The organism is Methylophilus sp. 42, from assembly GCF_000384155.1.
Lineage (GTDB): Bacteria > Pseudomonadota > Gammaproteobacteria > Burkholderiales > Methylophilaceae > Methylophilus.
This window is the reverse complement of record NZ_KB913031.1, coordinates 1,727,496-1,785,166: the sequence shown is the minus strand read 5'-3', so window position 1 is coordinate 1,785,166 and position 57,671 is coordinate 1,727,496. Positions and strand designations below refer to the sequence as shown.

The window sequence follows — 57,671 nt, the reverse complement described above, 5'->3', positions numbered from 1 at the left end:
TATGCCTAGTGTACGCCGCGGCCTATGCAATGATTCTGCAATTAAACGGGGGAAATCCCCTTTAATTCCGGGATTAAACTTGCCCGTGATGCGTAGAATAGGGCACATGAAACAACACCAGCCCCAGATTGTGATGATGCTTATTGTTAGCCTGTTATGGCTGATGAGCGCTCCTGCGTATGCGGCAGACCGTGCGGTGATTGCGAATCAGCATGCGGTCGGCACAGCCTCTGCAGGTAATGACATGCACAGCCGCCTGTATCAAACAGTGATGCAGTATGTACAAAGCCAGACACAAGGCTATCCGGGCAAAGTCAATATCGAGATCCAACCGCTGGATAGCCGTATCCGTATTGCAGAGTGCGCATTGATGGAAGGCTTTACGGTACAAGGCGCCCGTTTGTGGGGTAAAACCCATATTGGCGTGCGTTGCCTGCAATCTGAGACTAAGCCATGGACACTGTATGTACAGGCCGATGTGCAGGTGTGGGGAGAATATGCCGTTACCGGTTTGCCAGTTGGCCAGGGTTCACCAGTGCAACCCACAGATGTGGTCATGCAGTCTGGTGATTTAAGCAAATTGCCAGCAGGCATTATTACTGACTTGTCTATGTTGGCTGGTAAACAGGCAGCATTAAATTTGCCATTGGGCACGGTGCTAAGACCAGAGTTGCTCAAGTCGGTGCCAGTGATTATGCAAGGGCAAACTGTACAGTTAAATAGTCGTGGTGATGGCTTTGTGATCTCGGCTGATGGCACTGCCATGCAAACCGCAAATGTTGGCCAGGTGGTTGATGTGAAAGTCAGCAGTGGCCAGATTGTAAAAGGCGTCGCGCAGTCTTCCGGTAAGGTAGACGTGCGCTTTTAGTCAGATGGACAACCCTTTTAATTAAAAATAGCTTAATTGAAAAATGTCTGAAAATGATAAACATGCGATAAAAAGTGTATTAAGCACTAAAGTTCGCTTAAACTATGCCGATAGTACTGTTAACGAATGAGGGTTTTGACTTTGATAAGCCCTGAAACAATTCAAAATCAGAAGAGGTACGGCATGAACATTTCAGATTCGATTAAAAAAATGGGTGTTGGCGTAGACAAGCCGACATTGGAAAAAGGGACTGCGAATAAAAGCAGCGAGAAAGCAGCGAGCACATCTACTGCCTCTTCAGACAATGTGACTTTATCTTCTGCCTCCGTGCAGTTGCAGTCATTAGAAGCTGGATTGGCCTCTGGTGAGGTGTTTGACACCAATAAAGTCGAAGAAATCAAAGCCGCCATTGCGCGTGGCGATTTTTCGGTGGATACCGCCAAAGTGGCTGATGGCTTGTTGCAAACTGTTAAAGACTTGATACAACCGAATAAAGGCTGACAATTATGACTACTGCAAATCATTTATCTTCTCCAGTGACGTTTGAGAAAGACGCCGCGCTGGTATCAGAGTTATTGAGTGATTTGCAGTCTGAGCAGTCGGCCTTGGTCACTGCTGATCTGGACGTGATTGAGCGCATGGTAGACAAGCGGGTTGAGCTGCTACAAGCACTAGGTGCCGCTGCCAATTCACGCTATGACGCGCTGGCTGCAGCTGGCTTTGAGCCGAATGAGCAGGGCATGTCGGTCTGGTTACAAAAGCAATCCAGCCAATTATTAGATAGTGCATGGGTCACTTTTCAGCAAGAGCTGACACAGGCAAAAGAATTAAATCGCTTGAACGGTATCCTGATTAACAAGCACTTCCTGCGCAATCAGGAAAAGCTGGATGCATTGAACGGTAAGAGTTCTGCACCACAGTTTTATGGCAAAAATGGTCAAGCCCACCGGGCAAACAGCAGTCGTAGCGGCTTTTCAGTCTAGACACTGTTCACACGATAAAAAAACAGCCGAAGAGATGCTCTTCGGCTGTTGTGCTTTTAACGCTAGCAAATGGCCTTACATCAAACTTTCTAGCGTTTCCCAGCGCGTGAGCTTCTGCATGACCAGCAGCTCAATTTCGCTCAGCCTGTCCTGTAGCAGCTTCACTCGCTCAGGGGCCTGTTTATAAATATCACCTTGTGCAAATTGGGCCTGGATCTCGGCTTGCTCTTGCTCCAGTTGTTCAATTTCTGCAGGTAATACTTCCAGCTCACGCTGTTCCTTGAAGCTCAACGTTTTTCGGGTTGTGACTATAGGCGCGGGTGTATTTGATGCTGAAGCGGCCGCAGATACTTTTGGCGTAGAGGTTGGTTTGCTACTACGATCCTGGCTAAATCTTAACCAGTCATCGTAGCCACCACCGAATTCGGTTAATTTGCCTTGGCCTTCAAACGCAATCACTTGGGTGACGGTGTTTTCCAGAAAAGCCCGATCGTGGCTGACAAGGAAAAGGGTCCCTGAATAATCCTGTAATAGCGTCTCCAATAACTCCAGCGTATCAATATCCAGGTCATTGGTCGGCTCATCCAGCACCAGGACGTTGGCAGGGCGTGCAAACAGGCGTGCCAACAGTAAACGGTTGCGTTCACCACCGGAAAGTGATTTCACTGGTGAGCGTGAGCGTTGTGGCGGAAACAGGAAGTCTTCCAGGTAACTGATCACATGTTTACGCTCATTGCCGATTTCAACAAAGTCTGAACCCGGGCTAATGGTATCGGCCAATGTGGCTTCTTCATCCAGCTGCTCCCGCATCTGGTCAAAATAAGCGACATTGATTTTTGTGCCGCGCTGAATGTCGCCACTATCTGCTTCAATGTCCCCTAAAATAAGTTTCAATAGCGTGGATTTTCCAATCCCGTTTGGACCCAGTAAACCAATTTTATCGCCACGCAAAATACGGGTACTGAAGCCTTTGATTAAGGTTTTGTCACCATAGGACTTATAGACCTGATCAAGCTCTGCCACCAGTTTCCCACTGCGTTCGCCTGCATCCAGGTTGAGTTTGACATCGCCCTGGCGCTCACGTCTGGCTGCACGGTCTAAACGTAGCGCTTCCAGTCTTCTTACGCGCCCTTCATTACGTGTACGGCGTGCTTTAATCCCTTGGCGGATCCAGACTTCTTCCTGTGCCAGAAATTTATCGAACTTAGCCGCATGGGTTTCTTCAACGGCGAGTAACTCTTCTTTTTTAATTTGATATTGTGAAAAGTTGCCAACGAAGTCTGTCAGATTGCCACGGTCAAGCTCGGTAATGCGTGTGGCTAATTTGTCTAAAAAGCGACGGTCATGGGTAATAAACAACACACTGCCATTAAATCCCAGTAACAAATCTTCCAGCCACTCGATCGCTTCCAGATCCAGATGGTTGGTTGGCTCGTCGAGTAATAGTACCTCAGGCTCTGCCACCAGCGCCCGCCCAAGCGCAACGCGTTTACGCCAGCCACCGGAAAGTGTTGAGACCAATACATCCGCATCCAGCTTTAAGCGGCTAAGCACGGTTTCGACACGTGATTGCGCTACCCATCCATTTTGGGCATCCATTTCATGCTGCAATGCCTGCATGCGCTCCATCAATGCCTCAATATTGGCATCCGGCATGCCCATATCATGCGTGACCTGATGGTAGTCAATGATGGTTTGCTGCAAGCTGCCCAAACCTTCTGCCACTGCTTCAAATACGGTGTGTGCATTATCCAGTTCAGGTTCTTGTGGCACATAGACCACGCGTACGTTTGGTGCGCGCCATACAGTGCCGTCATCCAGTTTGATGGTACCGGCAATGGCTTTCAGTAAGCTGGATTTACCAGCACCATTGCGGCCAATCAAACCGACGCGTTCACCTGGGTCTAACTGAAATGAGGCTTGGGCAAGCAAGGCATGATGACCAAATGCCAGGCTGGCATTATCAAGCGTAATATGAGGCATAAAGGGGGATGTGGCAGAGGTTGTTGAATCGATTCGATATTGTAAACGACATCAAACCATACACTAAGCTTAATGCGTAAATAAAAGAATCTGTCAGTGTATCTGTTGTGAAGGCGAGGGCAGGGTGTCTAGCGACAATGCACCACCGCGCAGGGAAACATCAGGTGCCGGGCGGGTATCAGGTTGATATTCTTCCACCCAGCGCTGCAGGTCTTGCTTGATTTGTGCTTCTTGCAAATGTGAAATATTGCTTAACCATTCCAGCAAATTAGCCAGCCAGCGTGCATCTGCACTGCGCGCTTGTGCAATACGTAATTTTTCATGGCTGGTGGGCAGGGTGTTTTCATCATCTGCCAATAGCTCTTCGTACAGTTTTTCACCTGGCCTCAAGCCGGTAAACTCAATGCGGATATCCTGCTCTTGCAGGCCTGATAATTTAATCATATCGCGCGCCAGGTCGATAATCCTCACTGGTGTGCCCATATCCAGCACAAATACCTCGCCACCGTTGCCCATGGTCGCAGCCTGCAACACCAATTGTGCCGCCTCGGGGATAGACATAAAGTAGCGTGTAATTTCGGGATGGGTAATGGTAATCGGACCGCCATGTGCAATCTGTTCGCGGAACTTGGGGATCACGCTGCCACTGCTGCCCAGTACATTGCCAAAACGCACCGTGATAAAACGCGTGTTGCTATTGTCAGCATGCTGCAATCCCTGGCAAATCAATTCGGCCAGCCGTTTACTGGCACCCATCACATTGGTCGGATTCACTGCTTTGTCGGTTGAAACCAAGACAAACGTCGGCACGCCAGCCGCCTGGCAAGCTGCAGCAATCTGGTAAGTGCCATGTGCATTGTTTTGCAAGGCCTCCACCACATTAAAATGTTCCATCATCGGCACATGCTTGTAAGCGCCAGCATGTAATACCACGTCAGGTTGATGGCTTTGCAAAATGCGCTGGATACGCGTCTGGTTTTTCACATCTGCCACCAGGTACACCAGCTCGGTATCCGTCACCCACTGACCAAACTCTTGCTGCAATGTGTAAAGTGCATATTCAGAAAGATCCAGGCAAATCAACTGTGCCGGGTGAAAACTCAATATCTGGCGACAAAGTTCAGAGCCAATCGAGCCTGCAGCACCCGATACCAGTACCACTTTATTCGCCAGCATACTGCTTAAACCGTGGGTATCCAGCTGCACCACGTCACGCCCTAGCAAGTCCTCCACATCAATCTTGCGGATCTGGGACAAGCTGACACGGCCACTGATCAGGTCTGACATGGCAGGTAAAGTCAGCACCTCCATGCCTTCTACTTTACGTGCGGCTTCAACTGCCAATCGACGCTTCTCATGACGACTCCCCGGCATCGCAATCATGCAGTGCTGGCAACTGTGGCGTGCTGCAATCTGTGCCATCTCCTCCAAGCCACCTTCGACCTTGGTATGCATGATCTCACGGCCAACCAGCTTATTGCTCGGGTCTATCATCGCCACCACGCGCCACTCAGGGTTTTTGCTGAGTTCTTTAATCAAGTTAAAAGATGCGTCTTCGACGCCGATCACAATCACAGGCTTGCCTTGTACCGCGAGTGTATTGAATAGCCGACGCTCTTTCCACGCGCGATATAAGAATCGACTACCGCCCATGGTTAATAGCAGTAACATGGGGTTTGTAATGAGCACTGAGCGCGGAATAATAATTGAGGGGTGTACTAACAGTGCAAATGTTGCGCAAAGCAGTGCTGCAAAAGCAACAGCACGCATGATGCGTTTTAAATCTGGCAGGCTGGCAAAGCGCCATACGCCTTTGTATAAGCCAAAGCTATAAAAGCAAATGCTATGAAAAATGAAAATGACAGGCAGGCTTTCCCAGATATATCCAATAAATTTCTCCGGAATATGAAAGTTAAAGCGCAATGCAAACGCCATTAACCACGCCGCAATAACTACTATGGCGTCATGCAAAAAAGCCAGCAACGATAAGAATTTAGATGGAAGTTTCAGCATGCGCGCTATTTTATCAATCAATGCGTGATGTTATCACGTCTTAACACCTTGATTGCAGTCGATACAATAATCTTAATGTCCAAACAAACGGACCGATGAGCAAGATAGTAGGCATCCAGAGAGACTTTTTGCGGGATTGGAATTTCATCACGACCATTCACCTGTGCCCAGCCAGTAATGCCGGGTTTTAATGCATGCACTCCTTTTTCTGTTCGCAAGGCGACTAAATCATCCTGGTTAAACAGGGCTGGGCGTGGCCCGACTATCGACATATTGCCTGTTAACACACTCCATAACTGTGGCAACTCATCCAGGCTGGTTTTGCGGATAAAACTGCCCACTGGCGTGAGGAAAGCATGAGGATCATTTTGCTGGTTCATTAAATGTGTTGCAATTTGTGGTGTGCCGATTTGCATGGAGCGAAATTTTGGCATGCTGAATAACCGATTATGTTGGCCTACACGTTGGCTCCAGAATAAAGCAGGGCCTTTAGAAGTGGTTTTTACCAGCAAATAGGTGAATAACATTAATGGGCTGAGCAATATCACTCCCATCAGTGTCAATAAAATATCTAAGCTTCTTTTAAGCAACATGGTTTGTAACCGCTCGTTTAATGCCCTCATCAAAGCTGATAGCCGGGCCCCAGTTTAATAATTGTTTTGCTTTGCTGGTATCTATCTGCAAATCAGCCAGTAGCTGTTCATTCAGGTTGCGTTTGCCAAGCAGGCTGAAAATTATTTTCAGCACTGATGTTGGTATTGGCACCAGCCAGGGCGCATGATGCAGTGCCTTCCTGATCAACGCGACCAGCTCGGTGATAGAGACATCATGATCATCTGAAATGAGGAATGTCTGGTGAGCCGCCGCCGGGTGGTGGCAGCATAGTGCGATAAATTGGCACAGATTGTCGATGCCAATGAGGCTGCGCCGGTTATGGATGGCACCCAAAGGGAGTGGAAAGGGGGACCGGCATAATGACAGTAACGCCTTGAAGTTTGCTTTTGGATTAGGGCCATACACAAGAGGTGGTCGAATAATCGTCAGTACAGTCTCGGATTTCTCAAAAAATGCCTTTAATGCTAGCTCAGCTTCCCATTTGGTGCGTGCGTAATCATTATGAGGTTTAGGGGTATCACTTTCGGTAAACGGTTGTTGGGAGATATGGCCATTGACGCCGATGGTGCTTAGGAATATGAACCTTCGAACTTGCAATTGTCGTGCGAGCTGTGCCATTTTCATAGAGTAATCAACATTAGCTTCTTTGAATTCTGGATAAGGGTATTGGACTGTTTCGCGTACAACATGAGCGCGTGCTGCCAAATGAATGAGGCAATCATATGAGCCTGTATTCAATTCATTGTGTTGGGTGTGGCGTTGAATGGAGGTGACTGTGTGACCCCCTCTTTTTAGATGCGCCATTAATGCGTCCCCTACAAATCCACTTGCTCCAGTGATTAATATATTCATGATTTTCGCGAAGTAAAATGGATATTCAATGTTAGTGCAATACGTACGTGTCGTCTGTTGTTTGATCGTTTTCTTTAATGCCTGTATTGGCATCTAAGAGAGTACTCGCGCGTTGTCTGTGTTGCTGTATGAAGACTGAGTTTTTACTACAAATGGATGAGGGAAAACGCAAATGCATAAATATAAGGCTTAATTGGCTCTATAAGCTGTCTTGGATGCCCAAGTATTTTGAAGGCGACTGTTCACAATGGCGAGAGAAAGTTAATCGATCATCTTCTATAAAAGTTCTGGAGCTATTTTTTTGGAAATAAGCCTTTTAGTAATCGACTTTATTACGTAGGCTAAAAAATAAGCTGCTGAGGTTAATCGTGATAATTTAAGATTCTTTCTATATAAAGCCCATGTCCATAATGCGGCTTTAAATTTGTTTTTAGACACGGAGTTTGGCCGAAGTCTATACTTGACAAGGGGTTGTTGGAGAGTAAAACATTCTATCTTTTTTGATTCAAAAAAAGTTAACCAATATAAATAGTCTTCATGACCTACATTTTCAAAATAATGTTTTCCAAGATGTTTGCAATTGTATATAGCAGTAGATAAACCTATGGGATTGCTAAGAAGAAGCTTCTTGTAATTCAGGAGTCTAGGAACATTGCGAATGTATGCGCTATCTTTGTTGAATGCAATAAATTGACTGCAGTTAAATAAATATCCTTCAGACTCCATGAACTTGATTTGTTTTTCTAATTTTAGGGGGTGCCATATATCATCGCTATCTATGAATGCAATATACTCGCCTCCGGCAATTTCAATTCCCTTGTTTCTGGCAATTGCTGGACCAGAGTTCCTGTCTAATGAAACAAATTTTATTCTGTTGTCTATGTTATGTGTGCTTTCGATAATAAGTTTAGATGAGTCAGTAGAATAATCATCTATTAATATCAGCTCCCAGTCTATGAATGATTGATTTATTACAGAGTCAATAGTTTCATTTAAAAATAACTCGGAGTTGTAAACGGGGCATATGATAGAAACTTTTGGCATAGACGTTAAGATCAACCTCTAGAGATAATATAAAAATTTTGGTTTAGCTCGGCGTTTTTTAGTGCTCTTTCCAAGAGAGGACTCTTAAATGAATTCGAAATGCCGATGATTAATGAGCGTTCAAAAAGACTTAAAAAGCGGAAAGTGCGAGCGTTATTTAAAATATCTGCTGGCATACCAAGCATATAATGGTGCCATGATTTTTTCGACAATATGTACTCCAATGATGGTATGTAGTATCTTGTAGTACAAAGGCCACTTTTCTTGATAATCCGGATAAATTGTTTTTGCCTGATTAAAAGCGAGATTAGCCAACTCTTTGAAACCATGTCTAAGAGCAAGCCTGCCAATCCACCAATATCTCATTGAGATAAATCCAGTCAAATCAGCACGGCCCATATCTGCTAATGCTTCATGAGTAAAAGTCACTTTATCAATCTCGTGCATCATTGAATGCTCGGTCTGTTTTTTTCTTGTATTTGAAATTCTTCCAACCGCGTTATGAACACGATAGAAGTAAATATTCTTATCCATGTGAGTAAATTGATAACCCTTGCCTGCAAGCCTGACATGCAGGTTCCACTCTTGCCCATTTTTAAATCTGGTATCAAAGCCACCAATGGCTTCTAGCATGTACCTGCGATGCAAAGGGGTAGAGGTTAGTAAATCGGAAAACAGTAGCGTGGCTGTTTGATTTTTAGGTGCAATACGTGTGTTGACTGGTTTGAGCGTGTTTTTGCTCACTATCGTAAAGTTGCCATAGACAATCGTGTTGTGATCGTGTTTAAGCGCTTCTTCCACCTGTAATGCGATACAGTCCTTTTCCAGATAATCATCAGCATCTAAAAATTTAATAAACTCACCTCGTGCGGCCTCAAGCCCTCGATTCCTTGCTACGCAAGCGCCCGCATTTTTCTGATGGATGATTGTTAACTGCTGTATGTGGGATAGATTGTCCAAACCGTGATCAGTTGAGCCATCATCCACTACTATGATTTCAATGTTTGAATAGCTTTGACTTACAACACTATTGATACATTCATGAATATAATTTTCGGCGTTGTAGTAAGGAATTATTATGCTGACTAATGGGATAGACATAGCTTTCTGGCTTGTTTAGATTTTTCGATATTCAACTATGTAAATATGACATGCCTTTATTTAGGCATTACCTTATAGAGATAACTTTTCTTAAACGTCGCGCTAGTCTTGCTGTATTCCAGACTATGTATTCAGCTAAAGATAGTACTTTAATTCCTGAAAAATTCCCAAAACGGATAACCAGGTAATAGTAACTTTTTAAAAAGTAGAGATTTACCAGCCCCTTAGAGTGGCTTTTAGCCAAGCCTGCTAATGTTTTTTGCATTTGCTGCTTTCTTGCGCTCGCAAAATGACTTCCACTGCTACCTCTGATTCGAATCAGTTGTTTTTGTAGATTGTCGTTGATGTGAACTTGTCTACGATATAACTGCGTTTGGGGATTTAGAATCATTTTTCCTGATAGCGCAATCTTGGCTAAAAGCACATGATCTCCACCTAAGTAATTAATATCTCCCCAGCTTTGCTGCAAGACTTTTGTGACAAAAAGCCCGTGAATCATGGAACAGTCGTCTAATTGACTGATAATTGCTAATAATCGACTTTTCGGATCATTAGAGGTTAGCTCCTCAGCAAAGTCATACTCATATAACTTAATCTGCTGATTGTTTGCATCAATGTTAAGTGAGTTTCCATAGGCTAATACTGCATCTTTTTCAGACTCTAAAGTCATTAGAAGTTTCCTGACATAATCCTGAGGGACAACATCGTGTGCACCAAGCCACATGAAGTACTTAGTGTCTACTGAGTCTAGAAGGTATTTGAAGTTGCCAACAGCACCAAGATTGGCAGTTTGCCTGACATAACTAATGTTGGGAAATTCCCTGGATAGTTGTCTACAAATGCTTTCAGAATTGTCAGTAGAACAGTTGTCTGAAATGATAAGTTTTGAGCATTGATGTACAGCAGATCTTACTGCAGCCTCAATATGTTTTTCTTCATTATATAAAGGGATACCAATTGTTACTTGATTCATGGTTATCAGCATTGATCGCTTAAGAGTTAATGTTTTGGCTTACCCATCGAAGTTAACGACTTAAGAGCTTTTCTCCCAGTGTCAGTTGAAACGAGTATAAGCAGGTAGGATAAAACAAGAGATATTAAAATTATACAAAAGCTAATGAAGGGGTTGTCTAGTTCTGGCTTAGGCGCGACCAGATAAAAACAATACAATGTAATAGTCATTGGGATGCTAGGTAAAATGGTGTCAGTCCAATACCATTCATACATCTCGTTCTTTAGTAACTTTTTATGCATGATGGGAACGGTTATAACGAAGTAACCAAGGTTAAGTAATATCCAAATTATTGGGGCTGCAATCGTTCCAAATATATGTATAAAAATAATCAGCGACGGAACAAGAAGTATCACACCCATGAGATTTGATAGCGCAGCATATCTTGTTTGGCCATATGCCAATTGCAATGCATAAGGAGCATTCATCAGGCCATTCAATAAATAGCCTATTGATAACAAAGAAAGGTAGATAGATGTGTCATGAGTAATTTCCCAGTTTCTTGTCCACAACAACAGGATGTGGCTTGAAAAGATACACATTACCATTCCGATGGGGACTACTAGAATGGTATAAAGTTGAGAAATGCTGTGGTAGAGCGCAGCTATCTCTTTAACATCGTTACTTGCCACTTGTTCTGTAAGTTTTGGTCTTATCGCGTTGCTTAAGGGCTGGAAAACTATTGCGACACTACTGGCAACAAGGCTGGCGAGGGCATACTTGCCGAAATCGGAGAGGGGTAATAGTTTCGATAAAATCAACTTATCTGCTTGGGTTAGAAAAGTAGCCAGAAAAGTGATTGCGAACATCCCTCCAGCAAAGTTTTTTACTGCCAGAAGTGGGGCAAGTGATAGTTTATAGCTCACTTGTGGTCTGGGAATGAGATAAAACAAATACTGACGAAGGCTCAGTGTTTCAACCACTGAAATAATTGCCTGATATATAAAAAACACTTTTACCGTAGGCGAAATGTATTTTAAGGCTAGCACTACTCCTAAGCCTTTTAGAGTGGAAAATACAATGTTGATAAAATTGAGGCCTACTTGATTTTGCAGCCCTAAAATAGCACTTCGATACAGTCCAGAAAAAAGTCTGGTTGCAATAACAATTGCGGAAATGTTAAGCGCTTCTTGAACGGAGCTTATGTCCATTGATTTAAAGCTAAGCCAACTTGTAGATAGCCATGGGCTGAGGCTATATATGATGACTATAATAATTGCGCTAATGCCAAGAAAAGCCCATTGCATAGAGTGCAGTAGTTCATGAATACTAACAATGCTATGTTGCCCGCCTTTGAATCTTGCCATTTCTCGACCTAAGGTAGGGGATAGTCCCGCGTCTAAAATGGATAGCCAAATCTGAAGCATAGTAAAAAAACCTATCAGACCATATGCTTCTATCCCCAAATGTTGTATATAAACAGGGACAAAAGCAATGGCCATCAGGGCAGTCCAGCCTTGGCCTAGAAAGTTGGCAATTACATTTCTCTTTAACGACAATTTAATTAACAATCAAATTAGCGAATTCTTTTTAAGAAACCATCCGGAGCAACGGTGATCTGCAGTTTGTTTTGGATTGTTTTGTCTATGCTAAAGTTTTGATTTTTGTCTAAAAAGTCCCATACAGCAGTTTTAGGATTGTTACCTGGCTCCCATGGGCGGTTTGTGAATACATCCTTGGGGACATCCTCAACAAAGGTGTCAAAAACCACACAATAACTCCCTATTGATACAAGTGATGCATAAGCATTTAATTCTGCCAAAACGTGATCATGGGTATGGTTCGAGTCCAGACAAACAAGAATTCTCTGATAGTTTTTAGAATAACTCTTTACTTGTTCAATCGTTGATGCGTCAATCGATGATCCTTGAATCATATCGATTCTGTGTGACATAGGGTGCGCCTCAATAGCTTTTTTATTATGCTCACGAATGTCAATATCAAGTCCCAAGACACGGCGTTTAGGTGCTTTAGGATCTAGTGGTATGCCAGACTCAAGAGAGTCACAATAGTCAAGCATGGCTAAGTACGACGCATTCATTATTAATGAGCCACCGTGAGCAATTCCAGTTTCTATGATTAGGTCTGGTTTGACCTCCCATACTAGTTCTTGCATTGCCATCATGTCTTGAGGGTATTGAATAACAGGTCTCCCCATCCATGAAAAGTTGTAGACATATGACTTTCTCATGCTTTGCTCAACCCAGTTTCTGGATAATTCCTTGAAAGCGTTGTCGTTACTGAGTTGGTCTATTCTTTGTGCTTTTTCAAGCTCGAACTGTTCAATGGGGTTCATTTGCTAACCTTATTAGTGTAATAGTCATAAAGACTGGGTAGATTGTTTTCCAAGCGCTCTAGAGAGACTCCAAATTCGCTTTTAATTTTCTTATTATCTATTGGCTCAAATTTCCACTCTGGAGCATTTTGCTCATATTGAGTGATTATTTTACGAGATGTTAAAAAGTCGGATATCAATTGGTTTGCTGTATTTTCGCCAGATGCCAAATTGTAGATTGCACTTTTACCTTCTAGTGAAATTAAGTGAATAAGTTTAACAACATCATTAATCGACACAAAATCCTTTGAAGAGCTTGGGGAAGTTTGAAAGGTAACCGTGCCTTCGCTAGCTGATTGTTTTAACACTGAAGAGAGGAAGTTTTTACTTTTACTATCCTGTCCATATACGTTTGAAAGTCTTATGATTTTTGCTTTAGAACTTGTAGAGAGGCAGAGGCCTTCAGCAGTTAATTTGCTGAGGTTGTAAATTTGCCCCGTCTTTGCTGGGTTTACTTGTAGCATGGTGTCTTCGGCTGTATGTGAGGCGCCCTCATAAACACGTGTACTAGATAGGTAAGTAATTGACTCAAATTGGGATTGCTTTATCAGTTGATTAAGCAATGTAATGTGCGAATCTATTGTGCCTGTGAAATTTGTTCTGAAATTAGCAGTCATGCCAATGCAATAAATGACATGGCCTAAATTTTCTTTTTGCTTTTGATTTTCAATAGTGGTCCAAAAGTTTCTATCAGGCGTATTAACTTGATATTCTTTAGAAGTTAAATACTCTTTGAGATTACTTCCAATAAAGCCAGAAGCGCCCAGAATTGTGAATTTTATTTTCGCCACTTAATAACTCTCAGAGGAGTGCCAGCATTCACGGAGTAGGCAGGGATTTCTCCACGAATAATAGAGCCAGCAGCAATAACGCAGCCAGTTCTTAATATTGCTCCATCCAGAATAACGCAATTTGCACCAATCCAGACATCATCTTCAATGGTAATACCACCTTTAGATGGTATGAAACCTTGCTTTGTAATTAGAATGTTTTTGTTTTCATAAGCATGGTTTACTGGAGCTAAAGTTGTATTGGCAGCAATAGCGACATGATTGCCAATATTTATCCCGTTGCCTGTATAAAGTACGCAGCCAGAGTTGATAACGGAATGCTCACCTATAATCAGATTGCCAATTCCACCAGCTGGTTTTATTTTAACGAAGCTATCTATTGTCGAGTTAGCACCTATTTTGATAAGGCTGCCTCTTTTAGAGTCCTCGATGTCAGCTAAATTAGATATGTATGCTGAGGGATGGATATCTAGCATATTTATTGAGTTGTTAACATCGGAATAGCGGTCACAAATTTTGCTGACCAGTCGCGAACATAATCCAATTGAGCGACAACCTCTTGTTTAATGTTCCATGGCAGAATCAGAATGTAATCCGGTCTTTCTGAACGGATAATTTCCTCACTCACAATTGGAATTCGACTGCCCGGCATAAATTTGTTCTGTTTGGCCGGATTTTTATCGACCACGTAAGGGAGCAGGTCAGGACGTACTCCGGTAAAGTTCAGCAATGTGTTGCCTTTTGCCGCTGCACCATAAGCAATAACTTTCTTACCTGTCTTTTGGGCTTCGATTAAAAAGCTAATCAGGTCGTTCTTGATACGGTTTACTTTTTCTTGGAAGTGCTGATAAAAATCCAAGTTATCTATACCTAAAGTCTGTTCTTTATTCAGGACATCTTGAAGGCGTGCCGTGGATGGATGCGTACCAGTATCACTGCGTTGAGCGTAAACACGTAAGCTGCCACCGTGGGTTGGAATTTCTTCCACATCAAATACCTGCAAGCCGTTCTTTTCAAAAATGGTTTTGACGCTAGTCAGCGATAGATATGAAAAGTGCTCGTGATAAATCGTATCAAACTGGTTTTGCTGTACCAGGTTCACTAGGTGTGGGAATTCAAATGTAGAAACGCCATTGGGTTTGAGTAGGCGTGAAAAGCCACCAACGAAGTCGTTAATATCCGGGACATGGGCCAGAACGTTATTGGCCGCAGTGAGGTCTGCCTGATAGCCTTGCGCGACCAGTTTTTCAGCTAATGCAACGCCAAAGAACTCTTCGATAATTTCAATGCCTTTTCCCCTGGCTGCTTCTGCAGTGCTGTGCGTGGGTTCTATACCAAGACAGGGGATGTTTTGGGCTTGCACATACTGTAATAAGTAGCCATCATTTGCCGCAATTTCAATGACTCTGGAGTTACTGTCAAGCTTGAAACGCCCAACCATGCTTTCTACATAATGTTGTGCATGTGCGAGCCAGGAGCTGGAAAAAGAGCTGAAATATGCATAATCGGCATCAAACAGCTCATGCGCGTCAGCAAAGTCTTCCGTTTGCACCAGCCAGCAATGATCACAGACCATGACTTTGAGCGGAAACCATTTCTCAGGTTTGTTAAGCGTTTCTGTGGTGAGGTAGGCGTTTGAAGGAGGGGAGCTGCCCAAGTCCAGGAATGGATGGGTTGTTTCGTGATGGCAATGACGGCACTTCATAGTTTAATTCCTTTGAAGCCGGAGTCTAGCATAGGATGGGCTTCGTCTCTAGCCGAAATCTCGGTGACGGGCAGCGGCCAGGAGATTGCTAGGCGTGGGTCCAGCGGGTTTAAGGCGGCTTCGTGTTGTGGCGAGTAGTTAGCGCTATGCAGGTAAAGCAACTCGCAATCTTCGGTCAAAGTTTGGAACCCGTGGGCAAAGCCTTCTGGAATGAAAAGACTGTGCTGGTTCTCAGCGGTTAATTCGGCGGAAAAACATTGCAAAAAGGTAGGTGAGTTGGCACGTAAATCTACGGCAACATCCAGAATGCGACCCCGGAGGCAACTGACAATTTTGATCTCAGCGGCTGGTGGGTGCTGAAAATGCATGCCACGAACCGCACCGGCTTTTTTCGTCAGTGTATGATTTATTTGCTGGATAGGTTTCATACCTAGCGCTGCCATCGTTTGCTGGCAAAAGAATCGGCTAAGATAACCCCGGCTATCCTCTAGGCGTGTACGCTCAATGATGGTCAGGCCTGACAGCGGCGTGGGATGAAGGTGAAATCGTTCCAAAATAACTCACTTTAAAATGGTCTGTTCGTAAGCATGGATTTGTGACCTGCAGAAAGTTTGCATATTCTGCCCTGTCTTCCACCCCAGGTGCCATTCAGCAATTTTTTGCAGTGCTGTTTGTAGATCCCAGCGTGGCTGCCAATGCAGCAATTGCCTGGCTTTGCTGCTGTCCAGTCTGAGGAGGCCCGCTTCATGCGGATGCGCTTGGCTGTCAATTTCCCAGTGCAAGTCGGGCAAGTGAGTGGCCAGGGTTTCTACAATCCAGGTAACCTCTCTGGAATCGGATTCGCCTGGGCCAAAGTTCCAGGAAGTATCAAACTGTTCTGGTGAACCATACAGTGCTTCTGCTAGCATCAGGTAGCCCTTGAGCGGCTCCAGCACGTGTTGCCAGGGACGAACTGCTCTAGGCGAGCGTATCTTCAGCATCTGCCCGGCATCCATCGCACGCAAGAAATCTGGAATCAGTCTGTCGTCTGACCAGTCGCCTCCACCGATTACATTGCCTGCCCTGGCTGAGGCAAGGCCTACGCCCAGTGCTGAAAGGAATGATTTTCTGTATGAGGCTGTCACCAATTCTGAGCAAGCCTTGCTGCTGGAGTAAGGGTCATGACCGCCTAACGGCTCGCCCTCACGGTAAGGCCACAGCCATTCTTTGTTGTCATAACATTTGTCAGTGGTGACATTGACCACGGCTTTGATGTTGGGAGTTTGCCTGATCGCCTCCAACAGGTTTACGGTTCCCATGACGTTAGTCATGTAAGTCTCAACTGGATCCTGATAAGAACGCCTGACTAGTGGCTGAGCAGCAAGGTGCAGTACTATATCGGGCTTCGCCTCTGCCATGGCTGCTTTCAGTTTGTCGGAATCCCGTATATCCGCCAGAGTATGACCGCTTAATAATGGTTCAATATCAGCCACTGTAAACAGGCTGGGGCGAGTGTCTGGCGGTAGGGCATATCCGTAGATGCGGGCACCCAGCATATGCAGCCATAAGGTAAGCCAGCCACCTTTAAAACCTGTATGCCCGGTGACGAATACGCGTTTGTTCAGCCAGAAATTTGGCATACTTACCAGACCTTCCAGGGGGCTTCACCGCTGGCCCACAAAGTTTCTAGTAGCGTTTTTTCGCGCAGGGTATCCATGGGTTGCCAGAACCCATCGTGTTCATAGGCAGAGAGTTCTCCTTGTCTGGCCAGTGCTACCAAAGGCTCCCCCTCCCAGCTGGACTGGTCATTCTGGATATAATCAATACATTTTGGGGATAATACAAAAAAGCCACCGTTGATCCAGCCACCATCGCCCCGCGGTTTTTCTGCAAAACCAGTGACCTGATGTCCGTTCAGTTCCAGGGCACCATATCTTCCGGGGGGTTGCACTCCTGTTACGGTGGCAAGCTTGCCATGACTTTTATGGAACTGGATCAGTTCGCTGATATTTACATCGGATAGACCGTCACCATAAGTGAAGCAGAAGGCTTCTTCGTCTTTCACATAGTCGGCTACACGCTTCAATCGGCCACCAGTCAGGGTGTGGTCACCGGTATCAACCAGTGTGACTTTCCAGGGCTCGGCGTTTTTCTGGTGAACTTTCATCGAATTATTTGACATGTCAAAAGTGACGTCTGACATGTGTAGAAAATAATTGGCGAAGTATTCTTTGATGACATACCCTTTATAGCCACAGCAAATAATAAAATCATTGATGCCGTGAGCTGAGTATAATTTCATGATGTGCCATAAAATAGGTTTACCGCCTATTTCAATCATTGGCTTGGGTTTTAAATGTGTTTCTTCGCTAATGCGGGTACCCAGACCACCGGCTAAAATGACCGCTTTCATATGTTTAATAATTTTTATAAAAAAGAGATTATAAACAAAATAGATTGATGAACTAAATTTTACTTGTCGATGCTAGCATCGCCTTAATATTCGCCATCTTGCTCTTCCCATAGTCTTTGCTCAGCACTTGGTCGGGCCCGTTAAACGGGTTGCCAAAGTGTTTGACATCGTCTTTTGGTAATTCACCGATAAACCGGCTGGGTTCACACGCCTGCATTTCGCCGCCGCGTTTGCGTTTTTTGCACCAGGTGATGTTGAGCGATTTTTGCGCGCGGGTGATGCCGACATACATCAGGCGGCGTTCTTCTTCAATCTGGTCCGCATCAATAGAGTTTGTGTGCGGCAAAATGCCTTCTTCGCAGCCGATTAAGAAGACGTGGCCGTACTCCAGGCCTTTGGAGGCGTGCAGGGTGGAGAGCTTGACGGCATCGGGTTCGCTGTCTTCGCGACCCTCTAGCATGGTGATGAGCGAGACCAGCTGTGTGAGTTCGAGCAGGTTTTTGCCGTCAGACTCATTGCCGTATTCGGTGGAGCCTTCGCCTTTTTTGCTAAGCCAGGCGACAAACTCCATGACGTTGCCCCAGCGTGTTTCGGCAGCGCGTGCTTCTTCACCATCATACAAATAGGTTTCGTATTGAATGGCGGTCAGCAGGTCATTGAGCACCTCATTGGCTGGGTCTTTGACGGCGCGGCCTTGCAATGTCTGGATATAGCGGCAGAAGGTGAGCAGGTCTTCAAGCTGTTTGGCACCGACGTCGTGCTGGAAACCACCTTCAAATGCGGCGGCAAACAGCGACATTTTGTGCGCGCTGGCATATTCGCCCAAGCGTTCTAGTGTGGTGTTGCCTATGCCTTTTTTCGGTGTGGTGGCGGCACGGATGAACGCTGGATCATCGTCTTCGTTAGCGATCAGGCGCAGGTAGCTGATGATGTCCTTGATTTCAGCTTTGTCAAAGAAGGATGAACCGCCAGAGATGGTGTAGGGGATTTTGTGGTTGCGCAAAAATTTTTCAATAATGCGCGCCTGGTGGTTGCTGCGGTAGAGGATCGCATAATCTTTATAGGTCGTGCGATGCTCGAATTTGTGCGCCTGCAACTTCATGACTACGGTTTCGGCTTCGTGTTCTTCACTTTGGGTGGCGGTAACATGTAACAGGTCGCCGGTACCCAGTTCACTCCACAGTTTTTTCTCAAACAGCTTGGGATTGTTGGCGATGACCTGGTTTGCTGCACGCAAAATGCGCACGGTGGAGCGGTAGTTTTGCTCCAGCTTGATGACTTTGAGTTTTGAAAAGTCTGTGGTGAGCTGGCGCAGGTTTTCCACGTCGGCGCCACGCCAGCCGTAAATGGCCTGGTCATCATCACCTACGGCGGTAAATTGGCCGCGCAGGCCGGTGAGTTGCTTGATCAGTTTGTACTGGCAAGCGTTGGTATCCTGGTACTCGTCAATCAGCAGGTAGTGCAGTTTGCGCTGCCATTTATCCAGGGTGTCATGGTGTTGCTCAAACAGTTCAACCGGGACTTTAATCAAATCGTCAAAGTCTACCGCCTGGTAGGCGCGCAAGGTTTGCTGGTAGAGCTGGTAAACGCGGGCAGCGGCATGCGCCATTTCTTCATCAGCTAAAGACTTGGCCTGGTCCGGGCTCACAAAGGCGTTTTTCCAACTGGAAATCTGCCATTGCGTCTTGCGTAACAATTGTTTGTCAGTCGTCGCCAATATATCACTGAGGATTTTAAAGCTGTCTGAGGCATCCAGAATCGAGAATTGCGGTTTATAGCCGAGCAGGGCAGCTTCCTGGCGCAAAATTTGCAGCCCCAGCGAGTGAAACGTGGTCACCGTCAGGCCTTTGCCGCTTTTGCCTTCCAGCAATGGCGTGACACGCTCCTGCATCTCGCGCGCGGCTTTATTGGTAAAGGTGATGGCGGCAATCTGGTTGCCTTTATAGCCGGCCTGGTTAATCAGGTAGGCAATTTTTTGCGTAATCACGCGTGTTTTACCACTACCGGCACCGGCCAACACCAATAAGGGGCCATCCAAGTAATGAATTGCTTCGCGCTGTGGGGGATTTAAAAGATGCTGCATGGGACTTCAGAGGTTTGTGGTAAACAACAAAGCGGTAGAGGAATTAGCCTGTATGGACTATTTAACCCCTTCATTTATATGGGTATAGTCGCTCAACCATAGTATTATGTTTTTCAGGTAAACAAACTTTGTCCGCCCCTGTGTTTGATCTCAACAGTGTCATTCTATCATCAATTGGACTCACCTTAACGCTGGTTCTGGTCTTGTTGATTTTTGGCGCCCATCAGCAACGCAGCCTGATTATGCATTGGGTACGCGGCCTGTTGGTATTCGGTGTTGGCCTCGCCATTTATTTTCTTTCACAAACCTCTTTGATACATGGCCCGCAAAACGTTTATGTGGCTACTTCAGTCACCATTATTGCGCTCGGCATCAGCCTGTTTGTTAACGGTATCCGTTTGCTCAGAGGTTATCGTGTTTACCGTTATTGGGCCTTGCTGGTGGTGACCACCTTACTTGCGTGTAATGCAGTGATGTTGAATATGCATACACCGGATAGATGGATATTGTTAAGCAACCTCTTGGTATTGATGTGGGTGTTTGGCTACGGCAGCCGCAGCCTGGTCGGCCATGGCAAAGACTTTGTGGCACACGTATTCTGGTTATGTTGCAGCCTGTTTGCCCTAGTGAGTTTAATGCTGGCTTTTTTGGCGATGAAGGTCATATTGGGCGATCAAGATAGTTTGCAGACGTTTTCACAGTGGAGCATGCATGCTTATATGATGACGGCAACCATGCTGGCCATGACGACAGTGACTAGCTTGCTGTTGCTGGTGATGCATGTGCGGGCACAGGCCGGGCTGCAAGCCATTGCCACACTGGATGGCCTGACTGGCGTATTAAACCGTAGAGGCTTGCAAGAAGCAGCTACGCGTATGCAGGCGGTGTCACAGCGTATCCGCCTGCCGATGGGGATGCTGATTGTCGACCTGGATTACTTTAAGAAGGTCAATGACGTGTATGGGCACCTGGTGGGCGATGTGGTGCTGAAAGCTTGTGCAGGGACGATACGCGCGGCCTTGCGTGGCGGCGATGTGATTGGCCGTTATGGCGGCGAAGAGTTTTGTATTTTAATGCCCAATACCGGCGAACATGAAGCAATGATCTTGGCGGAGCGTATCCGCCGTATTATTGAAGTGACGCCGGTAAGTATTGCAGGTGTGGAGAGTATGAGTAGCGACACGCAGGCAATCAAATGTACCGTCAGCGTCGGTTCAGTCAGCTCTGAAACCGTTGGCTACGGCCTGGAAGGTCTGTTTGCCGGCGCGGATCAAAACCTGTACAAAGCCAAGCAGAATGGCCGTAATCGCATTGCAAGCAATATTGATCAGTTACTGAATAAACCACCAGAGCCCGGCAAGCCAGCCAAACGGCATGCCAGCCTGATTGCCTGAGGATAACAGCCAGCGTTACAAGGTATCTGGCTCAGGCGCTGCCTGGTCTTCTTTCGCTTTCTTCGCTGCCGCGGCCTGTTCCGCAGCCAGCGCGATCATCTCGGCCCGGCTCTGTGGTGATTCCAGGCTCACGCGGCCAATAGCACCACTGCGGTAGTCAGTGAGCAAGGCCATGGCGGTACGCTCCATATCCCACTCACCATCGTTACGTTTGTAAGTGCGGCGTTTGGCGATAGCTTGCAGCAAGTCTATGCCATCAATGGCAGTCACATCCAGCTTCATGGCATCCAGTTTATAGCGCGTATTCATGAGGGCTGGATATTGTTTTAATAGCACACTACCCAAAAACTCGGCCACATCTTCATCGATCACCGCGTTGCGGCCAATGGCGTGGCTGGCAGCCAGCAGATAACCGTCTGACTCATGTTCGATTTTTGGCCACATCATGCCCGGGGTGTCGGTAATGTTCTGGCTGTCATTTAAATCAAAGCGTTGCTGGCTTTTGGTCACGGCCGGTTCATCGCCCACTTTGGCCGCCCGGCGGTTAAGCAGGGCGTTCATCAGGGTGGATTTGCCGACGTTAGGAATGCCCATGATCATCATGCGCAACGGTTTCAGCGGCGTGCCGCGATGTGATGCCAGTTGGCGGCACAAGCCTGGAATTTTCTTTGCGTCACCAGGTTTTTTGCACGACAGGGCGACGGCTTTGGTATTGGGCTGCTTGTTAAAGTAATTCAACCAGGCCTGGGTGACTTGCGGGTCGGCCAAATCGGCTTTGTTGAGAATTTTCAGGTTAGGCCGCTGGCGAAAGTTGCGCATTTCCTCAATCATGGGGTTGTGGCTGGCGGCAGGCACGCGAGCATCCAGTACTTCAATCACGACGTCGATATGTTCCAGTGTTTCTTCTGCCTTTTTTCGGGCAGAAGTCATGTGCCCCGGAAACCATTGTATCGCCATATTTTTGCTCCATCTTCAACTCAAAAAATACGGTATCAATGTCCCTTGCCGTACCCCATATTGTTTTTGTCCATGCTGCCTATGATGAAATTCAGGACGGATTAAAACAATGCAGCGATCATTTTAACATTTAAGCGGCAACTCCTTAAATATTGCAGACGTCGCCAGCGTTATTTCCAGCTATAGCCCAGTGTGAACAGGGCGCGCGTATCGCCTTTGACGCGATCATCTACCGGGCGGCTATCGTAGTTGTAGTCTAATTGTGTAGACGCACTTAAGCCGAAAATAAACGGAAAACGCAGGCCGGTTGAGCTGTAAACCAGGATTTGTGAAGGGGATCTCGCGGTGTATAACACTTCATGGCGATGGAATGCCTGCACAAAAGAATCAAATAAATACTGGTTGTAGTTGACCGCCCAACGCAAGGCGGCATGATTGTCATCACTTTCTTCGTAATAGTCCTGTTTGATCAGCGACACACCGCCTTCCACTGACAGGTTAAGCTTTTCGCCCTCAAAAATCTGGTAACCGGTACCCACACCGTAGGTACTTCGTAACTTGATATCCCTGAAACGGTCTTTTTCCTGAATGGTGTTGAGGTAGCTAAACCATTTTTTGGTGAAAAAGTGGTCATACTGGCCGCGCACGCGCGCGTTGTTCTGCGTTTGTTCGTCGTTATCTTCTGCCCAGTAGTAATAGCCTTGTACCGTATAACGATTTTCCAGGCCGCGTAATACCGACTCACCGTTAAATTGCATATTGCGGTTGGTACTGTTGCCATTGTTAAACGCACCACCCAGGCTCAGGTTGCCGGTCCAGACGTAGCCTTCACCAATCAGGTCGCGGCTGGGGTTGATGTAATGAATTTCGTCCAGTTCAGTATCCACCAATGGCGTGTTGGTTTCCTCATCCAGAATCACCTGGCCTTCATCGGTATGAATCAGGCGGCCATTGACGATGCTGCCATCAGACAGCTGCATCAGGATAGGTTTGTCGGCATCGATACTGTGAATATCGTTCCAGTTGATTTTAACCTCATCGGCATAAGTGGTTTTGACTGTGAGTTTATTTGATATTTTAACGCCCAGTGTGCCTGTGATCTTGTCGCCATTTTTGAGCCAGATTGTATCTGCAAGCACTGGCGTGGCAAGCATGGAAAGCATTGTCAGCGGAAATAGCGCGCATTTAACCGTCTTGTCTACATATAAATAAGCCAATGTGGCTAAGCTGTTTGGCATACATACTCCCTGGTGCGATTGAACAACAGCGCTGTGAAACAGCGAATTGATGCAGCGTGTACCAACGTCGCTGCAGCGGTGGTCGTGCGGCTTGCGCACGGGATAAAACTGACCACCATGATAGACATGATTCGTAAAACAGCCTTTGAGTTCCCGAGATCGCTCCCGGCGTGGCTGCCAGAAGCAATCCTGATGAAGCTGGCACATGTTAAACTGATATATTGGTATTTTAAAACAGCAATACGCATGGTCAAGACAAACTTACCGCCCGAGGTGAAGCCCGGTCAATCTCTCCCGCTATTGCAGGCGCTGCATATTCTGACACGCGATGGCAAGCTGAATCAGGATAGCCGCCGCAAGCTCAAGCAAGTCTATCACCTGGTCAATTTCATTGAGCCCTTGATGCAAGCCGTGATGGATAAACAGTCACAGCCCGTGCTGGTCGACCATGGTGCAGGTAAATCTTATCTGGGATTTATCCTCTATGACCTCTTGCTTAAGCAACACGCAGGCGGCCAGGTCATTGGCATTGAAAGCCGTGGCGAGTTGATAGAGAAATCACGCCAACTGGCGCAAGAGTGTGGTTTTGACCGCATGCAGTTTGAGCATTTAACCGTCGCTGAAGCAATGCAGTCACAACAACTGCCTGCAACCGTGGATATTGTCACGGCCTTGCATGCCTGCAATACGGCCACAGATGATGCGATTCAGTTTGGTTTGCAAAAACAGGCGCAGTTTATGGTGCTGGTGCCTTGTTGTCAGGCCGAGGTGGCGGAGGTGATGCGTCAGCACAAGGCTGAAACACTGGCTCAAACCTTTTTAAGCGAGTTGTGGCGGCATCCAATTCATACCCGTGAGTTTGGCAGCCAGGTCACCAATGTGTTGCGTTGCCTCGAACTGGAGGCGCATGGCTACCAGGTGACGGTGACGGAGCTGGTGGGCTGGGAGCATTCGATGAAAAACGAGCTGATCATCGCCAAATATACTGGCCAGCGTAAACGCAGTGCGCGTGAACGTGGGCAACAGTTGCTGGAGCAACTCAATCTAAGCAGCTTATCCGCACGCTTCAACTTTCAGTAGCCAGTTCGCCGCATATAAAAAAACCTCTGATACTGGGGTGGCATCAGAGGTGAATGGAGCGCGTTAAATGCCCCAGGGAAGAGTGTTGACGATCGTCGCTTAAAAACGCTTACCAATACCCAGGCTAATTACCCATGGATTGACGTCGAGGGAGTCGATTTTGGCCCAACGGTTGCCGGTGGTAGCGCTTTTCATTTCAACGTCGGTATCAATCCAGAGATATTTCACATCCGCGTTCAATAACCAGCCATCTTTCAGGTTGATATCCACACCAGCCTGCAAGGCTGGGCCAATGCTATTGCGGTCAATTTTGATTTTTTCGCCAGCGGTTGCACCAGAGGTGAAACGCAGATTGCGGTCCAGCATAAATGTCGCATTGATACCAGCACCCACATAAGGGTCAATGGTTTGATCAGGGTTAAAGTGCCATTGCGCTGTCAAGGTAGGTGGCAGCGCATCAATGCTACCCAGATGCTGGTTGCCAACCACACCGGCACTGTCGCCAGTGATTCTTACATCGTGTTTGCTGCCCAGCGCCAGTATCAGTTCGGTGGCAATATTTTTGGTCCAATAGTAGCTAATATCTAATTCAGGAATTGTGTTGCTGTCGAGTTTCAGGTCTGCGCTTGGTGTCATCACATTGGCACCCACCGCCTTGTTGACGGTGCTGCCCAAGCGGCTGCTTTCGTTCGGGCTGATATTAGTTGCACGCAGACGTACAACCCAGTCACCTTGCTCTGCATAGGCATTCATGGCAGGCAATAAGGCTGCCAACATTAAACTGATTGCGGTTTTTTTCATTGTGATCACTCCATTAGGTGCATTGATTTGAGGCCATTGTAGGTTTGCTGGCTAAAGCGGGTATTGACCCAAATCAACTCGACACATGTTTGTGATGTGTGTCGAGGGCTAATGGAGGCGTAAAGCGGGGAGAGGCAGATACCTGCGGATTCGCAAGTATCTGTGCGTGTGACAGTTTTAGATAAAACGCGCCGACATACCGTTAGTAATCGTTACGTTGCTTCCAGGCGTCATCCAGTACTTTGGATTTCTGTTCGAAAATCACTTTTTTATTTTCCAGGTCTTTTTCCGCTTGCACTTTATCGGATTGGTATTGCTTTAACTTTGCCTGCTCCTGTGCAACCAGGGCTTCCTGAGATTTGATTCTTTGCTCAAGGTCACTCAGTTTGCTCATGGCATCGCCCACAGCATCCCGTGCAGAAGCGGCATCTGTTTGTTCATTAAGAATATTGCGGGCAAACACTGGCTGGCTCAGTGTGGCGATTAGGAATAAAACAGAAAGGGACTGTAAACGCATGCGAGACTCCATAAAAACGTCATAACAAAATTTCAAAACGATTATAAAGCCAAAATGTCCTCGGGCTTAATATTCACTGGTCATTATCAACCGCAGATCATGCGTCATTAGTAAGCTGTAATCCCATTAGGTTCCTGCATTTGCAAAGAGCGGACATGACTCAGCCGTGCCACCGGCTGTCATGTCTCGTTATCAGGAACAATCATCATCCAGCCAATTTATTGATCTATCTCAATATGGATTTTTGTTGGTTAAGTTATTGTATATAAAAATAAAAGTTATGTTTTTTGTAAGACAAATTCTGACATGACTAACAGACAAAATGGATATCAGTCGGCAGGTTTTTTTGTCAGGTTTGACTGCTATCCAGTTGGGAGAAGGGTGTATTGACTCTCCATTATTAAATTAAATTGTCTCAATGACTCAGGGATAGAAAGCGATTGATTATGAAATTAAATTTGCCAGTGACGGCCACAGAAATCCAGTTTGATGATGCCCAGTTTATGTTGACGAGAACAGATCTCAAGGGTGTGATTACCTATGCCAACAAAGACTTTATTCAAGTCAGTGGCTTTAGTGAGTCTGAATTGGTCGGCAGCAGTCACAATATTGTGCGCCACCCGGATATGCCTGCGGCCGCTTTTGCCGATATGTGGCGCAGCTTGAAAGCCGGTAAGCCATGGACGGGCTTGGTGAAAAACCGCACCAAGCGTGGTGACTTTTATTGGGTAGTGGCTAATGCAACGCCAGTGACGGAAAACAACCAGGTCGTGGGTTACTTATCTGCGCGCAGAAAGCCGACACGCCAGCAAATCAGTGAAGCCTCCACCGCCTATCAATTGTTTAATACAGGCAAGGCTAAAGGTCTGGCGATTGTGGATGGCAAAGTGGTGAGCGTGTCCTTGGCGAATAAATTAAAAAACATATTGGGCGCCATCACTGTCAAACAGCGCTTAGTTGGTTTAGCTGCTATGGCTTTTGCATTGCTGGCTGTACAAGTAGGGCAGGATTTTACTCATCAATCCACTGCACTGTCTTTTGCCAGCCTGGGCTTGGCATTACCTGTCCTGCTAGGCTTGGCGATGATCATTGCTCGTTCAGTGACCCAGCCGCTGGCGCAAACACTCAGTGCGGTGAAAGAAATCACCATCGGCAACTACAGCACCTATATTGATGCGCAGGGTAGCAACGAGCTGAGTGAAGTATTGCAAGCACTGAAAAAGATGCAGACGTTGCTCAGTGTCAGCGAAAATGCCTTAAAAGAGTCTGCCATTGAAACCCGCGAGCAAGCCGCATTGTTTGAAAATCAATTGGCCGCGATTAACCGTTCTACCGGGTCAATAGAGTTTGACCTGGATGGCAAAATAACAGCCGTCAATGATATTTTCTTGTCGGTGTTGGGCTATACACGAAATGCGCTGGTTGGCATGTCGCATAGCCAGTTGGTTGAGCCAGCGTTTATCAGTAGTGGCGACTATCATGCCTTTTGGCAAAAGTTAACACGTGGCGAATCAGTCAGCGGTGAGTTTTTGCGTATCGGCCAGCATGGCAAGGAGATCTGGCTAGATGCAACCTATAGCCCCATTTTAGATGCAGATGGTAAGCCTTATAAAGTGGTGAAGTATGCTGCAGATATCACCGCGCAAAAGCTCAGGAATGCAGATTTTGAAGGCCAAATTACGGCGATTGGAAAATCACAGGGCGTGATTGAACTGGGCCTTGATGGCACGGTGCTTAAAGTGAACCAAACCTACCTGGATATGCTGGGTTATAGCGAACACGAGTTGCTTGGGCAACATGTTAGCAAGGTGCTGGAACCCAGCTTTGCCAGCAGTGAGGCTTATGCGGTTTTGTGGAACAAGCTTGTGCATGGCGGCTCTGACATGGGGCAATACAAACGTATCGCAAAGAGTGGCGATGAGGTGTGGATACAGGCGTCTTATAACCCGATTTACGACTTAAAAGGCAAGCCGTATAAGATTGTTAATTACACCATGGACATTACTGAATCCAAGTTGATTGCGGCGGATAATGCCGGTCAAATCTCTGGCATTCATAGAACCCAAGGTGTGATTTCGTTTGATCTTGACGGCACCATTATTTCGGCGAACGACTTATTTTTGCAATTATCTGGCTATGCTGAACATGAAATTCTAGGCAAAAATCACAGTATGTTTGTGGAGCGTGCTTATCGTTCCAGCCATGATTACAAGGCATTCTGGGATGCTTTGCGGCGCGGTGAGGCGCAGATGGGCCAAGTGAAGCGCATGAAGAAAAATGGCGTTAGCGTTTGGATGCAGGCCACTTACAACCCGGTTCTCGATATGAATGGTAAACCGTTTAAAGTGGTGAAATATGCGACAGATATCACTGCACAGCATGAAAATGCGCAGGCACTGGCCCGTGCGGTGCAAGAGACCAAAGCCATCATTGAAGGCGCCAAAGCTGGTGATTTGAGTAAGCGTGTGCCGCTAGAAGGTAAAACTGGAGACATTGCTGCTTTGTGTGAGGGCGTGAACGCGCTGATCGACAAAATGAGCGAAGTGATCTTGCAGGTACGCGAAGCGACCGTGACGATTAATACGGCGGCCGATGAAATCTCCGGCGGTAACAATGACCTTTCCAGCCGCACTGAGCAACAGGCATCCAGCCTGGAAGAAACTGCTGCCAGCATGGAGGAGTTAGCAACCACGGTGAAGCAGAATGCCGAGAATGCGAAGCAAGCCAATCAACTGGCAACGGCCGCCTCAGCGGTTGCCGTCAGGGGCGGTAGTGTGGTTGGTGAGGTGGTAACGACCATGAGTGCCATGAATGAAAGCGCCAAGCGCATTGAAGATATCACTTCTGTCATTGATGGCATCGCTTTCCAGACCAATATCCTGGCTTTGAATGCGGCCGTTGAAGCCGCCCGCGCAGGTGAGCAAGGCCGCGGATTCTCTGTCGTGGCCGCCGAGGTGCGCCATTTGGCCCAACGTTCAGCCGCTGCGGCCAAAGAAATTAAAGTGCTGATTGACGACTCTGTTGCTAAAACTGCAAAAGGCAGCCAATTGGTGGAAGAGGCCGGAAAGACGATTCAAGAGGTCGTCACTTCGGTGCAGCAGGTCACGGATATTATGACTGAAATTGCGGCAGCCTCAGTTGAGCAAAGTGCTGGCATTACCCAGGTCAACCAGGCCGTGATGACCATGGATGAGGTCACGCAACAAAATGCGGCATTGGTTGAACAAGCGGCGGCGGCATCGGAGTCACTGGTTGACCAGGCAGAAAGCCTGGTGCAGGCCGTCAGTGTGTTCAAACTGGTCAATGAAGAGAGTGCTGACAAGCGTTCAACTGTTAGCCATATTCATGCGCGTAGTAAGCAAGGGCTGCCAGTCAGTGTGGGCATGCCTCACTCAAGTGCGTTGCGTACAGGCACCGATGATGGTGAATGGGCGCAGTTTTAATATGTTTGATCTTTGAGGCAATAAAAAACCGCCGGATGCCGGCGGTTTTTTGTTCAGGCACATCTCAAAATTTGAGATGAATCCTGATTATTTGTTCATGACGTACATTGTCACTTCAAAGCCAAAACGCATTTCAGTAGCAGCTGGTTTAGTCCACATGATAGTCTCCTTTAGTTGTTTGGTAGTACATCGTGCTTGATGTACTTGTATGACTGTCACTATACGCCGGTGTTTCAAAACCACCCTGAAGCGAATCCGTAAAAGCAGCTCATGATTTTACGTAGTTTGAATCCTCTTTTTCAGCTATTTATTCGTATTTTCAAACACAGGCATGTTGCCAAACGACTCAGTCGTAAACTGTTTTTCTGCAAACAGGTAAGGATAGGCCTCATGCCGTAACTGCGTGTGGAAGGCCGTGATGCGTTGTCTATGTGCCAGTAAATCCGAGACATTGCTGTGCGCGATGTTTTCCAGGCTGCGTTGGACCCATACTGCCGGTAAAAAATAGCCTAGCATGCCGGTCAACTGGTCGCGTTGCATCAGTGTCTGTTCGCGTGCCGCAACTTGTGGCGCCAGCTTCACATCGGCCATATGTTGAAATGCGTAATACCATTTCCAGTGAAAGCGGCCGGTGACTGGCGCGGTGTCCTGCCATTGCGGATACAGTGCATAAAACGGGGTCAGCGTGTCGGTTTTGGGTAAGTCCCAGGCGCTATGCACGGCCTGCCGGTGTTGCAAAGCAATCTGGCTGCCATCTTGTACCGGGTAGCGGTGGTGTAACCACAGCTGCGCCAGGTTAGGTAACACGATACAGGACAATAACCAGAGGCTGGTTAAAGCGAGTGCGTTCAAATTGGCATCCAGCGCACGCGTCCGCAGGCTGAATGCTGCATATAGCCCTGTCCACAGCAGGGTATATAACAGCGTGATCATCAGCACCTGCAGCAGCGGGGTCAGCGAAAAACCGTGTATGGTCGTAAATCCAATGACTGGCAGCGAGAAAGTTAATGCAATCAACAGCCAGCGGGACACCACACGTTGCCACCAGAAGCGGGTGGGCTGGGCGCTTAGGCTTTGTAAAAACAGCAGCCGTTGTGCTTGGTGCTCACTGGCTTTGAGGTCATGCAACAGTACGATACAGACTAGAGGCGCAAAAAACACTAACCAGAAAGCATAATCGAACCCACCAAGCATGACATATTCAGGATGATGCGATTCGCCATCGTAAAGCTGCCCCTGCAAACCCAACAGGCGTATGCGTTGCAGATAAGGCGTCACCAGCCAGTTACCCAGCGCGATAAAGCTCCATTCGCCAGGCGTGTGGTAAACATTATGGAACACGTAATAGCCAACTTCTCCTACATCTAGTGAATCATGTTGGTTGTGCTGCTTGAGGTAATCCTGCTTGCGCAGGATTTCTTGCTGTTTGGCGTGACCGATTTGTGCCTGTATATGGCTGATATTCTGCCAGCCATTAAACAGACTAAAGCCGGTCAGTAACAGGTTCAGCAACAGCAGTATCAATATGCTGCGTTGCTTGAGTAATAAAATGAGTTCTTGTTTCATGTGCGTTTTGCAACCTTTATCAGCAGTACGCCCGGGATCAATAGCCAGCCCAGCAAGACCAGCAGCGCTGCTTCAACACTGTGGCGGCTCACTGAAACTGGTGCCAGGGTGACGACGGGGCGCGGGGCTTTTTTCCAGAAGTCGGCAGACACGCGTGTGTCGTGATCGTGGTGCTGGTCGACCTTCATGGTATGGATTTGATTCAGGTATTGAATCAATTGATAGCGGCGGCTTTCTGCTTGCCGGATGAACGCCTGGTGATGCGCCAGGTCATTGCCGCTACTGGCCATCTGCACGTATTGCAATGCCAGTGCCGGTGTCAGCCATAGCCAATGCCGGATGCTGATGTTTTGTCTGTTCAGTTGTGCATTATGCAGGGCTTGCTGTTCGCGGTAGACGTCAGTGGTCAGGCGCTCCCCTTCCTGCATCAGCAGGCCTTTATAGTTAACCGGCAAATCTTCAACGCTTGTGACCTGGTATTTTTTGAGGATACCTGCTTTAAATGCCGCAAAATGCGGGTCGTCCGGGTTATGGCTGTCGCCCAAGGTCTTCAGTTTGATTTCTGCGTGATGCTCAGCCTCTGTACGCGGCTGGGTCGGGTAGGTCATCTGCGCCAGGTTGGCTAATCCGCGCGGGAAAATAATGCAGATGCATACCCAGCACAGCAGCAGCGTCAGCAAGGCGCCATGCAGTTGCTTGCTAAACCAGGAAACCGCAAGCACCAGCAGGCACCAGCCTGCAATGTACATGGCCTGCGCCAATAGCATCAGTGATAACCGTAACAAAACCTGGTCACTGCCCCAGCTCCAGGCCAGTGTCAGGGAAGCTTGCAGGCAAAGCAGGGTGAAAAATGGCAGGAATAGTGCCAGCCACTTCCCCGTTGCGATCGCCCAGACAGGCGTACCATTGCCGCGCATAAAAGCCAAAATGCCGGTCATTTTTTCTGCGGTGATGGTGGCATAAGCAATCATGATCAAAAACAGCGGCATCCACCATTGCACGATCATGGCGGGCGTAATGAGCGGGAAACGGCCTAGGCTGGTCGCCTCAGTGGCCGGATTAAAATTGGCGCTGTTCAACCTGTGCGCTTCCAGGTAAACCAGGTGCCCCGATTGATCGATGATACCAGGTTCAATGACGCTGAGCGGGTGCAACGGCTTGGCCACAAAATCACCAAAATGGGATACCCGGTGCGGATGGCGATCGGGTTGCGATTGCCAGTCCTGCTGGCTGCGTTGTGTGACTTCTGCCACTGTATTGGCGTGGTCTTGCCAGTGGTGATGGGCGGCGAGGGCGGCAATCGCCCACAGCACGACTAATACCAGCATCAACAGGGCCGGAATACGCGCATGCCATAAACGGCGCCATTCGTTGATGGCGATTTTCCAGACAAGTGAAGTCATGCCTGCCCCTGATACAGTCGTTTGAGGCTCTCCAAGGTCAGTGACGATTGGTCTATGGTCACTGGCTGTAATTGCCCGTTTGCCAGCATCAGCAAGCGATCTGAAAACGCCATCGCCGATAATACGTCATGTGTCACCACCAGTATGCCCATGCCGCGTGCTTTGCACTGCACAATCAACAGGTTCAACTCTTCGGTCGCCTGCGGATCCAGCCCTGAGTTTGGTTCATCCAGCAGTAAAAGTTTGGCCTGTTTTGCCAGTGCAAATGCCAGCATCACTTTTTGTTTCATGCCTTTGGAATACTCACTGCAAGGCCGTTGCCAGGCATGCTCAGGCAACCCTGCCATGGTTAAACAGCTCGTGATATCCGCTGGCTGGCTGATCGCGCCCAGACTCAGGAAATAACGGATATTTTCAATCGCAGACAGGTGACCGTAAACCGCCGGTTGCTCAGGCACGTAAGCCAATTGCGACAGCGCCTGGTGGCGTGACTGCTCAAGGTTCACGCCAGCAATTTGAATCGTGCCGGTTTGATGCGCCGCAGTGTGCAAGCCGAGTATGCTTTTGAGCAGGGTAGATTTCCCTGCACCGTTGCTGCCAAGTACCGAGACGACTTCCCCCGCAGGTAAACTGAAATCAAGCTGTTTCAAAATTTCACGCCCGGCAAAACGCAGGCTGAGTTGTTGGATGGATAATAATGCGGTCATTTGAAATCCACTGTTGCGGTGAGCATGAAGTTGCGACCAGCGCCGGGAGCAAAGTTGACGCCTGCTGGGTTGCCATTGGAATTGAAGTCGTATACATACTCATAATATTTGTCGAAAATATTGTTGGCCAGCAAACTGACTCGTCCCCAATGGGTTTTGTAATCAATATTCGCGCTAGTCAGTGTGTAGGCGCCGTATTTGCCACCCAAGTTGCTTTCATTGATGTAATAAGCCCCTTGCCGGTCGATATGAATACGCGCAATCCAGTCGGAGTCAGGGGTGAATTGCAGACCCAGTGAAGCCGTGTGGTCAGGAATGCCGCGTATGTTATGCCCTTTAAACTCTGGGTTTTGCGGATTGGGCTCTTCAATTTTGGCATACACCTTAGAAACATTGCCCCAGAAGCTGAAGTAGTCATTCAATCTGTAATCAAAACTGGCATCCAGGCCTTGCCGGAGTGTCTCGCCTAAAGGGCGACGGAAGTTATCAATATTGATGAACTCATGCTTGGCTTTCTGCTGCCAGTAGGAAGTTCGTGTATTGAGCGCACTGCTCCAGCCACTTTTAAGGCCAATTTCCCAGCCATCATTCACAGCGACATCTATTGGGATTCTTGCGCCACTATTAGCATCGAACTGGTTCAAGTTGATCCCCGTCGGCGTTTGGAAGCTGCGACCTGCATTGCCAAACAGGGTGTGCTGTGCGTTCAGATTGGCAAACGCATTGAGTTTGGGTTGCACAATCGTCGGTGAGTCGTACAAGTCGGTATTGATTTGCCTGGCCGGAATCAGGTTTGTACCAATGATGATAGGCGCATTCGCTGTTGCATCCAGCCGATCCGCGCGCAGGGCAAAGTTCCAGCGTAGCCATTCAAGCGGTGTATTTTCCAATTTGGCATAGATGCCTTGTGCGGTAAAGTCGTAATCCGCTTTGATACGAATGACATTGACACCTACCGCATTTACCCTTTGATTAAACTGGCTGACTTCCTGATGCTCAATATCATAGCCCGTCTCAACAGCCCACTGCGGATTGATTTTCCAGTTTAGTTTTGCAATCAGCCCTGTTGATGTTTGATCATCCAGCCTGTGTTCGACATTCGGCGAACCCACAAAACGCACATCCCGTTCACGGTCAAAATTCTGCCAGTAAGTCTTCAGGCTCACATCCAGGTCATTATTGAAAAAATAGTCATAATGCAGGCTCAGGTGTTTGAATTCCTTTTCCCCCCTGTCATTGAGTGCATTAGGCGCGACGCCGGTTGGATTGGCGCGGGCCTGTGCTTTAGGCATGTAGCCAGGGGCCTCTGGCGAGTTATATTTGCCGTATTTAGCACTCAGCGCCAGCGTAGATTGGTCAAAGTCCAATTGCCAGCGGCCGGATAACGCAATTTTTTCATTTTCGGTATGGTCGCGGAAGCCGTTGCCCTTGCGGTAGCCAATTGCATAGTTCTGGGTGAAATTGTCTTGCTTGTCACCAAAATAGCCCTGCATTTCACGGGTATTAAAGCTGCCATAACCGAATTGCAACTGCTTGCCAGCATCTTTACGCGTTTCCACTTTGTAATTCCCGGCAGTCGCAAACAAACCTGTGCTGGCATCACTGGTGCCCTTAAAGACTTGAATGCTCTGAATGTTGGTCGGGAACAGATAATCCAGCTCACTCAAGCCGGAAAACAGGTTGGAAGGAATACCATCAACCAGCAATTTGGCATTGGGTGTCTCGCCATCACCACTAAAGCCGCGAATGGAAATTTCTGTATTCACAATGCCCTGGCTGTAGCGTGACAGTACGACGCCAGGCGTTTTGTTAAAAAGTTCCAGCGTGTCGGTCACATGTTCGTATTCAAGTTCTTGCCTGGTAATGACATCTACCGAACCAGCCAAGCCTTTATCCACGGATGAGATTTGCGCCTGATTGCCGATGACGACTACGCTATCTAACTCTACAGGGGCTTCATCATCCGTGAATGTTTTTCGTTGCTTGCTAGCTTCATTTTCTTTCTCTTGCTCCCTGGCTTCTTCAGCGTAGCCAGGCATAGGCAGCAATATCAGCGCCATGAAACTGGCAATGGTTTTTTTATGCATGATGCGTTTCTTCCCTGTGAGTATGCATGTATCCAGCCAGTGTGAACTGGATGTGTTTTTTACCGTTTAGATTATTTCATTTAGGTTGAGTATATCTGGCTTGTTTTGAAAAGCGTCCGCTTCACATCGATAAAAAACACCCGGTAGACAGTGTGTCACTTTTGCTTTACCTCACCTCTCGTACATGATCGTTTGGCGATATACGACCAGGCACTTTGATGCCTGGCCTGATTCGATTTCAAACGGTTGCTTCAATCTGCTCGTCTTGTATATTGGGCGCCCATGCCGGAAATGGATCCGGCAATTGCCGCCACTGCTGTATGCCAAGCGCAATCTCTGCCTCGGTCAACAAGCAGGCCTCAAACTGCCTGGTGAGCGCCGCTTTATCCATCCCCATGCCGATAACCACCAGTTCTTGCTGGCGGTCACCATAAGGGGCCTGCATGCGCGAGTGGATGTGTTGCAGACTTTCCTCATCTTGTGGCCAGTATTCCTGCGGTGTGGCGCTCCACCACATGCCCGCCAGTTCTGTGCGGGTGACCGCGCCTGCTTGCGACCAGGTGGCGCAGAACTCTGGCCGTGAGGCGATCCAGTAACGGCCTTTGGAGCGGACGACGCCAGGCCATTCTTGATTGAACCACTGCCACAAACGCTGTGGATGAAACGGTTTGCGGGCGCGGTAAACAAAGCTGGAGATGCCGTACTCTTCACTTTCCGGCACATGCTCGCCACGTAGCTCTTGCAGCCAGCCCGGGGCTTCGGCCGCCTGGTCAAAGTCGAACAAGCCGGTATGCATGATGCGATTTAGTGGCACTTTGCCAAAGCTGCTGTGTATGATTTGCGCGCGTGGATTGAGCGTTTTGAGGATGCCTTCCAGCCTGGAGACTTCTTCCAGGGTTAACAGGTCAGTTTTATTCAGCACTAACACGTCGCAAAACTCGATTTGTTCAACCAGCAGGTCAACCACCGTGCGTTCATCTTCTTCGCCCAGCGAGAGGCCGCGGTCGCCCAGCATATCTTGCGAGCCATAGTCTTGGAGAAAGTTATAACCATCAACTACGGTGACCATGGTGTCCAATTCGGCGACATCTGCCAGCGAGACGCCGTCTTCGTCTGCAAAGGTAAAGGTTTCTGCAATAGGCAATGGTTCGGAAATACCGGTGGTTTCAATCAACAGGTAATCAAAGCGGTTTTCTTTGGCCAGCCGCGTGATTTCAATCAGCAGGTCTTCGCGCAAGGTGCAGCAAATGCAGCCATTGCTCATCTCAACCAGTTTTTCTTCCTGGCGTGACAAGGCTGCGCCGCCATCACGCAGCAGTTGTGCATCGATATTTACCTCGGACATATCGTTGACAATCACTGCGACGCGCTTGCCTTCGCGGTTATTGAGAATATGGTTGAGCAGGGTGGTTTTACCTGCGCCCAGAAAGCCGGAAAGTACCGTGACTGGCAGTTTTTTCATAGGTCATCCTTTAGTGGTTAAATTGCCGTTCGCGGCGTTCGTGCCGCTCCTGTGCTTCCAGGCACAACTTGGTGGTTGGCCTGGCTAATAGTCTGGCGAGGCCGATTGGCTCCCCGGTGTCTTCGCAATAGCCATAGCTGCCATCCTGGATGCGGCGCAAAGCTGATTGAATGGTTTTTAAATGTTTGCGTTCGCGGTCCCGCGTGCGCAGTTCAAGGCTGTGTGTTTCCTCTTGCGTAGCGCGATCGGCCGGGTCTGGTGTTTCTTGCTGATCTGAGAGATGTTCACTGGTCTGGCGCATATTGTCTTGCAAGGCTTGAAGCTGTGCCTGCAGCAACTGCCGAAAGAAGGCCAGTTGCGCTTCGTTCATATAAGCGTCTGCCGGCATCGCTAATAATTGTGCGTGAGTAACCATTTAAGCAACTTTGTTGCAATGCAATAAAGTTGCATTTTAAAAGGTGTTGGTGTTATTTGCAACTAAGTTGCAAAAATGTTGGATAGTAATCGAGTAGTAACAGAAAGTCGCGCGGCTATTTTATTGTAGTCAGTCTTGGGCCGACGCTTGTTGGCATTGTGGGCAGAGGCCCTTGAGGCTGATTTCGATGTGAGATATTTGGTAGGTGTCGAAAATAGCTTGCGGAATATGCGCAGCCAATTCATGAATGCAAAGGACTGTGCCACAGCGCTGGCATTGCAAATGGGCATGGCCGTGATTGCTTAACAAACCGCTGCTTACGCTGGTATCTGTGGCTTTGTAACTGCGTTTAGGGGCGTTCAGTTGAAATTTCCAGGCGCGGTCATCGGTGGATATTTTATGGATGAGGGCATGCTCCTGTAACCAGTCAAGCACCCGGTATACCGTTACCCGGTCAATTTCCTTGACGCCTTGCAGCGTGGTTAAAATATCGGTATGACTGAGTGCCGTATGCGAGTTGAGCAGGGTGTTCAACACGGCTAGCCGCGCTTTGGTTGAGCGCAGGCCCGCATCGGTGATGAGTTGTTCGGCAGTTTGCATGGCCAAAATTATGAACTACACGACAACATCGAGCAACCGGCCTTTTGTCTGGCCCAGTCCGGGCGTTTTTGCGCGAAGGCCTCCATGCCGGCTTGTTCGGTATATGGATGACGCAATACTTGCAATAATGTCAGCAAGCGGCTGTTGTCACCTTGGGTCGCCAGGTCAATCGCTTCTTGCGCCAAGTAGTTTCGCAACACATACATCGGGTTCGCCGCCGCCATTTTTTGTAAACGTTGCTCAGGGGTTAATGTCGATTGTTGTATGCGCAGGCTGTAGTTATGCAACCAGGCCTGGATATCGGCGCCAAATTGTTGCTGCCCTGACTCAGTATAAAAAGTATCTGCCAGTGTTGCCAGTTGTGGCTGCGCCATATCCAGCTTCGCCAGTCGTGTGAAAAATAGCGTTTGGTCGACTTCCGCGCGTTGCATCAACTCAAAAATATGGTTAATCAGCTCGCCATCGCCGTCTTGCCAGTGATCAAAGCCAAACTTGTCAGCCAGGCTTGATGTGAGGGCGCGTATATAGGCCTGATCGTAAGTGGTCAGGCCATCCGCCAGGCCTTGCGTCTCTGGCAGTAAGGTGCCGAGCGCTTCGGCCAACCGTTCCAGGTTCCAGCGCGCTATATCCGGTTGGCGGCCAAAACAATAGCGGCGGCCTTGTGCATCGGTGGTATTCGGCGTCCAGCCCGGGTCAAAGTTATCCACCCAGCCATACGGGCCATAATCAATGGTCAGGCCGAGAATGGACATATTGTCGGTATTCATCACACCATGCACAAAACCCACGCGCATCCAGTGCGCGATCATGATGGCTGTGCGTGAGCAGACTTCTTCAAACCATGCTTCTATCAAGGCAGGTGCAGGATCATTCACGTCTAACGCGAGGCCGGTAGATGGCCACCAATCGGCAAAGTCGCGGTCCAGCGTAAAGCCGATCAGGCGTTTCAGCAACGGTAACTCGTTGCGGCTGGCCAGGATTTCAAAATGGCCAAAACGCGTAAATGAAGGTGCGACACGGCAGACAATCGCACCTGGTTCCAGTTGCGGGTTACCGTTGTAAAACATATCCCGTACCACCTGGTTGCCGGTAGTGACCAGGCTTAACGCTCGTGTGGTTGGTACCCCCAGATGATGCATGGCTTCCGAGCATAAAAATTCGCGCAAGCTGGAGCGGAGTACTGCCCGGCCATCGGCTGAGCGGGAGTAGGGTGTTTCACCTGCACCTTTGAGCTGTAGCTCATAGCGTTTGCCCGCGTGAACCAATTCCCCCAGGTAAATGGCGCGGCCATCCCCCAGTTGCCCGGCCCAATGCCCGAATTGATGGCCGCCATAGCGGGTGGCATAGGTAAACATGCCATCTAGCGCGCCATTGCCGCCTAATGTCTGGATCAGGTCGCGGTCTTGCATGTCTTCAGCCGATAGCCCAAGCAGTTGGGCGACTTCAGCGCTATAAGCAAGCAATTGTGGGTTTTTTACAGGTGTCGGCTGCACAGGTGACCATAAACAGTCACTGACCTGCCTGGTATAGTTGTCTGAGATCGGGTCGCCGGGCAGTTCCCGGGTAAAACGGTTGTCAAAGTTCAGGGGCTTCATCATGCTATTTTAGTCATTATCCATGGCTAAAGTTCAGTGCCTGCCAAAAAACTCTGCGCTTCTCGGGTAAAATAGCGTTTTAATACGCGCAAGTGTGATTTCCACACGTTTAATTTCCCCACATGAATGTTTTTTACGAAGAAGACGGTGGCTTTAAGGTCGCTTCCATCATGTCTGAGGCCGATAGCAGCATGCAAGTCGAGGCCAGCACCGGCAAACGCAGCAAAATTAAAACCGCCAATGTATTGATGCGGTTTGACGGCGGTTTGTCAGGCTTTCTCGAAGCGGCGCAGGCTGAGTCCGACACCCTGGATACCGACTTTTTATGGGAATGCTGTGGTGAGCCAGAGTTTGCTTTCGAGGACCTGGCGCAAGAATATTACGGTGGCAAACCGAGTCGCCAGCAAGCGGCAGCGATTGCGCTTAAGTTGCACGCGGCGCCCATGTATTTTTACCGCAAAGGCAAGGGCCGCTATAAAGCAGCGCCGGAAGATACGTTGAAAGCCGCTTTGGCTGGCCTGGAAAAGAAGCGTCAACAAGCCGAATTCATGGCGCAGATGGTGGCGCAGCTGAAGGCGCAAGCTTTACCTGAAAGCTTTGCGACTAAATTGGATGCATTGTTATATGCGCCCGATAAAAACAGCCTGGAGTGGAAAGCGCTGGAGCAGGCAGCGGCTGAGCTAAAACAATTGCCAGTACAAGTCTTGCACGCAGCAGGCGCTATTGTCTCAGTACATGATTACCACCTCGGGGCATTTTTACGTGAGTATTTTGCCCATGGCGCCGAGTTTCCGGCATTTTCGCTGGCAGACATACCTGATGAATTGCCGTTGTCGGCAGTACAGGCGTTTAGTATTGATGACAGCACCACGACAGAAATTGATGATGCCTTATCCGTGACACCGTTAAGCAACGGCAATACGCAAGTTGGTATTCATATTGCCGCACCTGCATTAGGTGTGGCGCCACACGAGGCACTGGATAATGAGGTGATGAAACGGTTGTCTACGGTCTATATGCCCGGACACAAAATTACCATGTTGCCGGAAGTCGCAATTCGGCCATTCAGCCTGGATGCAGGTGAAACCAAGCCTGCCTTATCGCTCTATCTGGAGGTGGCGCCTGACTTTAGCATTGTGCACCAGCATAGCTGTCTGGAGCGCGTACAGATTGCAGAAAACCTGCGGCATGACACGTTGGAACCTTATTTCAATGAAACCACTCTGGCGCAAGATAGCGGTCATCCGCTGTGGTCGTCGCTGGTGTTTTTGTTCCATTTTGCCGAGAGCCTGGAAAAGGCGCGTGGCAAATATGACCCGACCCGGCCACAGCCAGTGGATTACAATTTTTACGTGACGGATGGCATCGTTGATATTGTGAATCGTCAGCGCGGCTCGCCCATGGATAAACTGGTCGCTGAGTTGATGATTGCGGCCAATAGCCAATGGGGCTTGTTGCTGGCCGAGCACGATGTGCCTGGCATTTACCGTGCGCAAAACGGCGGTAAAGTGTATATGACCACCAAGGCCGAAGGTCACCAAGGGCTGGGCGTGGCACAATATGCCTGGTGTACCTCGCCTTTACGCCGTGCGGTGGATTTGATTAACCAGCGGCAATTGATCAGTGTCTTGACCCTGCAAGCGCCGGTCTACGCAGCCCATGGCGATGAGATTGTCGGCCATATGCGTAATTTTGATCAAACCTACAATGCCTATAATGAGTTTCAGACGCGCATGGAGCGCTACTGGTGCCTGCAATACCTGATTCAGGAAGGCATCACTGAAATAGATGCCACGGTGTGGCGCGAAAATCTGGTGCGCCTGGAACGTTTGCCTTATATGACCAAGGTGCACAGTTTGCCGGCGACCAAGCCGGGCAGTAAAGTACGGCTGGCGATACAGAAAATAGATACTTTACTCATGGAGCTGGAATGCAAGTTTCTGGGCGTGATCGAAGAGGTGAGTTCCTCTGCTGGTGATGACGTGGCTGCCAGTGACGAAGCAATTGACCTTGAAGTAACGGCCACAGATGATGCCCAGCCTGACGTGACGGAAAGTGCATAATGTTTAAATTTAACCGCAAAATCCATAAGGCTGTGTCTGACTTTGAGATGGTAGAAGTCACCGAGACAGACGGCGTGCGCTCCATGCATCTGGGTTCGCCGACGATACAGAGCAGCATGAAGGTTAAAGACCCTTACGCGCTGGTATTGGCTTATTCATGGGGCGTGCTGAGCAGCCTGTTATTCAAGCCGGATAGCCGTCAATTGACCTTAGTCGGCCTGGGTGGTGGCTCCATTGCCAAATACGTGTGGCAATATTGCCCGCAGATTCAGCAAACCGTGATCGAACTCAATCCGCAGGTGATCCAGGTCGCCCGCAGCCATTTCTTTGTGCCAGATGATGACGAGCGCTTGCAGATTATTGAAGGCGATGGCATTGCCCATATCCAGCAGCATCCGGGTGCCTGTGACTGGCTGATGATGGATGCTTTTGGCAGCAATGGCTTGCCACCAGACTTTTGTACCCAGTCATTCTTTGATGACTGTGCAGACGCGCTGACGCCAGATGGCTTGTTTACCATTAACCTGTGGGGTTCGGACAAAAAGTTTGATATCTATATGCAGCGCATGGAGCAAACCTTTGAGCAACGCGTACTCATGATGCCGACGGGCAAACCCGGCAATATCATCGTATTTGGTTTTAAATCCGCTTTGGCCATGCCAGACCTGGCCACCTTGCGCAAACGCGCGCAGGAGGCCATGCAAACCCACAATATCAATTTTCTCGACCTGATAGACCGCCTGCAAGGCGCGAATCCTAACAACGGTAAGGAGTTCACCCTCGGTGGCTAATTTCATGAATCAATACTTCGCAACCTGCCCACGTGGCCTGGAAGCTATTCTCCTCGATGAACTCAAGCAGGGTGGGGCGCGTGAGATCAAAGCCACCGAAGGCGGCGCCAGTTTTAGCGGCGAGCTTTCTGTCTGCTACCACGCCAACTTGCACTCACGCGTGGCGACACGCATTTTGATGCAGGTCGGGCGTGGTAAATACCTGACAGAAGACGATATTTACCAGGGCGCACTCAAAATCAACTGGCCGAACTGGTTTGATGTCAAACACAGCATGATGGTCAAAGTCACGGCGGTGCGCAGTCCGTTGAAAAGCCTGGAATTCATTACTTTGCGCGTCAAAGATGCTATTTGTGACCGGTTCCGTCAAAGTGTGGGTAGCCGTCCGAATATTGATACGCGTGAGCCTGGCGTGCGTGTGCATGTATACCTGACGGCTGACAGCTATCAGTTGTATGTGGATACTTCCGGTAATCCGCTCTATCAGCGTGGCAACCGTAAAAACAGTATTGAAGCGCCATTGCGTGAAAACCTGGCTGCAGGCATTTTAAAGCTGACTGGCTGGCAACCTGGCCAGGCGCTGCTGGACCCGATGTGCGGCAGCGGTACGTTTCTGCTTGAAGCTGTCATGATTGCGCTCAATATTGCGCCAGGCTTGAACCGCAACTTTGGCTTTGAAAAACTCAAAAACTTTGAATCTGATACATTTAAGAAAGTGCGTAACGCAGCGGCCAAAGCTGTTAAACCGGTGAGTTTTCAAAGTATTTACGGTTCAGACATGGATTTGCGCGCTGTACGCGTCACCAAGCAGAATCTGGAAATGGCTGGCTGGCTGGACGCCGTGCAATTGTCGCACTGGGAGTTTACCAAGGTTGCACCGCCGGCAGACAGCGGCGTGCTGGTGGCGAATCCGCCTTATGGGGTGCGTATCGGCGAGGATGACACACTGGCCGAGCTGTATCCGCAAATGGCGGCAGCGCTGAAACAGAAATTCTCCGGCTGGAATACCTATTTCCTGACCAATGATTTGCGTATGCCTAAGCTCATGCGTTTAAGTCCGAGCAAGAAAACGCTGCTGTATAACGGACCACTAGAATGTCGTTTGTTTGAGATTAAAATGGTGGCAGGCAGCAATCGGCGAGAGAAAGCCGAGTCGCCAGCCGCAGATGATAGTCAGTAGTTCAGTAATAACGTTTAGGATAACTCGATGACTGATTCAATTGATGCATTGCGGGCACGTGTGAATGCCTTTGTAGAAGAGCGTGACTGGGCGCAGTTTCATTCCCCTAAAAACCTGGCCATGGCCATGATTGTAGAGGCGGCTGAGGTGGTTGAGCATTTTCAATGGATGACAGAGTCTGACAGTCGCCAACTGCATGCCGAAACCAAAGACAAGGTTGGGCAGGAACTGGCAGATACTTTTGTGTACCTGATGCGGATTGCCGAGGTGTGTGGCATTGATTTGATCGCCGCCACCAATGCCAAGATTGCGCTAAATGCGCAGAAATACCCAGCCGATAAATGCAAGGGCAGCAACGCAAAATACACTGAATATCAATAAATTATATTCATTTATTAAAGCTATTGATTAATTGAGGAGTTTGTTCGTGACGACGCATCTAACCTCGCCGGTGATTGATTTGCTAGTCCAGCAGCAGATTCAATTTGAAGTGATTGAAATTCCCCTGAGTGACGATCAGAAACCGATCCGCCAGCTGGAGGAATTACTTTCCGCCCAAGGATCAGATCCGCAGTCTGTGGTACGCAGCGTGGTGTTCAAGGGGGAAAACAGTGGTTTTTGCCTGCTGGCAGTGGCTGGCGGCGGCCGTGCAGACTGGGCGTTATTGCGCGCCCACTTGGGTGAGCGCAAATGCCGCATGGCGGAATATGACGAAGTGCCGGAAGCGACCGGCTATGTGGTCGGTGCTGTACCGCCGATTGCTTTGCCTGAAGGCTTAACGGTATTGGTTGATGACAGTGTCGCTAACTATGAAACCGTGGTGATAGGCAGTGGCGTACTGGGCTACGCACTGGCATTGCGTACCGCAGACTTGCTGCAGTGCCTCCGTGACAAAGCACGCGGTCATTTTGTCAAAGCGTAACTGAGTTTGGGCACACGCTGTTAATATGTGCTGCTGTTCACGTCCGCGATCAGGCGTTCAAACTTGATTTTATCGCTACCGCGAATAATCCACTTCTTTAAACCTTTGTTCCAGCTGGCCCCGGCTTGTTTAATAGCGTCTTTATGCTTATGCGTATTGCCAGTCAGTGCATAGGCCTTGCCGTGTGGCTCCAGTCCTAAGTGTTGATCTGTTGCCGTGTGATCATGTGATATTGCATGCTTTATTTCATGGTTCGTGCTTGAGTCCACCGCCGTTGCGGCGTTCACGGTGGCATCTTGAAACGATTTCAGCTCTATCAGCTTGGCGCGGATTTGCATGCAGACCGGGTTGGTGGCGGCCAGCCAGTTCTGGTCGTGCCGGTTTGCTTCATATTGCCCGGGCAGTATGCCCATCAGGTCAGTCGGTAGCCGTAAATCAGCGACATGGTCAGGGGTGATAAAGAAACAGCGTTCAACGCCCAAGCGGCCGATAAACAGGCCTAACTCAAAAATCACATTGTCACGTACCACCGGGTTTTGCTGTCCGCGCATGATTGTCAGGTCATCCGGGCTAAATACAAATACGCCAAAATCAGAGTTGCGCAGGGCGTTGATCAGGCTGTAGAGGGTAGACCCTGAAATCTGGAACACGCCATTGCTCCACACCGTGCATTCGGCATCGCGGGTTAAATTGGCGTGTATGGGATTGGCAATATCCAGACCCTCGCGTGAAGAGCCTATAAAGATTTTTGGTTTCATCGCATCACTCCTTCAATTGTTGATTTATTATCATTTATTAACAATTGTATATGCGACGTCGCATGGTTGCCACAAAAATAAAAACGCCCGGAAGTCGGGCGTTTTTATGGCGATTGCTGGTACTGTCTAAATACTTATCTGCGGGTGTTTATCCGCCAAAGATCGTATTTAAGGAGTTATTTTTACTGCTTTCCACCATGACCGACGCTTTACCAGGACTTTCGCTGATGGTGCTTACCCAGTCCTGGCTCATGCTTTCCAGGTCACTGCTCGAAGATGTGCCTGGTAAGCTGGTCAAGCCCGTACTATCGTCATTCGACTCATCGCCATTGCCAAAGATTAGCGATGCATTACTCAGCTGATATTGGCGTAACTGCTGCATTAAGCCTTTTGCTGTATAGGTTTCAGGGGCTGTGTCGGTGCTGCCTAGTGTCACTTGCGCACTGGCCGAGGCGTTTGTGCCGCTGTCACTGTTGGTGGTGCTTTCTTTGGCAAGCGTACTGACGGCATCGCCGCCGCTCGCTGCGTTGGTCTCGGTGTTGTAGGCCTTGTTTAACAGGGCTGAGACATTGCTTTGAATATTGGAAACTGACATCGCCATGCCTCGTCAAAAAGAATACAGATACATTACTGCTAATCTTGTTAACGGCATCACCACAATAAACTTTAAAAAATCCTTTATTTCAGCGTTTAGGCCATTGTTCATGGCTGGTTTTTCGTCAGATAGCGCGTCAGTTAGCGTTGATTTATGGTATGGTTTCAGCCTTGTTCGACATCACTCTTTTCTCTGGCATCACATGAGCTCAGTCCGCTATTGCATCAACGGTAAATTGGTATCTGGTATTGCGCCAACCAACCGCGGCTTTGCTTATGGCGATGGCATTTTCCGCACCATGCGCCTGCTGGGCGGCGAATTGCAGGACTGGCCATTACACTATCAGACGCTGGTGGCCGATTGCAGCAAAATCCAGATTGTATGCCCCTCAGCCGAGTTGCTGATGCAGGAATTCAGGCACTTGATGGCCTCTGCTGACGGCGAAGAATTATCAAACGGGATTGTGAAAGTCATGATTACGCGCGGTGACGGTGCGCGTGGCTACGCGCCGCCCGCTATCTGTGAGCCGACACGGGTGTTTATACACAGTGCATTGCCGGTCTATGCGCCTGAAATCTATACAACAGGCGTGGCTTTATATACCTGCCAGACGCGATTGGCCTCGCAGCCCTTGCTGGCTGGTATCAAGCACCTGAATCGCCTGGAAAATGTATTGGCTCGTGCAGAGCTCAAAGATCCACGCTTTTTTGATGGCGTGCTGCGTGATTACCATGACCAAGTGATTGAAGCTGTCAGCGGCAATCTGTTTATCAGCAAAGACGGCCTGGTGATGACCCCGGCACTGGATCAGTGTGGCGTGTCAGGCGTGATGCGGCAAAAAATCCTCGACTGGTATAAAACGCACGGCCAGGTGGTGGTCTCGACCAACTTGTTTATGGAAAACCTGCTGGCAGCCGATGCTGTGGTGGTTGCCAATAGCGTCTATGGCGTATTGCAGGTGACGCAGATTGACGACCAGATGATTGCCAGCAATGATTGGGCCAAAGAATTAAGAGCGCATTTAAACTATGTTGTTCATTAAGCAGTGTGTGAAATACGGCGTTGCCGCCTTGGTGCTCGCGGTTCTGGCACTGGCAGTCTGGATGGTGATTTTCATGATTCGGCCATTGCCCATGGCATCAGAAACCATAGGCTTGCAGATTCCGGCCGGGGCCAGTGTGCGCGGCATTGCCGATCAACTGGTTGCCGCAGGCGTGCTGACTGAACCCTATAGCTTTCTGCTGACGGTGAAAGTGACAGGCAGTGGCGGTCAATTGCAGGCCGGTGATTATGCTTTGAATACGCCATTGCAGGTGATGTCACTCATAGACATCCTCAAGCATGGCACGTTTGATCAATTTAAACTGCAATTAATCGAAGGTAAAACGTTTGCCGACTTCAGGCAAAAACTGGCACAAATGCCAGGCATCCGCCATGACACAGTGATGTTGTCTGATAGCGAGTTGATGCAGCAAATCAGCGGGCAAGCCATGCACCCGGAAGGCTGGTTTTTTCCGGATACTTATTTTCTGGACGCGCAGAGCAGTGATGCCGACCTCTACAAGCGGGCTTACCAGAAAATGGCGCAGCATTTGTCGGCGGCCTGGGAGGCACGAGAGGCGGGCTTGCCTTACCGCTCCATGTATGAGGCACTGGTGATGGCATCCATCGTCGAAAAAGAAACCGGGGTGGAAGAAGAACGCCCGCAAATTGCCGGTGTGTTTATTAACCGCCTGCGTAAAGGCATGCGATTGCAGACTGACCCCACAGTGATTTATGGCATGGGTACGCGTTACCGTGGCAATATCACCAAAAAAGACTTACTGACGGATACGCCTTACAACACGTATACGCGCAGTGGCTTGCCGCCGACGCCGATTGCTTTGCCAGGGCTGGCCTCGATACAAGCGGCCTTGCATCCGGCCAAGACCAATGCTTTGTATTTTGTGGCAAACGGTCAGGGCAGGCATGTGTTTACCAGTTCGCTGGACGCACACAATCAGGCGGTGCGCGCCTACCAATTAAAGAAACACTAACAATATGCACCAAGATATACATACGGGGAATCTTGAATAATGGCGGGCTTGTTTATCACGCTGGAAGGAATGGATGGTGCCGGTAAGAGCACGCATATTCCGACGATTTTACAAATGCTGGCCAGTCGCGGTCGCGAAGTGGTTTCTACACGTGAACCTGGCGGTACCCTATTAGGGGAAGAATTGCGCGAAATCCTGTTGCATAGAGAGATGCATGTGGAAACCGAGTCTTTGTTGATGTTTGCTGCGCGTGCCGAGCATTTGCAGCAAGTCATTCTGCCAGCATTACAGCGCGATGCGATTGTCGTGTCAGACCGTTTCACTGATGCGTCTTATGCCTATCAGTGCGGTGCACGCGGTTTGCCTTTGCAAAAAATGCAGCAATTAGAACAATGGGTGCAGGGTGATTTGCAGCCCGATGCCACCCTGTTGTTTGATGTGCCGGTTGAGGTGAGTTTGCAGCGCCTGGCCGGGGCTCGGACGCCAGACAAGTTTGAAGCGCAAGGCGCTGAATTTTTTGCCAAACTGCGTGCACAATACCTGGCCAGAGCTGCCGAATTTCCGCAGCGTTTTCATGTCATAGATGCGCATCGCTCACTTGAAGAAGTGAAGAAGTCAGTTGAAGAAATTATTTCATCTTTATGATTAATAAGCTTTATCCCTGGCAAGATTCCCTGTTCTCGCATTGGATGCAAGCGGGGGAGACGCGTCACCATGCCTTATTGCTGCATGGTAAAACCGGTATTGGTAAACTGCATTTTGCGCAGACGATGGCGGCGGCTTTGCTGTGTTTACGACCACAACAGGGCTTTGCCTGTGGTGAATGCGAATCCTGTCATTGGCTATCCGAAGGCGCACATCCCGATTTCAGGGAGATCACGCCTGAAGATGACGATGCTGCTGATAGTGGCAAGAAAAAGACCCGCAAACGGCAGCAAATCCTCATAGACCAGATTCGCGCCTTGCATGACTATTTGTCGCTGACCTCCCATCGTGTCGATGGTATTCGTGTGGTGTTGATTCACCCCCTGGAGGCGATGAATGTAGCGGCCTCTAACGCTTTACTTAAACTATTGGAAGAGCCGCCGCAGCGCACGCAGTTTTTACTGGTCTCGCATCAGCGTCAGGCTTTGTTGCCTACTATTTTAAGCCGGTGTATGCAGGTAGAAATGCCGGTGCCCAGCCGCGAGCAGGGCTTGCAGTGGTTACAAGCCCAGTCTGTGCCGAATCCTGAATGGATCTGGCATTACAGCGGTGGTGCACCAACGACGATACAGCAAGATGAGTTTGACTGGCATGCCTGGTACCAGCAATTGCGCCCGCACCTGGTAGGCGGGGCGACCATCGATATTGCCGCAGCTGTGCCGGTGCTGATCAAGCAGGGCATGGAGCAGGCGATCCAGGTGTTACAGAAATGGCTGCTGGATGTCTGGCTCTCTAGCCACCAGCAACCCTTGCGTTATCATCCGAGTGAGGCTGCGCCATTGCAGGCATTGGCGGGTGCGGTCAATATGTCACGCTTACTGGCGTTTCAACAACAGCTAAATCGTTTTAAAATGACAGCACAGCATCCACTCAATCAGGAGTTACAGCTGGAGCAGTTATTATTGCAATACAAAAAAATGTTTGCTTAAGGCCAGTTTGTTTGATGGTGATTAAGGTAAACATTCTGGAGCCTGGGCTATGACAGATACACTACCACCAGCCGCCGCAAAACCCGGGGTTTTGTCGCTGGCGATTCGCGAAAAAGCAGCCTTGTTCGCCGCTTACATGCCTTTTGTCAAAGGCGGCGGTTTGTTTATTCCGACCAGCAAGCCGTTTAAAATGGGCGAAGAGGTTTTTATGCTGCTGACTTTGCTCAATGATCCGAATAAGCTCAAAGTCGTCGGTAAAGTGATCTGGATTACGCCGCAGGCAGCCAATAACAAGCCGCAGGGCATCGGTATCCAGTTTACTGATAAAGATGGTGGTGCCGAGGCGAAGAAACGCATAGAAACGATTCTTGGCGCTGCGCTTAAATCCAGCCGTCCTTCAAATACGATATAGCGCCTATTGAATCGCGCTGAATTTAGTCTTGGTTGAAAAACATGTTAGTTGATTCGCATTGCCATCTTAATTTCCCTGAACTGGTCCAGAATATGGACCAGGTGCTTGATAGCATGCGCAGTCATCAGGTTGGCCATGCCTTGTGTGTGTCAGTGACACTGGACAAGTTTCCCGAAGTGCTGGCGATTGCCGAGCAGTATCCCAATATTTACGCCTCAGTCGGCGTACATCCTGATTACGAGGATATCCAGGAGCCCACAGTAGACGGCCTGGTCCGCTTGGCTGATCATGACCGTGTGGTTGCCATTGGCGAAACCGGCCTGGATTATTTCCGCCTGACTGGTGACCTGGAGTGGCAACGTGAGCGTTTCCGTACCCATATCCGCGCCGCCAAAGCCACCGGTAAACCGCTGATTATCCATACCCGCAATGCTGCCGAAGATACTTTGCGCATCATGCAGGAAGAGGGCGCAGCAGAGGTGGGCGGTGTCATGCATTGTTTTACCGAAAGCTGGGAAGTGGCACAGGCGGCGATCGCCATGGGCTTTTATATCTCGTTTTCGGGTATTGTCACATTTAAAAATGCGCAGGCCCTCAAAGAGGTGGCGCAAAAAGTGCCCTTAGACAGAGTACTGGTCGAGACCGATTCTCCCTACCTCGCGCCTATCCCTTTCCGTGGCAAAACCAACCAGCCGGCGTATGTGCGCCATGTGGCTGAGGAAGTCGCCCGTTTGCGTGATGTGCCATTACAGCAGGTCATTGATACGACGACGGTTAATTTTTTCACCTTATTCAAACACGCGCAGCCATGCAATTAACCATTCTAGGCGTAGGCTCCAGCGCGGGGACGCCTGCCGTCGGCTGTACGTGTGCGACGTGTACCTCAACAGATGCCCGCAATAAACGTACGCGCTGCTCCAGCATGGTCACGCTGGATGATGGCCGCGTTATCCTCATCGACACCTCACCGGATTTACGCCAACAAGCGTTGCGGGAAAACATGCACCGCGTGGATGCGGTGTTATATACCCACACACATGCGGACCACCTGCATGGTATTGATGACCTGCGTGCGTTTTGCCAGATCAACCGCTGCCAGATCCCGCTGTATAGCTATCCGGAGTCGATCGCACATATACAGGAAAAATTTGGCTACACCTTGCGTGATCCTATTCCACAATATTGGGATTTGCCTGTGTTAGCCGCACATGTGGTCGACGCGCCGTTTGAAGCAGCCGGACAAACGATTACGCCTATCCCGGTCATGCATGGCAAGATTCGCATTTACGCCTACCGGATTGCTAATCTGGTGTATATGACCGATGTGTCGGAGATTCCTGAAAGCTCTTATGCATTGTTGCAGGGCGTGGACATATTGCTCATTGATTGCTTGCGCGAAAAACCGCATCCGACCCATGTCAGTGTCGAGCAATCGCTGGCACTGATCGCGCGTATAGGGGCCAGGCGTAATGTATTAATACACATGACGCACGAGCTGGAGTACCAGGCTTTACAGGCGCGTGTGCCAGCCAATGTGCAAGTGGGTTATGATGGCTTGAAGCTTGATTTCTAATGCCTGCGCTCATGGTGTGATATGCCGCCAGCGCACGATAACGGTCAACCGATATTGATGATAAAGCGTTATACTTACACAAAAAATAATTTGCTATTTTGATTTTGGATAACAGGAATTAAACATGAAGTTATACGCAAGAATTTCAGCGGTAATGGTCGCCACCTCATTACTGTTTGCCGCCACGGCCGCCTTTGCTGGCAAAACCTATGATGAAAATGAATTTATCAGCGGCTTTAGCGGCAAATCAAAAAAACTGGTCATAGAAAAGCTGGGGCAGCCGTTTAAAAAGCAGCAATCAGTCAAGCCAAGCAATGCCAATAATATGATAGGCAACATGGGCAAACAACAAGATAACTCCAAGCCAGTGCAGGTTGAAATGTGGTACTACAAAAACCTGGTGAAATATGATGACAAAAACACTTATAAAGAAACTGAAGTGACTTTTGTCAATGACCGCGTAATGAATATCGGTTTTTTCAATAACCGTTAATTTGGTCTTGTGTTGAAAAAGCTGTGTAGTGATACACAGCTTTTTTTGTGCCTTGTTTTCATTTTGATGATTTCTCGTTTCCACAAAAACTGTGGATAACACGGTGGATTGCATCTTGGTAGAAACGATAAGTTTATGATTTAATGCGTTTTTAGCCAAGTGTACGTTTTTTGAACTTCGAGCAGGGACGCGGCTCGCAATGGGTGTTTCTCCCATTTTGTCAACGCAGTACGCATGTTTTTTCTAGGGCTGCCAGGGCACACGCTGAAAGCCGACAATCCTGGCAGTCGCTGCCATTTTACTGTCGGCTATTCAGGTGCTTGGTGCCATGATGCGTGTTGACTGATCACAAAACAGTGCGCTTGAAGCTAGTGTAGATGTTCTCCCGGGTGAAATATCAAAATCAGTGCAGGCAGTAACACCAGGTTAACGACCATCGCCGCCAGCAAGCCGCAAAATACCACCACCGCTAAAGGGTGCTCAATTTCATATCCTGACACCGGGCCTTTTAAAATGATAGGCAATAAGGCCATGGTCGTTGCCAGGGTGGTCATGCTGATGGCACGGAAACGGTCTGACACTGCGTTGAGTAATAAACGCGGCGTGGTGATGCCGTCAGTCAGCCGCAGTTGCTGATAACGTGAAATCAGTAAAATACCATTGCGTGCGGCAATGCCCATGACGGCGACCAGGCCGATCATGGCGCCCAGTGACATGACGCCGCCAATGAACCAAATACCGATCAAGCCGCCAGCGACTGCGACCGGTAACACGGCGAACAATAGCGCGGTGAGGCGCATGGATTTCAGGCTCATCCATATCAGCAAAAAGACCACTAGCAAGGCCAACAAGGTGTAGATCACCAATGTCAGGCTGGCCGTTTTTTGCTCGGTATATTCCCCCATGAATTTGACGTAATTGCCCTCGGGCAGCTTGAGTCGGTTGATGCGGGCCTCCACTGCTTTTGCCACGCTACCGATATCATTGCCTGCGACGTTGGCTGAAATGTCAATTTTTCTGGAAGCCCCTTCGCGTTTAATCTCATTCGGCGTGGCTTGCACATAGACTTCTGCCACATCGGCCAGGGTGATGACGGCACCGGCCGGGCTCTGGATGGCTATTTGCCGGAGCGCCTGCACGCTATCTTGTGCCGGGCTATCACCGATCAGGCGTACATTAAAGCGAGCCTGGCCAACCGTCACTTCGCCCTGTACCTGCCCTTGCGTCATCAAGGCGAGCGCTTGCTTGATATCTGCTTCAGTCACGCCATAATGATCTGCGGCGGTGGTTTTGAGGCGGACATGAATGCGTGGAATCAGGACTTGGGATTCCACCTTGAGGTCGGTCAGTCCATTAATATCGGCGATGGTTTGCCGGATATGCTCAGCCTCTTCACGCAGGCTATCCAGGTCATCACCAAACAGCCGAATGACAATGCTGGCACTGTTGCCCGACATCACCTCCTTGGTGCGTTCTTTCAGGTAAGTCTGTACATCGGTAAAAATGCCACTGTAACCGGCAATCGCCTGGTTAATTTTCTGCATGGTGTCGGCATAGTTGACCGTTGGCGAGATGCTGACCCAAAGCTCGCCAAAGTTAGGGCCAACCACTTCATCGGCAACTTCCGCGCGCCCAATGTGCGCCCCCAGGTTGCGTACGCCATCAATCTGCATCAGTTCATGGCTGGCGCGTAAACTCATGGTTTTCATCTCGGTAATCGAGGTGCCGGGGCGTGCCACAAAGTGCATCAGGAAGTCGGTTTCTTTAAAGGCTGGCAGAAACTCTGTGCCTAAAAAGGGCAGGGTAGCCAGCATGCCAAGCAAAAACAGGCAGGTGCTGGCAAGCACCATTTGGGGTTTCGCTAAACGACTGGCCAGCCACTGCTCCACCCTGTGCGGCAAGCGTAATGCGTGCTCTGTTTGTGGTGGCATTTGCTTTAAAAAACAATAGGCCAGCACCGGTGTCACGATCAGTGCGACCAGTAATGACGCAGAAATAGCCAGTAAATAGCCATAGGCCAGTGGTTTGAAAAATGCACCAGCGACGCCCTGTAAAAAGAACACCGGAATAAAGACTGACATCACAATCAGTGTGGCATAAATCACCGAGCCACGGACTTCATAGGACGCCTGCGCAATCACTTTGATCAGGGGCTTGGGTTGCAGTTGTTGCTGATTTAGCGCCATGGCCCGCAGGATATTTTCCAGATCGATAATTGAGTCATCCACCACCTCGCCTAGAGCAATCACCAGCCCGGCCAGCACCATGGTATTGATGCTGACATTGAGCCAGGTCAGCAGCAGCATAGCGGTGACTAAAGATAAGGGGATGGCCACCAGGCTAATGATGGCGGCCCTTGGTTTGCGCAAGAATAGGAATAAAATGATGGCTACCAGGCCAATGCCAAGCACCAATGCCTGGTTCAGGTGATGCAGTGCCTGTTCAATAAACGTGGCGGGCCTGAAGATGGCGGCATCGATATTGACGCCATGTAGTGCGGGTTTTAACTCAGCCAGCGCTTGATCTATTTGCCGTGTCACGCTCAGTGTATTGGCATCAGGGTGTTTTTCTACAATCAGCAGCAAGCCATCGCCCTGGTTAATCACGGCATCGCCAATCGGTAATGCATGTGCCCAGTCCACGTCGGCAACCTGGCCCAGTTTGACCGGGATGCCATTGCTCAGTCCGACGGTCATTTGCAGGTAATCTTCTTTATCTAGCGTTGGCCTGTCGTATGCCACGGCCAACCGTTGCTGTGCAGTATCCAGGTAGCCGCCACTGTCCGGACGGATGGCTGAGGCCAGGCGCTGGCTGACCTGCGTCGCTGTGAGTTGGTGCTGCGCCAGTTTGACCGGATTAAAACGTACATGCAGTTCCTGGTCACGCAAGCCCCAAATGGCCACATTGGCAACGCCAGGAATGGCCATCAGGCGCGGGCGCACGGTCCATAAGGCTTTGGTGCTGAGTTCGGCGATGTTGTATTGCGTACTGCTCAAGCCAATTTTCAATACGCGTGACATGGAGGATAAAGGGGACAGCATGACCGGCGGTTTGACGATGGCAGGCAAGCGTTGCGCAGCCAGCAGCAGCCTTTCCTGTACCGCCTGCCTGGCTTCGGCCAGCGAAGTACCTTGTTCAAACAGCATGACGACGGAGGATAAGCCGAGCACCGATTTTGAGCGCAAGGTTTTCATATGTGGAATGCCATTCATGGCATGCTCAATCGGGATAGAAACCAGTTGCTCAGTCTCAACACTGGAAAGCCCCGGTGCCTCGGTCTGGATTTCGACTTTGACAGGCGCAAATTCTGGAAACACATCCATAGGCGTATTGGGGATGGTTTTAAAGCCTGCCAGCATCAGCAGCACAGCTAGCACAATAACCAGGTAGCGCGCCTGGATGGCGCGCATGGTGAATCTTTTTAACATAGTGTATCCCGTTGTATTTAGTGGGTATAACCGGTTTCTACGGCAAACAGTTCCTGTGCGCCCTGCGTGACGACCGCCTTGCCGACCAGGCGTTGATCAGCCAATGAACAGCCTTGTTTGCCGGACTGGGTGACAAACACCAGTTGGCGGGCAAAGTGTGTTTCATCCTGCTGCACGTATAACCAGGTGTTGCCATTCATATCGACAATGGTGGACGAGCAAGGCACGCTGAGGCGTGTTTGTGCCTGTCCACGTTGTGGAATCTGCACGGTCAGTCGCTGCATGGGCACAATGTCACCTTGAGATTGCAGCGTATATAGCAGCTTGCGGGTCCCGGTCAGCGGGTCTGCTTCTTGCGGGCTGACCACCGGTTTCAGTGCATAGTCAGCAGAGACCCCGGCAGCACCCGCCAGCCACGCCTCTGCATTGAGGTTTAACTGGCCTGCTTGCGCATAGGGGACATAGGCGGTGACCAACAAACGTCCGGGTTGCACAATGTCGACCAGTTTGGCACCGGCAACCAGCAGCTGGCCGGCGCTGAAGTAAATGTTGCTGATGATGCCATCATTGGCCGCCTTAATATGATAGGTACCCGCCGAGCCTTGCTCTACCGCTTGTTTTAACAGGTCGCGCTTTTGTGTGGCAGTGCGCAGGCTGGTCTCTGCCATCGCGACATTCGCCTGTGCGTCATCTACAGCCCTCTGGCTGCCGACATGCTGTTGCCAGAGTTGCCGGGTACGACCCAGGGTTAACAGATGTGCCGACAATTGTTTATCTGCAGCCTGCAATTGCCCTTCTGCATCTGCCAGGCTGGTCATCAGGCCTAAGCGGATTTCCGGGGTCACTACCGGGTTGATCGTCAACAAAATTTGCCCGGCTTTCACTTGGCTGCCGACCTGTAAATGCTTGCCTGGCGTAAAAGTTACATAGCCATTCATGGGGGTGCTGTAAGCTGCCAGGGCTTCGGGAGCCAAGCTGGCTTGTGCCGGGTAGTTGCGTGTGCCGGTCTGGCGTGACACGGTGGCTTGCGTGGTCGTCAGCCCCAGTTTTTTAATGGCTTCTGCCGACAGGGTGACCTGGTTTAACTGGCTTTCAGCGATCGTGGTCTGTTGAGGCTTGCCTGTGTCAGCGGCCATGACTGGGCTGACTGCGCCAGCATCCAGGAACGCCGTCAGTATGAGCAGGGGAAGGATCTTATGTCTGTGTAATAAGTGTCTGTGAAGCAAGCGCTGAGTAATCTGCATGAAGAATGACTTTCTATAGGGAATCAGGGGCGTGTGGTGGCATGGCTGGTACTGCGCATCAAGTCTGACCAATTGCTGATCAGGTCGGCCTTTAATTGTGTTTCGCGCAATTGCAGGCTGATAAAGCGTTTACTGCTTTCCAGCACATTTAAATAGGCAATCTCGCCATCGCGGTAGGCACTTTCTGCATACTGTATGGTTTGCCGCGCATTAGGTTGTAGTTGCGTATGCAGTTGCTGCCACTCCTGGCAATCGCGCTGGTACTTCAGGTGCGCTGTGTTGATTTCCAGTGACGCTTTGAGTTTGACCGCCTCGGCATCTTGCTGGGCCTTTGTCAGTTCGGCATCGGCGCGCTGGATTTGGCCCTGGTTCTGGTTGAATAACGGCAAATTCATGCGGATGGCCGGGGCAAGCACATGGCCATTGCTTTGGCCGCTGGTTGCATCTGCAATGACTGATGGGCCTAACCAGTTGAATTTGCTCAGGGTGTGTTTTTCTTTGGCCGCGGCCATCGTTGCTTCTGCGGCGAGGATATCAGGGCGGCTACTCAGTGCCACGCTTTTAAGCTGCGCAATATCGACGGCCGAGCAAGCTGGTATCAATTGCTCGCTGAGGGATAATGTCTTGTGTCCATCCATCCAGCCCAGCATATGCATGAGCTGGGTCTGTGCCAGTTGCGCATCCATATCGGCCAGTTGCAAATCCCTGGCTGCAAGCAGGGCTTCGTTTTGCGCCAGCAAGGTTTCTTGTGCGCTGATATCGCCTAATTGTTCACGTGTGTTGGTCAGGCTGGCGATGGTCTGGTTGAGTTGCAGTCCCTGCTTTAAGCGTTCGCGTTTTTCTGCTGCAATGACGGCCTGGGCATAGGCCACGCGGGTATCTCGAATCAGGGTAAAGCCGGATTGCATCAATTGGTACTGCGTGGCTTGTGCCTGCGCCTGGGCTTGCTTGAGACGCATGGGGCGCAACAACAAGGCTTCAATCGGAAACTCGATTGCGTAACGGTAAGGTTTGTTGGCGGCGCTAAAGGCATAAAAAAGTGATGGGTTAGCGATCTGGTTGGCTTGTTGTACATCCGCATTTGACAGTTCCAGATCACTGAGCTGCGACTTGAAGGCCGGATTCTGTTTAAGTGCCAACAGCACGGCATCATACTCAGATAAGGTCGTTGCGTTGCTTGTTTGATCGTTGTTACGGTTGGCTTGCAGCGTTGAGTCTGCAGCGACGATGCTATCGACGACTTGCGCTGGCCGTATCGTCTGTGGCGTTTGGCAGGCAGCCAGTAGCAATGCGATACTCATGCTTGCTGCTTGCTTGAACTGATTGGGCATGGATAAATCCCTGTGAATGATGACAGGGTTGCATCTTGCCTGCGGTTTCTTAAGGCAAACTTAAGCCATTTTTTAAGAATCCCTTAAGCTAGCTTGGTTAGAATGGCAGTATTCAAAGAGAGGATGAGCCGTTGAAGTTATTGCTGGTAGAAGACGACCGCATGATCGC

The 57,671-nt window shown here is 49.1% G+C and carries 54 protein-coding genes (1 of these 54 only partly in view); 20 read left to right on the top strand and 34 right to left on the bottom strand.

Annotation, left to right across the window (positions count from 1 at the left end; translation table 11 throughout):
* The first annotated feature begins 106 nt into the window (after window positions 1-106).
* The 3 genes from flgA to MET42_RS0108665 all read left to right on the top strand — a co-directional run bounded on the left by flgA (window position 107) and on the right by MET42_RS0108665 (window position 1,851).
* Entirely contained in the window at window positions 107-868 is a 762-nt protein-coding gene (gene flgA / locus MET42_RS0108675) for a flagellar basal body P-ring formation chaperone FlgA (protein ID WP_019882525.1), read from the top strand.
* A 183-nt stretch (window positions 869-1,051) separates the two neighbouring features.
* Window positions 1,052-1,369, top strand: a complete 318-nt coding sequence (gene flgM, locus MET42_RS0108670) for a flagellar biosynthesis anti-sigma factor FlgM (protein WP_019882524.1) — start codon at window positions 1,052-1,054, stop codon at window positions 1,367-1,369.
* A 5-nt stretch (window positions 1,370-1,374) separates the two neighbouring features.
* Window positions 1,375-1,851, top strand: a complete 477-nt coding sequence (locus MET42_RS0108665) for a flagella synthesis protein FlgN (RefSeq protein WP_019882523.1) — start codon at window positions 1,375-1,377, stop codon at window positions 1,849-1,851.
* 75 nt (window positions 1,852-1,926) lie between these two features.
* Here the strand turns inward: MET42_RS0108665 and MET42_RS0108660 are convergent, their stop codons facing one another.
* The 16 genes from MET42_RS0108660 to MET42_RS0108585 all read right to left on the bottom strand — a co-directional run bounded on the left by MET42_RS0108660 (window position 1,927) and on the right by MET42_RS0108585 (window position 19,777).
* Window positions 1,927-3,834: an ATP-binding cassette domain-containing protein gene (locus tag MET42_RS0108660; RefSeq protein WP_019882522.1), complete on the bottom strand. Its 1,908-nt coding sequence runs from the start codon at window positions 3,832-3,834 to the stop codon at window positions 1,927-1,929.
* Between the two features lie 93 nt (window positions 3,835-3,927).
* Window positions 3,928-5,847, bottom strand: a complete 1,920-nt coding sequence (locus MET42_RS0108655) for a nucleoside-diphosphate sugar epimerase/dehydratase (protein ID WP_051089063.1) — start codon at window positions 5,845-5,847, stop codon at window positions 3,928-3,930.
* A 17-nt stretch (window positions 5,848-5,864) separates the two neighbouring features.
* Entirely contained in the window at window positions 5,865-6,440 is a 576-nt protein-coding gene (locus MET42_RS0108650; RefSeq protein WP_019882520.1) for a sugar transferase, read from the bottom strand.
* On the bottom strand, window positions 6,430-7,314 hold the full coding sequence (locus MET42_RS0108645) for an NAD-dependent epimerase/dehydratase family protein (protein WP_232411419.1): 885 nt from the start codon (window positions 7,312-7,314) through the stop codon (window positions 6,430-6,432). Before MET42_RS0108645 ends, MET42_RS0108650 begins: the two co-directional genes overlap by 11 nt.
* A gap of 276 nt (window positions 7,315-7,590) precedes the next feature.
* Window positions 7,591-8,358, bottom strand: a complete 768-nt coding sequence (locus MET42_RS0108640) for a glycosyltransferase family 2 protein (RefSeq protein ID WP_019882518.1) — start codon at window positions 8,356-8,358, stop codon at window positions 7,591-7,593.
* A gap of 153 nt (window positions 8,359-8,511) precedes the next feature.
* Window positions 8,512-9,459 (bottom strand): glycosyltransferase family A protein, encoded by a 948-nt coding sequence (locus tag MET42_RS0108635; RefSeq protein ID WP_019882517.1) that lies wholly within the window; start codon window positions 9,457-9,459, stop codon window positions 8,512-8,514.
* A 67-nt stretch (window positions 9,460-9,526) separates the two neighbouring features.
* A complete protein-coding gene (locus MET42_RS0108630; RefSeq protein WP_232411417.1) occupies window positions 9,527-10,432 on the bottom strand; it encodes a glycosyltransferase family 2 protein in 906 nt (301 codons plus the stop codon).
* Window positions 10,433-10,458: 26 nt separating this feature from the next.
* Window positions 10,459-11,970, bottom strand: coding sequence for a lipopolysaccharide biosynthesis protein (locus MET42_RS0108625; RefSeq protein ID WP_369751529.1), 1,512 nt, complete (start codon window positions 11,968-11,970; stop codon window positions 10,459-10,461).
* Between the two features lie 17 nt (window positions 11,971-11,987).
* A complete protein-coding gene (locus MET42_RS0108620) occupies window positions 11,988-12,767 on the bottom strand; it encodes a cephalosporin hydroxylase family protein (protein WP_019882514.1) in 780 nt (259 codons plus the stop codon).
* On the bottom strand, window positions 12,764-13,597 hold the full coding sequence (locus tag MET42_RS0108615) for an NAD(P)-dependent oxidoreductase (RefSeq protein ID WP_019882513.1): 834 nt from the start codon (window positions 13,595-13,597) through the stop codon (window positions 12,764-12,766). The genes MET42_RS0108620 and MET42_RS0108615 overlap by 4 nt, the downstream gene beginning before the upstream one ends.
* A complete protein-coding gene (locus tag MET42_RS0108610) occupies window positions 13,585-14,073 on the bottom strand; it encodes a DapH/DapD/GlmU-related protein (RefSeq protein ID WP_019882512.1) in 489 nt (162 codons plus the stop codon). The genes MET42_RS0108615 and MET42_RS0108610 overlap by 13 nt, the downstream gene beginning before the upstream one ends.
* A 2-nt stretch (window positions 14,074-14,075) precedes the next feature.
* Window positions 14,076-15,302, bottom strand: a complete 1,227-nt coding sequence (locus tag MET42_RS0108605) for a class I SAM-dependent methyltransferase (protein ID WP_019882511.1) — start codon at window positions 15,300-15,302, stop codon at window positions 14,076-14,078.
* Window positions 15,299-15,856: a dTDP-4-dehydrorhamnose 3,5-epimerase family protein gene (locus tag MET42_RS14375; protein WP_029512380.1), complete on the bottom strand. Its 558-nt coding sequence runs from the start codon at window positions 15,854-15,856 to the stop codon at window positions 15,299-15,301. The genes MET42_RS0108605 and MET42_RS14375 overlap by 4 nt, the downstream gene beginning before the upstream one ends.
* Window positions 15,857-15,862: 6 nt before the next feature.
* A complete protein-coding gene (gene rfbG, locus MET42_RS0108595; RefSeq protein WP_019882509.1) occupies window positions 15,863-16,921 on the bottom strand; it encodes a CDP-glucose 4,6-dehydratase in 1,059 nt (352 codons plus the stop codon).
* A gap of 2 nt (window positions 16,922-16,923) precedes the next feature.
* A complete protein-coding gene (rfbF, locus tag MET42_RS0108590) occupies window positions 16,924-17,694 on the bottom strand; it encodes a glucose-1-phosphate cytidylyltransferase (protein ID WP_019882508.1) in 771 nt (256 codons plus the stop codon).
* Window positions 17,695-17,746: 52 nt separating this feature from the next.
* A complete protein-coding gene (locus MET42_RS0108585) occupies window positions 17,747-19,777 on the bottom strand; it encodes a UvrD-helicase domain-containing protein (protein WP_029512379.1) in 2,031 nt (676 codons plus the stop codon).
* A gap of 128 nt (window positions 19,778-19,905) precedes the next feature.
* On the opposite strand from MET42_RS0108585, the gene MET42_RS0108580 reads away from it, so the two are divergent.
* The gene (locus MET42_RS0108580; protein ID WP_232411412.1) at window positions 19,906-21,171 is read left to right on the top strand and encodes a GGDEF domain-containing protein; all 1,266 of its coding nucleotides are present in this window, start codon (window positions 19,906-19,908) and stop codon (window positions 21,169-21,171) included.
* A 15-nt stretch (window positions 21,172-21,186) separates the two neighbouring features.
* Here MET42_RS0108580 and ylqF read toward each other — a convergent pair whose 3' ends face one another.
* Window positions 21,187-22,128, bottom strand: a complete 942-nt coding sequence (gene ylqF, locus MET42_RS0108575) for a ribosome biogenesis GTPase YlqF (RefSeq protein WP_019882505.1) — start codon at window positions 22,126-22,128, stop codon at window positions 21,187-21,189.
* Between the two features lie 170 nt (window positions 22,129-22,298).
* On the bottom strand, window positions 22,299-23,366 hold the full coding sequence (locus tag MET42_RS0108570; RefSeq protein ID WP_019882504.1) for a YdiY family protein: 1,068 nt from the start codon (window positions 23,364-23,366) through the stop codon (window positions 22,299-22,301).
* A gap of 246 nt (window positions 23,367-23,612) precedes the next feature.
* On the opposite strand from MET42_RS0108570, the gene MET42_RS14370 reads away from it, so the two are divergent.
* Window positions 23,613-24,446 (top strand): SAM-dependent methyltransferase, encoded by an 834-nt coding sequence (locus MET42_RS14370; RefSeq protein ID WP_029512378.1) that lies wholly within the window; start codon window positions 23,613-23,615, stop codon window positions 24,444-24,446.
* Window positions 24,447-24,545: 99 nt separating this feature from the next.
* Here the strand turns inward: MET42_RS14370 and MET42_RS0108560 are convergent, their stop codons facing one another.
* Window positions 24,546-25,247 carry an OmpW family protein gene (locus tag MET42_RS0108560; protein WP_019882502.1) on the bottom strand — a complete coding sequence of 234 codons (702 nt, stop codon included), beginning with the start codon at window positions 25,245-25,247 and terminating at the stop codon, window positions 24,546-24,548.
* Window positions 25,248-25,449: 202 nt separating this feature from the next.
* Window positions 25,450-25,764, bottom strand: a complete 315-nt coding sequence (locus MET42_RS0108555; protein ID WP_019882501.1) for a hypothetical protein — start codon at window positions 25,762-25,764, stop codon at window positions 25,450-25,452.
* Window positions 25,765-26,210: 446 nt separating this feature from the next.
* On the opposite strand from MET42_RS0108555, the gene MET42_RS0108550 reads away from it, so the two are divergent.
* Entirely contained in the window at window positions 26,211-29,207 is a 2,997-nt protein-coding gene (locus MET42_RS0108550; RefSeq protein WP_019882500.1) for a PAS domain S-box protein, read from the top strand.
* 87 nt (window positions 29,208-29,294) lie between these two features.
* Here the strand turns inward: MET42_RS0108550 and pqqA are convergent, their stop codons facing one another.
* From pqqA to MET42_RS0108510, 9 genes are all read right to left on the bottom strand, one after another.
* Window positions 29,295-29,366, bottom strand: coding sequence for a pyrroloquinoline quinone precursor peptide PqqA (gene pqqA, locus MET42_RS14780; RefSeq protein WP_081624291.1), 72 nt, complete (start codon window positions 29,364-29,366; stop codon window positions 29,295-29,297).
* 144 nt (window positions 29,367-29,510) lie between these two features.
* Window positions 29,511-30,773: a DUF3526 domain-containing protein gene (locus MET42_RS0108545; RefSeq protein ID WP_019882499.1), complete on the bottom strand. Its 1,263-nt coding sequence runs from the start codon at window positions 30,771-30,773 to the stop codon at window positions 29,511-29,513.
* Window positions 30,770-32,176 (bottom strand): DUF3526 domain-containing protein, encoded by a 1,407-nt coding sequence (locus MET42_RS0108540; protein ID WP_019882498.1) that lies wholly within the window; start codon window positions 32,174-32,176, stop codon window positions 30,770-30,772. Before MET42_RS0108540 ends, MET42_RS0108545 begins: the two co-directional genes overlap by 4 nt.
* Window positions 32,173-32,883 carry an ABC transporter ATP-binding protein gene (locus MET42_RS0108535; protein ID WP_019882497.1) on the bottom strand — a complete coding sequence of 237 codons (711 nt, stop codon included), beginning with the start codon at window positions 32,881-32,883 and terminating at the stop codon, window positions 32,173-32,175. Before MET42_RS0108535 ends, MET42_RS0108540 begins: the two co-directional genes overlap by 4 nt.
* The gene (locus MET42_RS0108530; protein ID WP_019882496.1) at window positions 32,880-34,970 is read right to left on the bottom strand and encodes a TonB-dependent receptor; all 2,091 of its coding nucleotides are present in this window, start codon (window positions 34,968-34,970) and stop codon (window positions 32,880-32,882) included. The genes MET42_RS0108535 and MET42_RS0108530 overlap by 4 nt, the downstream gene beginning before the upstream one ends.
* A 238-nt stretch (window positions 34,971-35,208) precedes the next feature.
* Entirely contained in the window at window positions 35,209-36,432 is a 1,224-nt protein-coding gene (gene zigA / locus MET42_RS0108525; RefSeq protein WP_019882495.1) for a zinc metallochaperone GTPase ZigA, read from the bottom strand.
* A 10-nt stretch (window positions 36,433-36,442) separates the two neighbouring features.
* Entirely contained in the window at window positions 36,443-36,847 is a 405-nt protein-coding gene (gene dksA / locus MET42_RS0108520) for an RNA polymerase-binding protein DksA (protein WP_019882494.1), read from the bottom strand.
* Window positions 36,848-36,976: 129 nt separating this feature from the next.
* Window positions 36,977-37,447 (bottom strand): Fur family transcriptional regulator, encoded by a 471-nt coding sequence (locus MET42_RS0108515; protein WP_232411410.1) that lies wholly within the window; start codon window positions 37,445-37,447, stop codon window positions 36,977-36,979.
* Window positions 37,448-37,455: 8 nt separating this feature from the next.
* On the bottom strand, window positions 37,456-39,045 hold the full coding sequence (locus MET42_RS0108510) for a YdiU family protein (protein ID WP_019882492.1): 1,590 nt from the start codon (window positions 39,043-39,045) through the stop codon (window positions 37,456-37,458).
* Between the two features lie 119 nt (window positions 39,046-39,164).
* Between MET42_RS0108510 and MET42_RS0108505 the strand changes: the two genes are divergently transcribed.
* From MET42_RS0108505 to MET42_RS0108485, 5 genes are read left to right on the top strand one after another with little or no spacing between them, the layout of a single operon-like run.
* Window positions 39,165-41,105: a ribonuclease catalytic domain-containing protein gene (locus tag MET42_RS0108505; protein ID WP_019882491.1), complete on the top strand. Its 1,941-nt coding sequence runs from the start codon at window positions 39,165-39,167 to the stop codon at window positions 41,103-41,105.
* Window positions 41,105-41,896 carry a polyamine aminopropyltransferase gene (locus MET42_RS0108500; protein WP_019882490.1) on the top strand — a complete coding sequence of 264 codons (792 nt, stop codon included), beginning with the start codon at window positions 41,105-41,107 and terminating at the stop codon, window positions 41,894-41,896. The genes MET42_RS0108505 and MET42_RS0108500 overlap by 1 nt, the downstream gene beginning before the upstream one ends.
* A gap of 4 nt (window positions 41,897-41,900) precedes the next feature.
* Window positions 41,901-43,076 carry a class I SAM-dependent RNA methyltransferase gene (locus tag MET42_RS0108495; protein WP_019882489.1) on the top strand — a complete coding sequence of 392 codons (1,176 nt, stop codon included), beginning with the start codon at window positions 41,901-41,903 and terminating at the stop codon, window positions 43,074-43,076.
* Window positions 43,077-43,103: 27 nt separating this feature from the next.
* A complete protein-coding gene (locus MET42_RS0108490) occupies window positions 43,104-43,457 on the top strand; it encodes a nucleotide pyrophosphohydrolase (protein ID WP_019882488.1) in 354 nt (117 codons plus the stop codon).
* A gap of 46 nt (window positions 43,458-43,503) precedes the next feature.
* The gene (locus tag MET42_RS0108485; RefSeq protein ID WP_029512377.1) at window positions 43,504-43,998 is read left to right on the top strand and encodes an aminoacyl-tRNA deacylase; all 495 of its coding nucleotides are present in this window, start codon (window positions 43,504-43,506) and stop codon (window positions 43,996-43,998) included.
* A 20-nt stretch (window positions 43,999-44,018) separates the two neighbouring features.
* Here the strand turns inward: MET42_RS0108485 and MET42_RS0108480 are convergent, their stop codons facing one another.
* Both MET42_RS0108480 and MET42_RS0108475 read right to left on the bottom strand, forming a co-directional pair.
* Window positions 44,019-44,756, bottom strand: coding sequence for a nucleotide-binding protein (locus MET42_RS0108480; protein ID WP_019882486.1), 738 nt, complete (start codon window positions 44,754-44,756; stop codon window positions 44,019-44,021).
* 148 nt (window positions 44,757-44,904) lie between these two features.
* Window positions 44,905-45,351, bottom strand: coding sequence for a hypothetical protein (locus tag MET42_RS0108475; protein WP_232411408.1), 447 nt, complete (start codon window positions 45,349-45,351; stop codon window positions 44,905-44,907).
* A gap of 202 nt (window positions 45,352-45,553) precedes the next feature.
* Between MET42_RS0108475 and pabC the strand changes: the two genes are divergently transcribed.
* The 8 genes from pabC to MET42_RS0108435 all read left to right on the top strand — a co-directional run bounded on the left by pabC (window position 45,554) and on the right by MET42_RS0108435 (window position 51,499).
* Window positions 45,554-46,393, top strand: coding sequence for an aminodeoxychorismate lyase (pabC, locus tag MET42_RS0108470; RefSeq protein WP_019882483.1), 840 nt, complete (start codon window positions 45,554-45,556; stop codon window positions 46,391-46,393).
* Window positions 46,380-47,387 carry an endolytic transglycosylase MltG gene (gene mltG / locus MET42_RS0108465; RefSeq protein WP_019882482.1) on the top strand — a complete coding sequence of 336 codons (1,008 nt, stop codon included), beginning with the start codon at window positions 46,380-46,382 and terminating at the stop codon, window positions 47,385-47,387. Before pabC ends, mltG begins: the two co-directional genes overlap by 14 nt.
* A 39-nt stretch (window positions 47,388-47,426) precedes the next feature.
* Window positions 47,427-48,032 carry a dTMP kinase gene (tmk, locus tag MET42_RS0108460; RefSeq protein ID WP_019882481.1) on the top strand — a complete coding sequence of 202 codons (606 nt, stop codon included), beginning with the start codon at window positions 47,427-47,429 and terminating at the stop codon, window positions 48,030-48,032.
* Complete coding sequence (gene holB, locus MET42_RS0108455) at window positions 48,029-49,021, top strand: DNA polymerase III subunit delta' (protein WP_019882480.1); 993 nt, start codon at window positions 48,029-48,031, stop codon at window positions 49,019-49,021. The genes tmk and holB overlap by 4 nt, the downstream gene beginning before the upstream one ends.
* Before the next feature lie 49 nt (window positions 49,022-49,070).
* Entirely contained in the window at window positions 49,071-49,433 is a 363-nt protein-coding gene (locus MET42_RS0108450; RefSeq protein WP_019882477.1) for a PilZ domain-containing protein, read from the top strand.
* A gap of 41 nt (window positions 49,434-49,474) precedes the next feature.
* On the top strand, window positions 49,475-50,251 hold the full coding sequence (locus MET42_RS0108445; RefSeq protein WP_029512376.1) for a TatD family hydrolase: 777 nt from the start codon (window positions 49,475-49,477) through the stop codon (window positions 50,249-50,251).
* Complete coding sequence (locus tag MET42_RS0108440) at window positions 50,242-51,006, top strand: MBL fold metallo-hydrolase (protein ID WP_019915246.1); 765 nt, start codon at window positions 50,242-50,244, stop codon at window positions 51,004-51,006. The genes MET42_RS0108445 and MET42_RS0108440 overlap by 10 nt, the downstream gene beginning before the upstream one ends.
* A 124-nt stretch (window positions 51,007-51,130) precedes the next feature.
* Window positions 51,131-51,499: a DUF2845 domain-containing protein gene (locus tag MET42_RS0108435; protein WP_024931158.1), complete on the top strand. Its 369-nt coding sequence runs from the start codon at window positions 51,131-51,133 to the stop codon at window positions 51,497-51,499.
* Window positions 51,500-51,867: 368 nt separating this feature from the next.
* Here the strand turns inward: MET42_RS0108435 and MET42_RS0108430 are convergent, their stop codons facing one another.
* From MET42_RS0108430 to MET42_RS0108420, 3 genes are all read right to left on the bottom strand, one after another.
* A complete protein-coding gene (locus MET42_RS0108430) occupies window positions 51,868-54,927 on the bottom strand; it encodes an efflux RND transporter permease subunit (RefSeq protein WP_029512375.1) in 3,060 nt (1,019 codons plus the stop codon).
* Window positions 54,928-54,944: 17 nt separating this feature from the next.
* Window positions 54,945-56,063: an efflux RND transporter periplasmic adaptor subunit gene (locus MET42_RS0108425; protein WP_019882472.1), complete on the bottom strand. Its 1,119-nt coding sequence runs from the start codon at window positions 56,061-56,063 to the stop codon at window positions 54,945-54,947.
* A 131-nt stretch (window positions 56,064-56,194) separates the two neighbouring features.
* Window positions 56,195-57,472: a TolC family protein gene (locus tag MET42_RS0108420; RefSeq protein WP_232411406.1), complete on the bottom strand. Its 1,278-nt coding sequence runs from the start codon at window positions 57,470-57,472 to the stop codon at window positions 56,195-56,197.
* Between the two features lie 161 nt (window positions 57,473-57,633).
* Here MET42_RS0108420 and MET42_RS0108415 point away from each other — a divergent pair, with 161 nt between their 5' ends.
* Window positions 57,634-57,671, top strand: partial view of a response regulator transcription factor gene (locus tag MET42_RS0108415; RefSeq protein ID WP_019882469.1) — the 5' portion only. It continues 625 nt past the right edge of the window; the window shows 38 of its 663 coding nt (coding positions 1-38); its start codon is at window positions 57,634-57,636; its stop codon lies off the right edge, out of view.

What these genes read in the sequence shown, in the direction of transcription:
- MET42_RS0108665 (WP_019882523.1), top strand. Translation starts at nt 1,375, where the DNA reads ATGACTACTGCAAATCATTTATCTTCTCCAGTGACGTTTGAGAAAGAC.
- MET42_RS0108430 (WP_029512375.1), bottom strand. Translation starts at nt 54,927, where the DNA reads ATGTTAAAAAGATTCACCATGCGCGCCATCCAGGCGCGCTACCTGGTT.
- MET42_RS0108650 (WP_019882520.1), bottom strand. Translation starts at nt 6,440, where the DNA reads ATGTTGCTTAAAAGAAGCTTAGATATTTTATTGACACTGATGGGAGTG.
- MET42_RS0108645 (WP_232411419.1), bottom strand. Translation starts at nt 7,314, where the DNA reads ATGAATATATTAATCACTGGAGCAAGTGGATTTGTAGGGGACGCATTA.
- MET42_RS0108655 (WP_051089063.1), bottom strand. Translation starts at nt 5,847, where the DNA reads ATGCTGAAACTTCCATCTAAATTCTTATCGTTGCTGGCTTTTTTGCAT.
- MET42_RS0108510 (WP_019882492.1), bottom strand. Translation starts at nt 39,045, where the DNA reads ATGATGAAGCCCCTGAACTTTGACAACCGTTTTACCCGGGAACTGCCC.
- mltG (WP_019882482.1), top strand. Translation starts at nt 46,380, where the DNA reads ATGTTGTTCATTAAGCAGTGTGTGAAATACGGCGTTGCCGCCTTGGTG.
- MET42_RS0108550 (WP_019882500.1), top strand. Translation starts at nt 26,211, where the DNA reads ATGAAATTAAATTTGCCAGTGACGGCCACAGAAATCCAGTTTGATGAT.
- MET42_RS0108610 (WP_019882512.1), bottom strand. Translation starts at nt 14,073, where the DNA reads ATGCTAGATATCCATCCCTCAGCATACATATCTAATTTAGCTGACATC.
- MET42_RS0108660 (WP_019882522.1), bottom strand. Translation starts at nt 3,834, where the DNA reads ATGCCTCATATTACGCTTGATAATGCCAGCCTGGCATTTGGTCATCAT.
- MET42_RS0108475 (WP_232411408.1), bottom strand. Translation starts at nt 45,351, where the DNA reads ATGTCAGTTTCCAATATTCAAAGCAATGTCTCAGCCCTGTTAAACAAG.
- dksA (WP_019882494.1), bottom strand. Translation starts at nt 36,847, where the DNA reads ATGGTTACTCACGCACAATTATTAGCGATGCCGGCAGACGCTTATATG.
- MET42_RS0108585 (WP_029512379.1), bottom strand. Translation starts at nt 19,777, where the DNA reads ATGCAGCATCTTTTAAATCCCCCACAGCGCGAAGCAATTCATTACTTG.
- MET42_RS0108640 (WP_019882518.1), bottom strand. Translation starts at nt 8,358, where the DNA reads ATGCCAAAAGTTTCTATCATATGCCCCGTTTACAACTCCGAGTTATTT.
- MET42_RS0108440 (WP_019915246.1), top strand. Translation starts at nt 50,242, where the DNA reads ATGCAATTAACCATTCTAGGCGTAGGCTCCAGCGCGGGGACGCCTGCC.
- MET42_RS0108535 (WP_019882497.1), bottom strand. Translation starts at nt 32,883, where the DNA reads ATGACCGCATTATTATCCATCCAACAACTCAGCCTGCGTTTTGCCGGG.
- zigA (WP_019882495.1), bottom strand. Translation starts at nt 36,432, where the DNA reads ATGAAAAAACTGCCAGTCACGGTACTTTCCGGCTTTCTGGGCGCAGGT.
- MET42_RS14370 (WP_029512378.1), top strand. Translation starts at nt 23,613, where the DNA reads ATGGTCAAGACAAACTTACCGCCCGAGGTGAAGCCCGGTCAATCTCTC.
- MET42_RS0108630 (WP_232411417.1), bottom strand. Translation starts at nt 10,432, where the DNA reads ATGAATCAAGTAACAATTGGTATCCCTTTATATAATGAAGAAAAACAT.
- MET42_RS0108490 (WP_019882488.1), top strand. Translation starts at nt 43,104, where the DNA reads ATGACTGATTCAATTGATGCATTGCGGGCACGTGTGAATGCCTTTGTA.
- MET42_RS0108605 (WP_019882511.1), bottom strand. Translation starts at nt 15,302, where the DNA reads ATGAAGTGCCGTCATTGCCATCACGAAACAACCCATCCATTCCTGGAC.
- MET42_RS0108555 (WP_019882501.1), bottom strand. Translation starts at nt 25,764, where the DNA reads ATGCGTTTACAGTCCCTTTCTGTTTTATTCCTAATCGCCACACTGAGC.
- MET42_RS0108515 (WP_232411410.1), bottom strand. Translation starts at nt 37,447, where the DNA reads ATGCAAACTGCCGAACAACTCATCACCGATGCGGGCCTGCGCTCAACC.
- holB (WP_019882480.1), top strand. Translation starts at nt 48,029, where the DNA reads ATGATTAATAAGCTTTATCCCTGGCAAGATTCCCTGTTCTCGCATTGG.
- MET42_RS0108425 (WP_019882472.1), bottom strand. Translation starts at nt 56,063, where the DNA reads ATGGCCGCTGACACAGGCAAGCCTCAACAGACCACGATCGCTGAAAGC.
- MET42_RS0108635 (WP_019882517.1), bottom strand. Translation starts at nt 9,459, where the DNA reads ATGTCTATCCCATTAGTCAGCATAATAATTCCTTACTACAACGCCGAA.
- MET42_RS0108420 (WP_232411406.1), bottom strand. Translation starts at nt 57,472, where the DNA reads ATGAGTATCGCATTGCTACTGGCTGCCTGCCAAACGCCACAGACGATA.
- MET42_RS0108445 (WP_029512376.1), top strand. Translation starts at nt 49,475, where the DNA reads ATGTTAGTTGATTCGCATTGCCATCTTAATTTCCCTGAACTGGTCCAG.
- MET42_RS0108530 (WP_019882496.1), bottom strand. Translation starts at nt 34,970, where the DNA reads ATGCATAAAAAAACCATTGCCAGTTTCATGGCGCTGATATTGCTGCCT.
- MET42_RS0108620 (WP_019882514.1), bottom strand. Translation starts at nt 12,767, where the DNA reads ATGAACCCCATTGAACAGTTCGAGCTTGAAAAAGCACAAAGAATAGAC.
- MET42_RS0108495 (WP_019882489.1), top strand. Translation starts at nt 41,901, where the DNA reads ATGAATCAATACTTCGCAACCTGCCCACGTGGCCTGGAAGCTATTCTC.
- tmk (WP_019882481.1), top strand. Translation starts at nt 47,427, where the DNA reads ATGGCGGGCTTGTTTATCACGCTGGAAGGAATGGATGGTGCCGGTAAG.
- MET42_RS0108505 (WP_019882491.1), top strand. Translation starts at nt 39,165, where the DNA reads ATGAATGTTTTTTACGAAGAAGACGGTGGCTTTAAGGTCGCTTCCATC.
- MET42_RS0108545 (WP_019882499.1), bottom strand. Translation starts at nt 30,773, where the DNA reads ATGAAACAAGAACTCATTTTATTACTCAAGCAACGCAGCATATTGATA.
- MET42_RS0108540 (WP_019882498.1), bottom strand. Translation starts at nt 32,176, where the DNA reads ATGACTTCACTTGTCTGGAAAATCGCCATCAACGAATGGCGCCGTTTA.
- MET42_RS0108570 (WP_019882504.1), bottom strand. Translation starts at nt 23,366, where the DNA reads ATGCCAAACAGCTTAGCCACATTGGCTTATTTATATGTAGACAAGACG.
- pabC (WP_019882483.1), top strand. Translation starts at nt 45,554, where the DNA reads ATGAGCTCAGTCCGCTATTGCATCAACGGTAAATTGGTATCTGGTATT.
- MET42_RS0108560 (WP_019882502.1), bottom strand. Translation starts at nt 25,247, where the DNA reads ATGAAAAAAACCGCAATCAGTTTAATGTTGGCAGCCTTATTGCCTGCC.
- ylqF (WP_019882505.1), bottom strand. Translation starts at nt 22,128, where the DNA reads ATGGCGATACAATGGTTTCCGGGGCACATGACTTCTGCCCGAAAAAAG.
- flgA (WP_019882525.1), top strand. Translation starts at nt 107, where the DNA reads ATGAAACAACACCAGCCCCAGATTGTGATGATGCTTATTGTTAGCCTG.
- MET42_RS0108435 (WP_024931158.1), top strand. Translation starts at nt 51,131, where the DNA reads ATGAAGTTATACGCAAGAATTTCAGCGGTAATGGTCGCCACCTCATTA.
- rfbF (WP_019882508.1), bottom strand. Translation starts at nt 17,694, where the DNA reads ATGAAAGCGGTCATTTTAGCCGGTGGTCTGGGTACCCGCATTAGCGAA.
- MET42_RS0108480 (WP_019882486.1), bottom strand. Translation starts at nt 44,756, where the DNA reads ATGAAACCAAAAATCTTTATAGGCTCTTCACGCGAGGGTCTGGATATT.
- flgM (WP_019882524.1), top strand. Translation starts at nt 1,052, where the DNA reads ATGAACATTTCAGATTCGATTAAAAAAATGGGTGTTGGCGTAGACAAG.
- MET42_RS0108500 (WP_019882490.1), top strand. Translation starts at nt 41,105, where the DNA reads ATGTTTAAATTTAACCGCAAAATCCATAAGGCTGTGTCTGACTTTGAG.
- rfbG (WP_019882509.1), bottom strand. Translation starts at nt 16,921, where the DNA reads ATGCCAAATTTCTGGCTGAACAAACGCGTATTCGTCACCGGGCATACA.
- MET42_RS0108450 (WP_019882477.1), top strand. Translation starts at nt 49,071, where the DNA reads ATGACAGATACACTACCACCAGCCGCCGCAAAACCCGGGGTTTTGTCG.